Source organism: Sphingobacterium sp. UBA3519 (assembly GCF_002377215.1).
In the GTDB taxonomy this organism is placed as follows: domain Bacteria; phylum Bacteroidota; class Bacteroidia; order Sphingobacteriales; family Sphingobacteriaceae; genus Sphingobacterium; species Sphingobacterium multivorum.
Genome location: NZ_DFPI01000037.1, coordinates 383,428 through 426,793, shown reverse-complemented (window position 1 = coordinate 426,793; position 43,366 = coordinate 383,428). Strand labels below are relative to the sequence as shown.

The 43,366-nt window shown below is 39.0% G+C and carries 41 protein-coding genes and 1 tRNA gene (1 of these 42 cut by a window edge); 20 read left to right on the top strand and 22 right to left on the bottom strand.

Translation table 11 applies throughout. The annotated features are described in order from the left end of the window. Positions 1-42: 42 nt before the first annotated feature. A complete protein-coding gene (locus B3297_RS24690) occupies positions 43-441 on the bottom strand; it encodes an SRPBCC family protein (protein ID WP_286779669.1) in 399 nt (132 codons plus the stop codon). Between the two features lie 19 nt (positions 442-460). Beyond that, complete coding sequence (pyrE, locus tag B3297_RS24685) at positions 461-1,111, bottom strand: orotate phosphoribosyltransferase (RefSeq protein ID WP_070567741.1); 651 nt, start codon at positions 1,109-1,111, stop codon at positions 461-463. Between the two features lie 22 nt (positions 1,112-1,133). Between pyrE and B3297_RS24680 the strand changes: the two genes are divergently transcribed. The 4 genes from B3297_RS24680 (at position 1,134) to B3297_RS24665 (ending at position 4,160) form a co-directional block, all read left to right on the top strand. Then, positions 1,134-1,721, top strand: coding sequence for an NUDIX domain-containing protein (locus tag B3297_RS24680; RefSeq protein WP_236560231.1), 588 nt, complete (start codon positions 1,134-1,136; stop codon positions 1,719-1,721). Between the two features lie 58 nt (positions 1,722-1,779). Beyond that, positions 1,780-2,496 (top strand): 3-ketoacyl-ACP reductase, encoded by a 717-nt coding sequence (locus B3297_RS24675; protein WP_286779668.1) that lies wholly within the window; start codon positions 1,780-1,782, stop codon positions 2,494-2,496. Positions 2,497-2,616: 120 nt separating this feature from the next. Next, entirely contained in the window at positions 2,617-3,678 is a 1,062-nt protein-coding gene (locus B3297_RS24670; RefSeq protein WP_286779667.1) for an NADH:flavin oxidoreductase/NADH oxidase, read from the top strand. Positions 3,679-3,767: 89 nt separating this feature from the next. Then, entirely contained in the window at positions 3,768-4,160 is a 393-nt protein-coding gene (locus B3297_RS24665) for a VOC family protein (protein ID WP_070567749.1), read from the top strand. A 64-nt stretch (positions 4,161-4,224) separates the two neighbouring features. On the opposite strand, the gene infB is transcribed toward B3297_RS24665, so the two are convergent. From infB to B3297_RS24645, 4 genes are all read right to left on the bottom strand, one after another. After that, on the bottom strand, positions 4,225-7,374 hold the full coding sequence (gene infB / locus B3297_RS24660) for a translation initiation factor IF-2 (RefSeq protein WP_070567751.1): 3,150 nt from the start codon (positions 7,372-7,374) through the stop codon (positions 4,225-4,227). Between the two features lie 103 nt (positions 7,375-7,477). Continuing rightward, positions 7,478-8,719 carry a transcription termination factor NusA gene (gene nusA / locus B3297_RS24655; RefSeq protein WP_070567754.1) on the bottom strand — a complete coding sequence of 414 codons (1,242 nt, stop codon included), beginning with the start codon at positions 8,717-8,719 and terminating at the stop codon, positions 7,478-7,480. A 5-nt stretch (positions 8,720-8,724) separates the two neighbouring features. Then, positions 8,725-9,189, bottom strand: coding sequence for a ribosome assembly cofactor RimP (gene rimP, locus B3297_RS24650; protein ID WP_070567756.1), 465 nt, complete (start codon positions 9,187-9,189; stop codon positions 8,725-8,727). Between the two features lie 237 nt (positions 9,190-9,426). Beyond that, positions 9,427-10,203, bottom strand: coding sequence for an XRE family transcriptional regulator (locus tag B3297_RS24645; RefSeq protein WP_070567758.1), 777 nt, complete (start codon positions 10,201-10,203; stop codon positions 9,427-9,429). A gap of 102 nt (positions 10,204-10,305) precedes the next feature. Between B3297_RS24645 and B3297_RS24640 the strand changes: the two genes are divergently transcribed. Next, positions 10,306-10,629 (top strand): GIY-YIG nuclease family protein, encoded by a 324-nt coding sequence (locus B3297_RS24640; protein WP_112376125.1) that lies wholly within the window; start codon positions 10,306-10,308, stop codon positions 10,627-10,629. A gap of 68 nt (positions 10,630-10,697) precedes the next feature. Here B3297_RS24640 and B3297_RS24635 read toward each other — a convergent pair whose 3' ends face one another. Next, positions 10,698-12,959 carry a penicillin-binding protein 1A gene (locus B3297_RS24635; RefSeq protein WP_312905617.1) on the bottom strand — a complete coding sequence of 754 codons (2,262 nt, stop codon included), beginning with the start codon at positions 12,957-12,959 and terminating at the stop codon, positions 10,698-10,700. A gap of 518 nt (positions 12,960-13,477) precedes the next feature. Between B3297_RS24635 and rpoN the strand changes: the two genes are divergently transcribed. From rpoN to B3297_RS24620, 3 genes are all read left to right on the top strand, one after another. Continuing rightward, positions 13,478-14,944, top strand: coding sequence for an RNA polymerase factor sigma-54 (gene rpoN / locus B3297_RS24630; RefSeq protein WP_286779665.1), 1,467 nt, complete (start codon positions 13,478-13,480; stop codon positions 14,942-14,944). Between the two features lie 80 nt (positions 14,945-15,024). Continuing rightward, the gene (locus tag B3297_RS24625) at positions 15,025-15,900 is read left to right on the top strand and encodes a carbon-nitrogen hydrolase (RefSeq protein WP_286779664.1); all 876 of its coding nucleotides are present in this window, start codon (positions 15,025-15,027) and stop codon (positions 15,898-15,900) included. 90 nt (positions 15,901-15,990) lie between these two features. After that, positions 15,991-17,067, top strand: coding sequence for an agmatine deiminase family protein (locus B3297_RS24620; RefSeq protein WP_286779663.1), 1,077 nt, complete (start codon positions 15,991-15,993; stop codon positions 17,065-17,067). 108 nt (positions 17,068-17,175) lie between these two features. On the opposite strand, the gene agaR is transcribed toward B3297_RS24620, so the two are convergent. From agaR to proS, 3 genes are all read right to left on the bottom strand, one after another. Next, the gene (gene agaR, locus B3297_RS24615; protein WP_046675473.1) at positions 17,176-17,937 is read right to left on the bottom strand and encodes a transcriptional repressor AgaR; all 762 of its coding nucleotides are present in this window, start codon (positions 17,935-17,937) and stop codon (positions 17,176-17,178) included. A gap of 220 nt (positions 17,938-18,157) precedes the next feature. Then, positions 18,158-18,946, bottom strand: a complete 789-nt coding sequence (locus tag B3297_RS24610; protein WP_070567772.1) for a hypothetical protein — start codon at positions 18,944-18,946, stop codon at positions 18,158-18,160. A 15-nt stretch (positions 18,947-18,961) separates the two neighbouring features. Beyond that, a complete protein-coding gene (proS, locus tag B3297_RS24605) occupies positions 18,962-20,434 on the bottom strand; it encodes a proline--tRNA ligase (RefSeq protein WP_046675471.1) in 1,473 nt (490 codons plus the stop codon). 178 nt (positions 20,435-20,612) lie between these two features. Here proS and B3297_RS24600 point away from each other — a divergent pair, with 178 nt between their 5' ends. From B3297_RS24600 to purH, 6 genes are all read left to right on the top strand, one after another. Beyond that, positions 20,613-21,803, top strand: coding sequence for a hypothetical protein (locus B3297_RS24600; RefSeq protein ID WP_286779662.1), 1,191 nt, complete (start codon positions 20,613-20,615; stop codon positions 21,801-21,803). 70 nt (positions 21,804-21,873) lie between these two features. Beyond that, positions 21,874-23,466: an OmpP1/FadL family transporter gene (locus B3297_RS24595; RefSeq protein ID WP_070567778.1), complete on the top strand. Its 1,593-nt coding sequence runs from the start codon at positions 21,874-21,876 to the stop codon at positions 23,464-23,466. A gap of 116 nt (positions 23,467-23,582) precedes the next feature. Beyond that, the gene (locus tag B3297_RS24590) at positions 23,583-24,338 is read left to right on the top strand and encodes a hypothetical protein (RefSeq protein ID WP_070567781.1); all 756 of its coding nucleotides are present in this window, start codon (positions 23,583-23,585) and stop codon (positions 24,336-24,338) included. 11 nt (positions 24,339-24,349) lie between these two features. Continuing rightward, on the top strand, positions 24,350-25,273 hold the full coding sequence (locus B3297_RS24585) for a LysM peptidoglycan-binding domain-containing protein (protein ID WP_286779661.1): 924 nt from the start codon (positions 24,350-24,352) through the stop codon (positions 25,271-25,273). 32 nt (positions 25,274-25,305) lie between these two features. Then, positions 25,306-25,944, top strand: coding sequence for a uridine kinase family protein (locus B3297_RS24580; protein WP_046675464.1), 639 nt, complete (start codon positions 25,306-25,308; stop codon positions 25,942-25,944). 122 nt (positions 25,945-26,066) lie between these two features. Further along, complete coding sequence (gene purH / locus B3297_RS24575) at positions 26,067-27,593, top strand: bifunctional phosphoribosylaminoimidazolecarboxamide formyltransferase/IMP cyclohydrolase (RefSeq protein ID WP_070567785.1); 1,527 nt, start codon at positions 26,067-26,069, stop codon at positions 27,591-27,593. Positions 27,594-27,647: 54 nt separating this feature from the next. Here purH and B3297_RS24570 read toward each other — a convergent pair whose 3' ends face one another. Next, positions 27,648-28,016 (bottom strand): YkvA family protein, encoded by a 369-nt coding sequence (locus tag B3297_RS24570; protein WP_053003880.1) that lies wholly within the window; start codon positions 28,014-28,016, stop codon positions 27,648-27,650. 326 nt (positions 28,017-28,342) lie between these two features. Between B3297_RS24570 and B3297_RS24565 the strand changes: the two genes are divergently transcribed. Beyond that, the gene (locus tag B3297_RS24565) at positions 28,343-29,053 is read left to right on the top strand and encodes a DUF4397 domain-containing protein (protein WP_070567787.1); all 711 of its coding nucleotides are present in this window, start codon (positions 28,343-28,345) and stop codon (positions 29,051-29,053) included. 86 nt (positions 29,054-29,139) lie between these two features. Here the strand turns inward: B3297_RS24565 and B3297_RS24560 are convergent, their stop codons facing one another. Next, positions 29,140-29,445: an FtsB family cell division protein gene (locus tag B3297_RS24560; protein ID WP_070567789.1), complete on the bottom strand. Its 306-nt coding sequence runs from the start codon at positions 29,443-29,445 to the stop codon at positions 29,140-29,142. Positions 29,446-29,676: 231 nt separating this feature from the next. On the opposite strand from B3297_RS24560, the gene lpxB reads away from it, so the two are divergent. Beyond that, a complete protein-coding gene (gene lpxB / locus B3297_RS24555) occupies positions 29,677-30,792 on the top strand; it encodes a lipid-A-disaccharide synthase (RefSeq protein ID WP_070567791.1) in 1,116 nt (371 codons plus the stop codon). Between the two features lie 57 nt (positions 30,793-30,849). Continuing rightward, positions 30,850-31,485 carry a hypothetical protein gene (locus B3297_RS24550; RefSeq protein WP_046675459.1) on the top strand — a complete coding sequence of 212 codons (636 nt, stop codon included), beginning with the start codon at positions 30,850-30,852 and terminating at the stop codon, positions 31,483-31,485. A 66-nt stretch (positions 31,486-31,551) separates the two neighbouring features. On the opposite strand, the gene B3297_RS24545 is transcribed toward B3297_RS24550, so the two are convergent. The 3 genes from B3297_RS24545 to B3297_RS24535 are packed head-to-tail and all read right to left on the bottom strand — an operon-like array spanning position 31,552 to position 34,626. Then, a complete protein-coding gene (locus tag B3297_RS24545) occupies positions 31,552-32,631 on the bottom strand; it encodes a DUF3810 domain-containing protein (RefSeq protein WP_070567793.1) in 1,080 nt (359 codons plus the stop codon). A gap of 20 nt (positions 32,632-32,651) precedes the next feature. Continuing rightward, positions 32,652-33,710, bottom strand: a complete 1,059-nt coding sequence (locus B3297_RS24540; protein WP_070567795.1) for a nucleoid-associated protein — start codon at positions 33,708-33,710, stop codon at positions 32,652-32,654. A 10-nt stretch (positions 33,711-33,720) separates the two neighbouring features. Further along, the gene (locus tag B3297_RS24535) at positions 33,721-34,626 is read right to left on the bottom strand and encodes a histone deacetylase family protein (protein ID WP_070567797.1); all 906 of its coding nucleotides are present in this window, start codon (positions 34,624-34,626) and stop codon (positions 33,721-33,723) included. A gap of 157 nt (positions 34,627-34,783) precedes the next feature. Between B3297_RS24535 and B3297_RS24530 the strand changes: the two genes are divergently transcribed. Genes B3297_RS24530 through B3297_RS24520 form a run of 3 tightly spaced genes read left to right on the top strand, consistent with a single transcriptional unit; the run spans position 34,784 to position 37,511 of the window. Continuing rightward, complete coding sequence (locus B3297_RS24530; RefSeq protein ID WP_070567799.1) at positions 34,784-35,425, top strand: YceH family protein; 642 nt, start codon at positions 34,784-34,786, stop codon at positions 35,423-35,425. Between the two features lie 6 nt (positions 35,426-35,431). Next, entirely contained in the window at positions 35,432-36,622 is a 1,191-nt protein-coding gene (locus B3297_RS24525; protein ID WP_286779660.1) for an MFS transporter, read from the top strand. A 1-nt stretch (position 36,623) separates the two neighbouring features. After that, positions 36,624-37,511, top strand: coding sequence for a DUF72 domain-containing protein (locus tag B3297_RS24520; RefSeq protein WP_070567803.1), 888 nt, complete (start codon positions 36,624-36,626; stop codon positions 37,509-37,511). Positions 37,512-37,632: 121 nt separating this feature from the next. Here B3297_RS24520 and eno read toward each other — a convergent pair whose 3' ends face one another. From eno to B3297_RS24485, 7 genes are all read right to left on the bottom strand, one after another. Next, a complete protein-coding gene (gene eno, locus B3297_RS24515) occupies positions 37,633-38,928 on the bottom strand; it encodes a phosphopyruvate hydratase (RefSeq protein WP_046675452.1) in 1,296 nt (431 codons plus the stop codon). 212 nt (positions 38,929-39,140) lie between these two features. Then, a complete protein-coding gene (carA, locus tag B3297_RS24510) occupies positions 39,141-40,241 on the bottom strand; it encodes a glutamine-hydrolyzing carbamoyl-phosphate synthase small subunit (RefSeq protein WP_070567807.1) in 1,101 nt (366 codons plus the stop codon). Between the two features lie 228 nt (positions 40,242-40,469). Beyond that, the gene (locus B3297_RS24505; protein WP_115050671.1) at positions 40,470-40,781 is read right to left on the bottom strand and encodes a DUF2752 domain-containing protein; all 312 of its coding nucleotides are present in this window, start codon (positions 40,779-40,781) and stop codon (positions 40,470-40,472) included. Further along, on the bottom strand, positions 40,781-41,137 hold the full coding sequence (locus tag B3297_RS24500) for a TM2 domain-containing protein (protein WP_046675450.1): 357 nt from the start codon (positions 41,135-41,137) through the stop codon (positions 40,781-40,783). Before B3297_RS24500 ends, B3297_RS24505 begins: the two co-directional genes overlap by 1 nt. 524 nt (positions 41,138-41,661) lie before the next feature. After that, positions 41,662-42,660, bottom strand: a complete 999-nt coding sequence (gene obgE / locus B3297_RS24495) for a GTPase ObgE (protein ID WP_070567811.1) — start codon at positions 42,658-42,660, stop codon at positions 41,662-41,664. Between the two features lie 36 nt (positions 42,661-42,696). Then, entirely contained in the window at positions 42,697-43,266 is a 570-nt protein-coding gene (locus tag B3297_RS24490; protein WP_046675448.1) for an adenylate kinase, read from the bottom strand. Between the two features lie 74 nt (positions 43,267-43,340). After that, positions 43,341-43,366 (bottom strand) — tRNA-Arg (locus B3297_RS24485) (it continues 102 nt past the right edge of the window).

Below are 43,366 nucleotides of genomic sequence, written 5' to 3'. Positions count from 1 at the left end.
AATTTGAGACAGCTTCTTTTTTTATATTCGCTATGAACCAACCTACCCTAGCTTTTCTTTTAATTTGTTGACCTGAAAGTCAACCAATTTTTGAAGCGGCCCAGAAGCGATCATTTTCATCATCATGTTGAGATCAGCATCTATGATAAAGGTTGCCTTTGTCACTGTACCAGCAATAACTTGCAATTCCCAACGAAGAGTTACGTCAAAAGGTGCCTTCTCTAAAGGAGTCAACTTAATAAGATGATTCTCAACACGCTCTTCTACGCGAAGAGCCAATTTTGCCATATTCTGTATTGTAAATCGCGCCTCGTCCGTAGTCGAAGACCAATTGTAGATATTTTCAGGCATCAACTGCTCATGATTGTTGAGATCCGCCAAAAACGCATACACCTCGCCGACATTTTTGTTGATTTCTGTTGTATTCTGAATAGTAGTCATAACGATAAATTAATCCTCTTTATTGAAAATTGTCGCCCCAAGTAGCCGGGTTCAATCGCCACTTTTTCAAGATCTCAATATCCTCTTCCAATACATAACTATTTTCAGCAGCGACCTGAATCAAAGCATCATAATTACATAGACTGAAATAAGGACATTTTGCATCAGCAAAATTATCAGTAGCTTGTTGCAATCCATAAGTAAAAATAGACACCAAGCCAACAACATTGCAGCCAGCCTCACGTAACGCCTTTACAGCCACTAAACTACTCTTACCTGTCGAAATTAGATCTTCAATTACAACTACGCGTTGACCGCTAACTACTTCACCTTCAATTAAATTCTGACGACCATGATCCTTAGCTGAGCTTCTGACATAAGAAAATGGTAGTCCCAAATCTTGTGCTACCAAAACGCCTTGTGGAATACCTGCCGTAGCAACTCCAGAAATCATATCCACTGATCCAAACTCTTCTTGAATAAGCTTAGAAAGCTTTTGACGAATGTATGTACGAATCGCAGGATGAGATAAAGTGATACGGTTATCACAGTAAATTGGAGACTTCCAACCCGACGCCCATGTAAAAGGACTTTTAGGTTGCAATTTTATTGCTTTAATTTGCAATAAGGATTCAGCAACTTTTTGTTCAACCTCATTTAAATTATTCATGGCGCAAATTTATAAAATTTATATGAACGAAACCGTGCTAATTTTAGCAGATTTTGTTCCATCGAAAATCAAAAACCCACAAACAATTAGTTTTCAAGAGATTGACCTCCAAAAACTTTTCAAACAATCTGAAATTGATAAAGTTCCAAAAACATATCTCTACATCAACAAGGATTTTGAAACCGTATTTCAAAACTTAAAAAATAAAATTAAGCTCATTAAAGCTGCAGGTGGGCTGGTGAAAAATGGTGATGGAGACTATCTTTTTATCTACCGATTAGGAAAATGGGATCTTCCGAAAGGTAAAGTGGAAGAAAATGAAAAAATGCGGGAAGCAGCTGTACGCGAAGTTGAAGAGGAATGTGGCATCAAAATCAACTACTTAGGAAAAAAAATCACCACATCATACCATACCTATTTTTTGCGAAATGGAGAATTCGTCTTAAAAGCAACGAACTGGTATGAAATGGGAGTCAACAAAGTCCCTAAATTGATTCCGCAAACTGCAGAAGATATCACAAAAGCAGAATGGCGTCATGTGGACCAATTTGAAGACATACGCAACAATACTTACCCCATTATCGAAAATATCCTAAAAAAGGCAAAATAAATTGCCTTTCTTAGGATCATCTGACAGGAATAAAAAAGATCATGCCTATTTTTATATTATGGAAAATATAACAGGAAAAAGAGCCTTAATTACGGGTGGTGCGCGAGGATTGGGGAAAGCGATTGCCTATGCATTAGCGAAAGAAGGTGTTCATATCGCGATTACCGGTAGAAATGAAGCTGCTTTAAAGGATACGGCCACGGAACTTGCCGAGCTGGGCACTGAGGTCACTTATGCCGTCTTTGACGTATCAAATTATAGTGCAGTACAGGAGGAGATCGAGCGATTGAAAAATACCTTCGGTAGCTTTGACATATTAGTTAACAATGCGGGAGTAGCATCGTTTTCCACTGTGCTCGACATGGATGTTGCCGATTGGACATCGATCATTCAAACGAATCTCCTGGGTACATATTTTGTTACAAAAACTATTCTTCCGCAACTGATTGAAAAAAATCAAGGCGATATCATAATGGTATCTTCGACTGCCGGATTAAATGGCGCAGCCACCACTTCCGCTTATAGTGCATCGAAGTTTGGCGTCATCGGCTTCGCCGATTCTTTAATGCGGGAAGTACGGAAAAACAATATTCGGGTATGTACACTTATGCCTAGTACGATTGCCTCGGATATGCCCAAAGATCTTGGACTTACCGATGGTGATCCAGAAAAAGTTCTTCAGCCTGAAGATTTCGCGGAGCTGATCATTGCTAATTTAAAACTACCAAGAAGAGCCATGTTAAAATCAGCTTCTTTATGGTCTACAAATCCCTAATAATCGAATAGCTATTCATCAGGGTCAAATACAGCCCTTTTAATAGCTTTCTTTTATGATACAAAGAAATTGATTAAGATAGGAGCTTTCATTGCTCCTATCTTCTATAAACAAGCAATTATGAGTCAATTATTTTCATCAGTAAACATCGGAAATTTACAATTGAAAAATCGTTTGGTTGTATCCCCAATGTGTCAATACTCGGCAAAAGATGGTTTTGCAAATAACTGGCATTTGGTTCATTTGGGCCAATTTGCAATCGGCGGAGCTGCAGCAGTAATACAAGAAGCAACAGCAGTTAGCCCTGACGGTCGAATCAGTGATGGAGACCTTGGTTTATGGGACGACCAGCATATCGAAAAATTAAAAGAAATAACCGAGTTCATTAAAGCAAATAATTCCATACCTGGCATACAACTTGCCCATGCAGGCCGCAAAGCAAGCAGCAATAAACCTTGGCTTGGCAGGAATCAATTTTCACCAACGGACCCTCAGGGCTGGCAAACAGTTGCTCCATCTGCAATAGCTTTCCATGCAGGAGATTATGAACCACAGGAACTTGATGTTTCCGCCATTGAAAATCTGATTGAACAATTTGGAACAGCGACGAAAAGAGCAATCCAAGCCGGCTATGAAATTATTGAACTCCATGCAGCACATGGATATCTGATCCATCAATTTCTTTCACCACTGAGCAACTTACGAAAAGACACTTTCGGCGGGATCTTTGAAAATAGAATACGCTTTCTTATTGAAATTGTGAAAAGAGTAAAACAAGAAATAACAAGCCAAAGTTTATGGGTACGTATTTCAGCAACTGACTGGGCAGAAGCCGGCTGGGACTTAAAGCAATCCATAGCCTTATCACAACAGCTATATGCATTGGGGGTAGACCTGATTGATGTTTCAAGTGGAGGATTGGTCTCCTATCAAAAAATAGATGTAGGACCAGCATATCAGCTCCCTTTCGCCAACGCTATTAAGGAGAATACCAAGAATAACGTTGCCACTGTAGGTTTAATTAAAACTGCTATTGAAGCATCCGAGATCATTACGCGAAAGCAAGCAGATTTAATCTTAATCGCACGGGGATTTCTTGATGATCCACACCTTCCATTACATTTTGCCAAAGAATTAGACGCTGAAGTTCCTTGGCCTAAACAATATGAAAGAGCAAAATAATAGGAGAGACATGGTAAAATAGTCTGTATATGCTCCATATCCTAAACGGACAAAAGATATAACAAATGCCATGAGATAAGTATTTAAAGATGAAATTAAACCTCAACAAGATACATCATATTGCCATTATCTGTAGCAATTATGAACGTTCAAAGAAATTCTACACGGGCATACTGGGCCTGGAGATTGCTAGAGAATATTATCGTGCGGAACGTGATTCTTACAAACTGGACCTCAAACTCAACGATCATTACATTATAGAACTTTTTTCGTTCCCATCACCGCCTAATCGGCTCAGCTTTCCAGAAGCTGCCGGTTTAAGACATCTTGCATTCGAAGTCGATAATCTCGACATCGAATTAAATAAGCTCGAAAAAGCAGGTGTATCACATGAAGGGATCAGAATAGACGAGTTAACAAATAAACGCTTTACATTCTTCTTTGATCCTGATCAGGTTCCAATAGAACTATACGAACGTTAAAACAGAAAGCGGCATTGATTAAAATCAATGCCGCTTTCTGTTTTATTAGTGTACCACTAAGTGATTACAATTTACGTTTCACTTCAACTTGTTCGTAAGCTTCAACAATATCTCCTACTTGAATATCGTTGAAACGGTCAATATTCAAACCACATTCATAACCCATTGAAACTTCTTTCACATCGTCTTTAAAACGTTTCAACGATGCCAGTTTACCAGTATGAATTACAACACCATCTCTGATTATGCGGATATCATTATTTCTATTGATCTTACCTTCTTTAACCATACATCCGGCAATCGTACCCACTTTAGAAATTTTGAAGGTTTCTCTGATTTCAACCTCAGCAACGATTTTCTCTTCAAATTTCGGCGCCAACATACCCTCCATCGCAGATTTGATTTCATCAATCGCATCATAGATGATCGAATATAAACGTACATCAATTTGCTCGTTCTCTGCCAACTTACGTGCGTTTTGTGTTGGACGTACTTGGAAACCTATGATAATCGCATCGGAAGCAGAAGCTAACAATACATCTGATTCAGAGATTGCACCCACTGATTTGTGAATGATATTAACCTGAATTTCGTCAGTAGACAATTTCAATAATGAATCTGATAATGCTTCAATAGAACCGTCCACATCACCTTTAACGATAATATTAAGTTCTTTAAAGTTACCGATAGCCAAACGACGACCGATTTCATCCAAGGTAATATGTTTAGTTGCACGCATGCCTTGCTCGCGTTGTAACTGAAGACGTTTGTTAGCTACAGTTCTAGCTTCAGACTCGCTTTCAAGAACATAAAGCTTATCCCCTGCTGTTGGTGCGCCGGCCATACCCAAGATTTGCACTGGAACAGAAGGTCCCGCCTCTTTAACACGTTCACCTCTTTCATTAGTCAAAGCCTTCACCTTACCTGAATGCGATCCCGCTAAAATAGGGTCTCCAACACGTAATGTACCACTTTGTATCAACACCGTTGTCACGATACCACGACCTTTATCCAAAGCTGCTTCAATTACTGAACCAACAGCACGTTTTTTCGGATCAGCTTTTAGATCTAACATCTCAGCTTCCAATAGAACTTTCTCTAATAATAGGTCAACATTTTCCCCCGTTTTTGCTGAAATCTCTTGCGCTTGGAACTTACCGCCCCAGTCTTCAACTAAGATATTCATCGCAGAAAGCTGCTCACGGATTCTATCAGGATTTGCTCCCGGTTTATCTACTTTAGTAAATGCAAATACGATTGGAACTCCTGCTGCCTGCGCGTGGTTGATCGCTTCTTTTGTTTGCGGCATGACGGCGTCGTCAGCTGCGATAACAATAATAACAATATCTGTTACTTTGGCACCACGGGCACGCATCGCTGTAAAAGCCTCGTGACCAGGAGTATCCAAGAAAGTGATCTTCCGACCATCCTCCAATTTCACCGCGTATGCACCGATATGTTGGGTGATACCACCCGCCTCACCAGAAGTAACGTTCGCCTTACGGATATAATCCAGTAAAGAGGTCTTACCATGGTCGACGTGTCCCATGACCGTTACAATAGGCGCTCTTGAAATCAAGTTCTCTTCTGTATCCGGTTCCTCCAATTCAGCAGTCTCCTCATCCTCAGGTTTGATAAACTCTACCTGATAACCAAATTCATCCGCTACAATGGTTAAAGTTTCCGCATCTAAACGCTGATTAATTGACACGAACATACCCAAACTCATACAAGTTGCAATAATTTGGGTTACCTGAACGTCCATCAAATTAGCTAATTCGTTTGCAGTTACGAACTCTGTAACACGCAATACTTTTGCCATCATTTCTTGCTCCATTGCAGCTTCTTCCGCATGTTGAGCAACATCATCACGTTTCTGACGTCTCAATTTGGCACGTTGCGCAAATTTACCAGATTTACCTGCACCACTCAAACGAGCAAGTGTTGCTTTGATTTGATCTTGGATTTCCTTTTCAGTAGGTTCTTCCTTATTCTCAACAGGTCTTCCCTTACCTCTATTGTCAAAACGATTACCGTGTTGCGGTCTCGTACCTTGTCCTGGTCTACCTGAGTGTTGGTTGTTACCTCCTTGTCCCGGTCTACCTGGGTGTTGGTTGTTGTTTTGCCCTTGACGATTGTTCGGGTTGTTGTTAGGGCCATGATTCCCACCTCGGTTACCTCCTTGTTGGTCCCGGTTGTTGGGATTGTTACCATCGCGCGGTCCACGGTTTTGATTATTATGACCTTGACCTTGCCCCGCATTTGGGTTTACTGGACCATTTGGATTCGTACGCTTACGCTTACGTTTCTCATTATTATTTCCAGCATTTGAAGATGAAGCCACTGGTTTGTGGGAAGGTCTAGCAGATGGTAATTCAATTTTACCAATGACTTTAGGACCTGTCAATCTTTCCGCACGAGCAGAAATAATTTCATCTCCTTGTTTTTTCGCAGGCTCCACTATTGGAGTTACTGGCACAGCTTTCGGCGCTGTTTCTTCTTTTTTCTTGTCTTCTACCTTCACAGGTTCAGTTTTTGTCTCTACAACCGGAGTTGCTTTTACTTCAGTTTTATTTACTTCGGGTTTTTCTATTTCAGCTTTTGGTACAACAACTTCCGGCTTCTTTTCAATAACCTTTGGTTCTTCTTTTTTCGCTTCAACAATAGGCGCTTTGACTTCGGCTTCCTTCTTTTCTTCCACCTTAGCTTCAGCTTTAGCCTCTACAGGCGTTTCTTTAATGGTTTTTGGTTCCTCCTTAACAGGTTCTTCCTTCTTGACCTTACTTCCGCCTCTATTCAATGCGTCAAGATCAATCTTACCAACCACCTTCATACCACCTTGATGAACGGGCTCCTCCACTTTTGCAGGAGTAGTTTCCTTAACAGAAGGGATTTCTACTGTATTCTTGACCAAGATTTCCTTGGATTCATCATGATCTTCGAAATCCTCATTCTTAGATGATTCCTTAGGAGAAGAGGACGGCGACTCCTCACGACGAATTTTGCCAATCACAATTTGTTTAGCTTCATCTTTCAGTGATTTGTCTCCCTGAAACTCTTTTAACAGCACACCATACATCTCTCCGCTCAATTTAGTGTTAGGCTTTGCTTCTACATCATATCCTTTTTTCACTAAACATTCCACGGCGGTATGTATCCCGATGTTGAGTTCCTTTGCTGCTTTAAGCAAGTTTGTTCCTTTTCCTTCAGTCATCTATAATATAAACTATTTTAATATAATTACAAAAATATGTTTTTTTCCATCCATAAACAATTTATTCCGAATGTTAGATAGAAAAAAATTAACGAGCTGAATTTTATTCAAATTCAGCTTGTAAAATACGTACAATCTCACGAACAGTATCCTCTTCCAAATCGGTACGTCTAACCAGCTCTTCCTCGCTAAGAGACAACACCGACTTCGCTGAATCCAAGCCGACACGCTTCAATTCATCAATAACCCAGCTTTCAATCTCATCGCTGAATTCTTCGATATCGACATCTTCATCAAACTCGTCATTTTCGCGATAAACATCTATTTCATAACCAGTCAATTTACCAGCCAATTTAATATTATGTCCCCCACGTCCAATGGCTAAAGAAACTTGATCCGATTTTAAATATACAGCCGCAGTCTTATTTTCTTCATCGATTTTGATTGAGCTAATTCTTGCAGGGCTCAAAGCACGAGCGATGTACAACGAATGATTTGTTGTAAAATTAATTACATCAATATTCTCATTACGCAGCTCACGAACGATACCATGAATACGAGACCCCTTCATACCAACACAAGCTCCTACAGGATCAATACGATCGTCATAAGACTCAACAGCAACCTTTGCTCTTTCCCCTGGCTCACGAACGATTTTCTTGATCGTAATCAAACCATCGAAAATCTCAGGAACCTCAAGTTCAAATAAACGTTGTAAGAACGCAGGTGCAGTACGTGAAATAATAATCTTCGGATTATTATTCATCATATCTACTTTATGCACAACTGCGCGAATGCCATCTCCCTTTTTGAAATAGTCAGCTGGGATTTGCTCTGATTTAGGAAGAATTAATTCATTCCCGTCCTCATCCAATACCAAGATCTCCTTTTTCCAAATCTGATAGACCTCACCAATGACCAACTCTCCTTCTCTATCTTTATATTTCTTAAAGACCTCGTCTTTTTCCAATTCCAAAACCTTAGATACAAGCGTCTGACGTGCCGCTAAAATTGCACGACGACCAAAGCTTTCCAATGTGATCTGTTCAATAAAATCATCACCTACTTCCAAATCTTCATCATGCTTTCTAGCTTCCGCTAATTCGATTTCAAGGTCATCATCTTCTGAAAACTCATCTTCAACAACGACACGCGTCCTCCAAATCTCCAAATCTCCGTTATCTGGATTCACGATAACATCCACATTTTCATCCGTACCAAAACGACGACGGATCATACTACGAAAAACCTCTTCCAATACTGTAATAACAGTAGGTCTATCGATATTCTTAAACTCCTTAAACTCTTGAAAAGAGTCTATCAGATTGATGTTGCTGTTACTCATTATTATTAAAATGAAATTACCACTTTTGTTGCTTTTATTTGATCAAAAGGAAGTTCTTTTTCTACCTCTTGTGCTTTTTTACCTTTTTCTTTTATCTTTTGAAGAACATTGATCTTCATCTCGTCTACGGTCAATAATGTACCTTCAACTTTTGTATTATCGTTCAACTTTACCTGAACTGTACGACCTATATTCTTTTGATACTGTCGGATATTAACAAAATTAGCATCAATACCTGGAGATGAAACCTCTAAACGGTAAGCATCATCAACTACATTTTCCTCCTCCAAGTGGAAACCAACATGACGGCTCACCTGTGCGCAATCATCAATATTCACACCATTATCTCCGTCCAAAAGAATCTCGAGAATTTTATTTGGGCGCATCTTCACACTGACGATAAACAAATCCTCGCGATCTGCAATTTTTTCCGCGATGAGTTCAATAACTCTCTTTTCTATATGCTGCATTGTTCTGTTTCTAGAAATGCTAAATTAATTGAATTAAAAAAAGGGGGCAATACGAGCCCCCTTCCTTTCAGATATGCAAATATAGCATTTTATAAAATAAAAAACAAACTTAGATAGATTGTTTTTATATTCAATATACCTACAGTCCCTATAAAAATAAGCTATCGATCGCTCCTCAGTCCTTGCAATCATCTTCACAGCGTGACTAAATAATAAAAATACGTAGATAATTCTCCACTATTTAGAACCATCCACCACTGCATTAATCGTCTTCTGCATTTGCGCCATCATGCTTGTCAGGGTTTCTATGGTTGGCTCCGGAGTAGGTTCGGGCAGCTGTGTACTGATAAAAGCCTTAGCCTTCCACACTTCAAGAATATCAGCAGTCTCTACCCAATAAGGCTCATAGGTCTTATTATCAGAAACAAGCTTCAAACCTTTATCCTCTTTAAATTTAAAAGCAACGCGTTTATACACCACACCATCTTCTTTCGACACGACAATATAGGTACTTCCTGGTTTAATATCATGCCAATTTTCTACGTATTCGGCCACAATAATAGAACCAGAAGGTAAAGGCAACATCGAATCCCCTTTTATTTCAAAAGCACGAAATGTCCCCTGACCAAACATAGGTAGCGAAAACTTTGGCAACTCAGCAACATATTCTGGATCACCATATCCATTTAAATACCCCGCACTAGCCTTAACCGGAACAAGTTCGATATTTTCACGATCATCTGCATCCACAGTCACACTAAGCACCCTTAAATTTGAGGCATTGCTTTTAGGAACCGGCTTCCATTTGTCATCAATAACATCGTTTGCCAACTCATCCATAGTCAAACCATAGAATTCGGCAATCTTCTTTAATAACTCATATTTAGGCTCTGCTCGATCTTCCTCGTATGCACCGACAGACGCACGCTTAATTTCCATAAGATCAGCAAATTGTTGCTGGGTGATTTTTTTTCCTTTTCGAAGGAATTTCAGATTGGACGAAATATTTGACATATTATTTTTTCAAAAAAATATTTTGCAAAAACTAATTTTATTAGTAATATTGTGCCAATAAAATTAGTAAATATATTTTAAACGTCCAAATAATTTAGCATTATGAACAATTTTATTGTATATATATCAACTGACAACAATCGGAAACACTTTAAAATCGGTCTCAGTTCCAACATCTTTAGTACAGTAATGGAACTACAGCAGTCCAATAATTTTATTTTCAACCAGGGCCCTAGCTTAAATCGAATAATCTACACAGAATCTTTCACAAATTCGGAGACCGCCAATAAGAGAATAAGTGAACTGCAACATTTTACAACCATGCAAGTCGAAAGGCTCATCCGTAAATATAATCCTAATTGGAATAATCTTTTCCCTCAGCAACACCAAACGTTCACCAAGAGAGATTCCAACCACGCAGCCTAGCATAAAAAAAGCCACCTTAGTTAAACTAGGCGGCCATCTTTATTTTTTAGATATATCTTTAACTATTATCAGTTTTGACTACCAAGCTCCTCCAACGAGGATGACCCCACGCTACTCGTTCCGCTATCAGCACCTTCAGTATGATTACGCTCAACAGGATGCTCCGTTCCCTCTTCCTCAGGCCCTATTAATCCTTCATCAGCGGGCTCTTCTACCTGCGTAGAATCACTCTGCTCTGGCTCTGGATCGCTATAGCGGGGAGTTTCGCATTTGTAAGATTTTGTAATTTCGACAGTCGGGCTAGGAAACTTACCTTGCGTATACCCCAACTGCTTATCTTTATATACTGACTCCATGTATACGCCAAATATCGGCAATGCTGTACGGGAACCTTCTCCCGAATGGGAATTTTTAAAGTGAATACTCCGCTCGTCACAACCAACCCATACACCTGTGACCAAATCTTTCGTCACCCCCATATACCAACCATCCACATATTCAGACGAAGTACCTGTCTTTCCTCCAATTTCATTTTCCTTATCAAACAAGTCCCACTCCCACAATCCCTGAGAGGTACCCCCAGGTTCTTCCATGCCACCACGAAGCATATAGGTCATCAACCAGGCATCTTGCTTATCCACAACTTGTTTACGTTCCGCCTGAAAGGTCGCAATCACATTACCGTCATGATCTTCGATCTTAGACACCAATAAAGGAGTAACACGCTCGCCATGATTCATCATCGTCGAGTACCCATTCACCATCTCAAAAACAGAAACATCATTTGGCCCCAAACCCACCGAGGCAACAGGATTTAATTTACTCGTAATACCACAACGATGCGCTGCATCGACTACTTTTGCAGGCGTAACCATATCAGTCAATTGTACCGTTACCGAATTAATTGAACGCGCCATTGCGTGACGCAAAGACATTTCACGATAGGAAAAATTCCAGTCTGCATTTTTAGGCTCCCATATCTCCACAGAGTCCCCTTTATCAATCTTGATTGTAACGGGTTTATCTGTAATCTTGTCACATGGAGACATCCCCGACTCCAAAGCAGCCAGGTATACAAAGGGTTTAAATGTAGAACCAGCCTGTCTCTTCGCCTGCATCACGTGATCATACTTAAAATATTGATGGTTTATACCACCCACCCACGCTTTAATTTCACCCGAATATGGATCCATAGACATCATTCCCGCATTTAGCATCATAGCATAATACTTCAACGAATCCATTGTGGACATATCTTTTTCGATCTTACTACCATCCCTCCAATTATAGACTTCGATCTTCTTCTTTTTATTCAAGAAGTAATTGATGCTATCCGGGGTATTTGCATATTTTTTGCTTAAAAAAGCATAATAAGGAGTTTTCTTTGCCAAATTATCCAAAAAGTTCGGAATAACCTTACCTGATAAATCGCGCCAAGGCTCCTGTCCTTCCCAGGTATTATTTAGACGTTGCTGCAATTCGACCATTTGTTTCGCCACAGCCTCTTCAGCATGTTTTTGAAGCTTAGAATTTATCGTGGTGTAAATTTTCAAACCGTCTGTATAGATATCGTAATTATTATCCTCAGACCATTTCTCCAACCACTTAGCAACAGCAGCACGCAAGTAAGAATCTCCCCCAGCATTCAGGTCTTGACTATTCGTATTCAAAACAATCTTCTCTTTAACCAGACGATCATATTCCTCTTTTTTCAAAAAACCGCCTTTATACATCTGGCTTAAAACCGTGTTTTTCCGCACAAAAGCATTTTCGGGATTGCGAATAGGGTTATATAAGGTCGTACCTTTTAACATTCCGATCAAAACAGCAGCTTCATTTTGATTCAATTGATTAGCCCCCTTTGAAAAATAGCGCTTTGCAGCAGTCTCAATACCATACGCATTGTTACTAAAGGATACTGTATTTAAATACATTTCCAATATCTGATTTTTGGAATAGCGTTGTTCCAATTTATAAGCCGTCATCCACTCCTTGAACTTTGTCACCACCAAGCCCGCGACAGGAAGACGTGTCAACAAACCGCCTGCCTTATTATAACGTGTACGATAAAGATTTTTAGCTAATTGTTGCGTAATGGTACTCGCGCCACGCTTATCTCCTTTTAATGTAGAGATAATACCGGACCCAAGTCCGAAAAAATCAACACCATTATGACTATAAAAACGAACATCCTCAGTTGCGATCAACGCATTCGTCACTGACTTCGGAATACTATCAAATGGAATTGGATTCCTATCCTCATCAAAATACCGCCCGATTAAAACACTGTCTGCGGTATATAACTCCGTTGAAATATTAACACTTGGCATAACAATATCCTTTTTTGTCGGAGAATAACCGAAAAGCCACAAAAAATTCAATTGTATAGCACAAACCAATATAATGATAAAATATATTGCTATAACGAGATAACGAAGAATCCTATTCTTAATACGTTTAAACATAAATGGAAATTTATCTTATATTCAACACATCCGACAAGCAAAAGGTTTTATGCCCATCAAATATGCCTCTATATCTATTTTCAGGGGCTAAATATACAACTAAATAAATCGCTGTAATCAACTATTTACATTTTTTAACAATAAAAAACAGACCATAATCAACTGTAAAATATGACATGGTTCCAAAGGATTGATTTTGAAAATTACCACGACAATTAAATAGCAAAGGGGATATCTGGGAAAACAAGCCGAATCTACTCTTTTTTATAAATTTGGCTTCGCGTTCCACAAATATTATACCCATTTTTCATTTATTATCGATTTTATTTTAAAATAATAATGATATTTGTTTAAATTTAGATGTAAAAAAGTCAACTATTAGCATGTTAAAACAAACATTACAACAAAAGCTATTACAGAAATTGTCGCCGCAACAAATCCAATTTATAAAATTGTTGCAGGTTCCGACGGTTTCATTAGATGCTAGAATCAAGGAAGAATTAGAAGAAAATCCTGCGTTAGAAGATGGTAGCTTGACGAATATGACGGATCCTATAGAAGAATATCCCGATAAAGATCCAGATGATAATTTTGACAATGAAGATGGGTTCGACTCTGAAGACTTTAGTTTAGAAGACTATATTCAGGAAGATGATTTCAAAGATTACGGCAGTGGCTATGACTATGGAGACGACGATGATGACCGGAAAGAAATGCCTGTTGCTATTCAGCACTCTTTTTACGAGCAGTTACAACAACAATTAGACCTTTTGGCGTTAGATGACAAACATTTTTTAATTGGCCAACAAATTATTGGCAGTTTAGATGATGACGGTTATTTGCGGCGTCCGATTATCAATCTTGTCGACGATCTCGCTTTTGGTCAAAATGTAATGACTGATGAGCAGGAAGTACTTGACATGCTAAAAGTAATTCAAGATTTTGAACCTGCTGGGATTGGAGCGCGGGATTTGCAAGAGTGTCTGTTAATCCAGTTACAGAAAAAGGACACACAAAATCCTACAATCAAACTTGCGATTAAAGTTGTGGCAAATTACCTTGAAGAGTTCACGAAAAAGCATTATGATAAATTAGAAAAATCCTTAGGCGTTTCATCGGAGGATTTGAAAAATGTTGTCAACGAGATCCTAAAACTTAATCCAAAACCAGGAGACTCCGGCGCTGTCGCTGGCAAACAACTTCATATTATCCCGGATTTCCATATCAGTAATAATGATGGCACATTACATCTGACGTTAAATGGCCGAAATGCACCCGAGCTCCGTATAAGTCGTGATTACCAGCATATGTTTGAACATTACGAGAAATCTGATCAAAAGGATAAAAAAATGAAAGAGGCCGTACAATTCGTCAAACAGAAACTCGACTCAGCCAAATGGTTTATTGATGCGATAAAACAACGTCAGCAAACCTTACTCAAAACGATGAATGCAATCATGGAATACCAATATGATTATTTCCTTACCGGTGATGATCGAAAATTAAAACCCATGATATTGAAAGACATCGCTGATAAAATCGATATGGATATATCTACTGTGTCTCGGGTAGCAAATTCAAAATATGTACAAACAGAGTTTGGAACCTTTCTCCTAAAATCATTTTTCTCCGAAGCCATTCAAACAGATTCTGGCGAAGAAGTATCCAATAAAGAGGTTAAGAAAATATTAGAAGAGTGCATCTCAAAAGAAAATAAACGGAAACCCTTGGCTGACGAAAAACTAACTGAGATCCTAAAAGAAAAAGGCTACAATATTGCGCGGCGAACGGTAGCAAAATATCGGGAAGCATTGAATATTCCTGTAGCAAGATTACGAAAAGAGCTCTAAGAGCTCTTTTTGTTTTTCCCACAGACCAAATCCAAATTAAGAATAGTATCTTTGTGCTGTATTAAAATAAGCATTAAAGAATGAGCAAAGTAAAAGTTGGAGTTGTACAGATGAGCTGTACCGCAAGCAAACAAGAGAATCTCGAAAAAGCTATCGCTAAAGTAAAAGAAGCCGCTGCAAAAGGTGCGCAAATTGTGTGTCTGCAAGAACTATTTACCTCTTTATATTTCTGCGATGTGGAAGATTACGACAATTTCGCACTGGCTGAATCCATTCCCGGCCCATCAACGGACGCCCTATCGGCTGTTGCTAAAGAAGCAGGCGTCGTAATTATCGCTTCATTATTTGAAAAAAGAGCAGAAGGACTGTATCATAATACAACTGCTGTATTAGATGCAGATGGTTCCTACTTAGGGAAATATCGCAAAATGCACATTCCAGATGACCCTGCATTTTATGAAAAATTCTATTTTACCCCAGGAGATTTAGGCTACAAGGTATTCAAAACAAAATTTGGAAGAATAGGCATTTTAATTTGCTGGGATCAATGGTACCCTGAAGCATCTCGAATTACCGCATTGATGGGTGCAGAAATCTTATTCTACCCTACAGCTATTGGATGGGCAACAGATCAAGATGAAGAAACCAACAAAGATCAATACAATGCGTGGCAAACAATACAACGCTCCCATGCTGTTGCAAATGGCGTCCCTGTGGTATCTGTTAACCGCGTCGGATTTGAACAGGATGGTGCGATGAAATTCTGGGGTGGAAGCTTCGTAACAAATGGACAAGGAAAACTGCTTTACCTCGCTTCCCACGACAAGGAGGAAATTGAGGTTGTCGAATTGGACTTAAATGAATCGGATTATTTCAGAAAACATTGGCCATTTTTGAGAGACCGAAGAATCGAAACATACGCACCTATCACCAAACGTTTTATTGACGAAGACTAATATTGGATATTCTAGCCATTTCAGTTTCGAACGCACACAACTGTGCTGAAACGAACTGAAATGGCTTTTTTTAATCCCATTAAAATAAGTATGGAACAAAAAAAGACATTCACACAGGACTATTTTGACAATTCCCCGAAACAACAGGGCTTCTCATTTCCCGCAGAATGGGCAAAGCAAGAAGCCTTATGGTTGAGCTGGCCACATAAAGAGGAATCCTGGCCTAGGAAGATCGAAACAATATACAAACCCTATTGCGAATTTATTAAAGTCGTAGCAACCGGGCAAAAAGTAAGGATTAACGTCGCTAACGAGGAAATGCAAAATTTTGCTATTACCGCGCTCAAAGAAGTGACAACCGATTTTAGCAATATCGAATTCTATTTTAATCCGACAAACGATGCTTGGTGTAGAGACCACGGTCCCGCTTTTATTATTAACCAAGCAACAAATCAAAAAGCAGTAGTCGACTGGGGCTATAATGCCTGGGGTGGAAAATACCCTCCTTTCGACCTGGACGATATTGTTCCGACACGTATTGCCACAACATTCAACCTTCCTCTATTTGTCCCTGATATCGTCATGGAAGGCGGTTCAGTTGAGTTTAATGGCGCAGGAACAATCATGACAACAACGGCTTGTCTATTGAATAAAAACCGAAATCCACACCTGACAAAAGAGCAGATAGAAACTTATTTAAAAGAATTTTACGGTCAGGAACAGGTTTTATGGCTTGGAGACGGTATCGTTGGAGACGATACAGATGGACACATTGACGATATCACACGTTTCGTCAACGAAAACACCGTTTTAACAGTTGTCGAGGAAGATCCAAGGGATGAAAACTACGAGATACTTCAAGAAAATCTAGCAACACTTCGTTCATTTAGGCTCTTAAATGGAGAGCCACTGCATATCGTTGAGCTCCCAATGCCAGCACCGGTCATCTATGACGAAACAAGATTGCCTGCTTCTTATGCTAATTTCTACATTGCAAACGATATCGTTGTTGTACCGATCTTCAACGATAAAAATGACCAAAGAGCACTGGATACTATCCAAGGCTGTTTCCCTACACGTAAAGTCATCGGTATAAATTCCGTTGACATTATTTGGGGTCTGGGAAGTTTCCACTGTTTAAGCCAGCAGGAGCCGGCACTGAGCTAAAAAAACTATCCATAGAAAAAATGTCCCCAAAAAGTTAAACACTCTTTTGGGGACATTTTTTATGATAAAAAGTCGAGCATAGTTTTGAGTTTTTTTTGTTAAACTGTGTTAAACAACTATGACGTTTACCCCAGCTTTTTCTAACGATTCCACAAAGCTTGTATTTACTTTGTCATCGGTAATTAATATATCAATTTTATCAAAACCACAAATTCGTCCGAAACTTCTTCTTCCAAATTTGGAAGAATCTGCAAGAACGACAACTTTTTGAGCCGTATCGATCATAATGCGATTTAATTGAGCTTCCTGCGCACTTGACGTTGATACCCCGTACTCCAGGTCAATCCCGTCTACACCCAAAAACAATTTACTGCAATAAAAATCCTGTAATAAATTTTCTGCATACTTTCCCGTTACGGATGTTGAGGTCTTGCGAAGCGTCCCCCCCATCTGCATGATTTCAACCGAAGGATATTTGATCAATTCCATTGCAACATTCAATGCCGAAGTCACTACAGTAATATTTCCTTTAGGAACAATCTGCTTTGCTAGCGACTGCATGGTCGTTCCTGAAGCTATAATGATGGAATCATTTTCCTCAATCATTTCAGCCGCTTTTTTCCCGATCCTGCTTTTATCATCCGAACGAAGTTTCTCTTTTTCAAATACGGTACGATCAGTCGTATAAGGATTATATTGTGTTGCCCCGCCATGCGTCCTAAACAACAATCCACTATCTTCCAACAAGGTCAAATCCTTCCGAATGGTCACAGAGGAAACGCCCAATTCCTCACATAGATCAATTACCTGAACTACGCCGACTTCCTTTAATTGTTTTAAGATATATTGATGTCTCTCTACATTTGTCATGGCTCTATTATAATATGCTGTTAAAATACTAATCTATTATCGGTTTGTTCAAAGGAAAACACCAATATCTGGCAAAAATTTCTCGATATGGGTAAATTCCCGCAAATATGACCCCCTACTTAAATTTCCCATAGTAGAATTGATGTTAAAATAATGAAATTATTTAATTTTTTCACCTTGGTAGTCACAAATTCATTTTTCTTTTTAAAATAAAAATGAATTAAAATTGCAAAGGATCAGGCAGGACATATTCATATTCCAGTTCCTCTTGAAGTAATTCACCCCTAACTATTTTTTGAATCGTATTCGTTGCTTCGAATGCAAGTGGCAAAATATAGCCATATTTTTTTGCAGACGCTAGAATTACGTCCTTTTTTTTAGGATGTAAGGGAGCAACAACATTGTATACAGTATGTTTAAGCACATTGCAAGATGCCGCCTCTAACAGTCTGATCACATCATCGATATGAACAAAATTGGCTGGCTGTTCACCCGTCGTACAAATACGTTCGGAAAAATATTTGGCAAAAACACGGTTTTTACCAAACAAACCTCCTAATCGATAAATTATGGTATCAGCCAATCCCAACATGCATGCTTCAGCAAGCAAGAGTTTTGATGAGAGCTCGGTTGTATCTGCATAGAATTCATCAAATACAGCATCTTTATCCGGATAAATTCCAATAGAGCTCAGAAAGACTTGTTTCTTCCAAGTAATGTGCCTGTAAAATGATTTAATATTCGAAAATCTGTTTTCAAGAATCGATACACTATTTTTCTGACTTGCCGGAATACTGTTTAATACGAAGTCAAATTGAGTAGGTAAATCTATCCTTGCTGGAAAGTTTTCATAATCAAAGTCTAGAATAAATGAAAAAATACCATCGGCATTCAACCGATGGTATTTTTCAGATGTTGTCGTACTAGCCCAAACCTCATGGCCTTGATACTTCATATGTAGCGCAAAAGATTCTGCAAGCCAACCACATCCCAAAATGAGTATCCTCATATTCTGATAAGACTATTAATAGGCTTTTGCAAAGAGTACACGACGATTTGAAGGCTTCCCGGTAAAGATACAAACACCTTCCTCTTCTTTCGCATCCAGAGGAATACAACGAATTGTTGCCTTGGTTTCTTCTTTTACGCGTTTTTCTGTTTCTGTTGTTCCGTCCCAATGACAAGAGATAAAACCACCCTTACCTTCCAGCACTTCTTTAAACTCATCATACGAATTCACTTCAGTGAAATGCGATGTCCTGAAATTTAATGCTTTTTGGTATATATTTTCTTGTATAGTATCTAGCAATTGTACAATAGTACCGGCCAAGCCCTCCTGAGCAACCGTTTCCTTCGTTTGGGTATCACGTCGCGCTAATTCTACCGTACCGTTTTGCATATCTCTTGCCCCGACTGCGACACGTACAGGAACACCTTTTAACTCCCATTCTGCAAATTTAAAGCCCGGACGTTGAGTGTCCCGATCGTCGTATTTTACGGATATGTCGTTCACCCGTAATTCTTTTGTCAACTGATTCACGAATTCATCGATCTGTGCTTTTTCTGCATCAGTTTTAAAAATCGGAACAATGACAACTTGAATTGGTGCCAATTTTGGTGGCAATACCAATCCTTGATCATCTGAGTGAGCCATAATCAATGCACCCATCAAACGTGTAGAAACACCCCAAGAGGTCGCCCAAACATGCTCCAATTTTCCTTCTTTAGACGTAAATTTCACGTCAAACGCCTTTGCAAAGTTTTGGCCGAGGAAATGAGAAGTTCCTGCTTGCAATGCTTTTCCATCTTGCATCAATGCTTCAATACAATAGGTATCCAAGGCACCCGCAAAACGTTCGTTTTCTGTTTTTCTACCACGTACAACAGGCACAGCCAATATCTTTTCAGCAAATTCCGCATAGACATCAAGCATACGTTCGGTTTCTTCAATAGCCTCTTCTCTGGTTGCGTGAGCTGTATGGCCCTCCTGCCACAAAAACTCCGCAGTACGCAAGAAAAGACGTGTACGCATTTCCCATCGTACGACGTTGGCCCATTGGTTGACCAAAATTGGAAGATCACGATAAGATTCAATCCAACCACGGTAGGTATTCCATATAATCGTCTCAGAAGTCGGACGTACAATTAGCTCTTCCTCCAATTTCGCCTCTTCATCCACTACGATCTTACCTGTACCATCGTTTTTTAATCTATAATGAGTTACTACCGCGCATTCGGTAGCGAAACCTTCCACATGCGCAGCTTCTTTTGAAAAAAACGATTTGGGAATGAATAAAGGGAAATAAGCGTTGCTATGACCTGTTTCTTTAAATCTTTTATCTAAGATCGCTTGCATCCGTTCCCAGATGGCGTACCCGTATGGTTTAATCACCATACAGCCTCGTACAGCTGAATTTTCAGCGAGATCAGCTTTGATCACAAGCTCATTATACCATTGCGAATAATCTTCTGCACGACTTGTTATTCCTTTACTCATATGAAATTGATAAATTATTGTAACATTCTTACGTTAAATCTCGTCTGCAATTCTAATACGAAAAGCGTTCAATAAAAAATATTTGTATTTTTGATTACTTCGATTAAACCCCGTCGAGAAATTTGCGTCTAAGATAGTAAATAAGGCTGTATAATCGAAAATAACGATTTAGGATATTATGAAAAAAAATAGATTATTTATCGGAGCACTTGCCATAACAGGAGCGTTCATGCTGGGTTCCTGCGGTACGAGTAGGCAAATCTATGGCGACGATGTCTATGGCAATAGTGGGCAAGCGAGACAAAAGGTTTACCAAAGCCCAGATTATTATTACACGGATGCAGATCAGGCCCAACCAAATGGACAGGCACAAGGTGGTTATTATGATGATGAATATTCCGATCAGGATTACAACAGTGATTCCTATGAAGATCTCGAATACGCTAATCGTATCAACCGTTTTTATTACGCAACTCCAGGGATGACCTATTTCGACCCATTTTTTGACCCATGGTATGGCTATGGCTTCGGTGGTTGGTACGGATACGGACCATCATTTGGAATGGGCTGGGGATGGAACTCTGGTTGGGGATCATCGTGGTCGATCGGCCTTGGATGGGGTTGGGGATCTAGCTGGGGCTGGGGATCTCCTTGGTATGGAGGCTATAGACTTTGGGGTGGCTGGTATGGCGGTGGCTACTGGGGATCAGGCTGGTACGGAAATGGATACTGGGGTGGTGGTTATTGGGGCAATTCGAGACCTCGTTACGCTTCAAGTAGATCTGTATACAGAGATAACTATAATACGCGAAGTTCATCATCAAGAACCCGGACTTCAGGCGGGTATGACCGTAACGGCGTTGCCCGAAATTCCGGCGGATATGATCGCACTGGCGTAGCGCGTGATTCGAGAGGAAGAATCACATCTGTAACTGGCAGATCGAGAAATACGGATGGTTCAGTTTCATCGCGTAGTTCATCATACGATAGAACAGGAGGAAGAACAAGAACTTCCGATGGCATATCAAACAGGGGTTATTCAGACGGTACGCGTTCAAGAACATCCGAGCGAGTAAACGGTTCCTACCCGAATAGTACACGCAGTACAGGTGGCTACTATAATAATGGCACGCGGTCACGCACAAGCTCTGGGGAGGTATCTCGTCCGATGAGCCGTTCCATGGAAACACGTTCTAGCAACCCAAGCTCGACGTCAAGACCAACCTATACGCCTCCAACAAGAAGCTATGATAGTGGTTCATCCCGCTCTTCTAGTGGTGGTTTCTCTGGCGGTGGTAGCTCGAGATCTTCGGGTGGAGGTTTCTCCGGAGGCGGTAGCTCAAGATCAAGTGGAGGACGTACTCGATAGTTAAAAGCATTTGAACAGTAGCATACAACATTTTGTATGCTACTGATTATTATTGACGACATTTCAGCATATGACAATCAAAAAATTACTTTTTGGAACTGCATTCGTTTTAGGTGCAGCAGGGACTACTCAAGCGCAATATACGAAAGATGTACTTTTATTTTCCCAAGGGGACAATGGTGGAACAGCTCGTTTTAAAGCCATGGGAAACGCTTCTACCGCATTAGGTGGAGATATTAGTTCGATTACGAGTAACCCCGCCGGCTTGGGCTACTTCAATCAGTCTGACGTATCGGTAACAGCCAGATACCTTAACAATAAAAATAAAACCGACTATTTTGGCCAAAATTCAAATAGCAGTAAGAATAATTTCAACTTGGATAATGCTGGAATTGTTTTTCACTTGCCAACTTATCGCAACGGAGGCAACTTAGATAAAGGCTGGTTAAATTTCAATGTCGGTATTGCTTATAATCGCAATTATGTCTATAATAATCTGCTAGAATATCGAGGAGTAAATAACACAAGTTCGATCTCTGACGCTTATTCTGACCAGCTATCGTCACCTGGCGGTATGAATGGCTGGGGCCAGGAAGTTTATAATAACTCTTTATTATTTGATAAAGAAACAGGCAATAACGGAAGATATTTCCCTATTACTGACTTTGATAATTTTAATGGAAAGGATGGCTTTGATCAGGTAAATTCTATTTTGGAAAAAGGCAGTAAATCCGAATCTGTATTATCTTTTGGTGCAAACTATAGCAACAAATTATATTTGGGGGCAGCTTTAGGATTTACAGCCTATAGTTATGACAATTCAAGTTGGTATACTGAATATGGAAGAACATTGAACGCCGAAAATTTGGCAAAACGTAATCCAGGTTCTGAATATTTAGATCCAAAAAACGTCGAAAAAAATAAAATTCTTGGCAAGGATTATGAGTTATTTGATGACTATATACAAGTAACTGATGGTACAGGTGTAGATTTCAAACTAGGGGTAATCTATAAGTTCACACCTACTTTCAGTATGGGCTTTACAGCCAAGTCGCCAACATTTATGAGTATTCGGGATGAAACTTATAGCAATTCGGAATTCCGCTATTTTAATCGGGATGAAGATAAATCTTTCAAGGAATACAGAACCAGTGATGACGCAGGACATAGTTACCTGGAATACAATATGAATACACCCTATAAATTGTCTGTAGGTGCTAGTCAAGTTTTTTCAAGAGGATTAATAACCGCAGATGTTGAATGGGTAGATTATGCCGCCATGCGTTTTAAAGATGTTGGCAACTACAGTAAAAGTTTAGAAAAGAACATGAACCAAAACATTAAAGATACTTACCAAGGTGCATTTAATGCGCGAATCGGTGGTGAAGTTTTATTTGATAATGTATTAAGTGGTCGAGCTGGTTTCAATTATAGTGGCAATCCTTATAAAGATGTAGATTATACCAACTATACGGCTTCTTTAGGTATTGGTGCGAAACTCGGTCGGGGAATGTATATTGATTTGACAGGAGCTTATAATGCCATAAAATATGAAGAAAGACCTTACCTTATAGATGAACAGTACTTTGGCAATACAAGTCCAATAGCCAATATAAAAAATCAACGAACCAATGTGGTATTGACAATTGGCTCTAAATTTTAAGAGATCCTTTTCTCAGAAAAAACGTCCAGCTTGTCTGGACGTTTTTCATTAATCACCATCCCAGCAACCATAATTTAAAAGCTTTTAGTAAATTTGCCCTCTTGGTTGAAAATTACATGGCGAATCACACAATTTCAAAAGCATTCAATTTCATTTTTACATACCCGATTTGGCGGATCGAAATCGATGCGGAGAATAAATTGATTGCGGTAGAGACAAGAAATCCAGATGATACCCTGCCCTATTTTAATGTGATTACTTTTGAAGGAACTTACGTTTTACGGGACTTCAAGGCAATTGCCAAAGAATGGGTATTAGGCGGAATCCAATGTAAAAAATTGATACTAAAGAAGATTGCGCATAATTCACCAATTGATGCAGGCATACAACTAATCAATTGTTACAATCCACAACAACAAGAAACCTGGTTCAACTATACTTTTATCAATATGGTTGACCAAGGACTACTTATTAGACCCAAAGTAATAGCAGAGGGATTACAACTATTTTTGAATCTCCAAACGATGTTGATTGAAAGCAAAAATGAGAATTCCATTAAACCTTATGCCAGTGCGCTCGTCTATCCTATCATCTACAATGGTGAAATACCCCTTTTTTTGAAGGACTTCCCAATTGATGGCGAGATCTGGATTAATAGGGTAAATGACCACTTTATTTGGGTTTTCTATGAAAAAGACAAAGATAATTGTTATCAAATCAGGTTAGTGCAATCCACAAAAGAAAAAATAACAGCAACTACTCTTGCAGTTTCCAAACTAGGACTAAAGTTCTTCAACATCTATTTTCTTATTCACGAACAAATATTCCTTTTGACAGATAATAAACGGGAGTTTGTTTCGTATTTAGTATAATTGCAAAATATATGAAAGTTTTATTCGAATTAAAGACATATAAAAAGATAGCTATTCTATCCATCGCGATATTAGCTATTCAACAAGTTGAAGCAAAAAACTCAACTTCTTTACGCGCTGATTTTATCCCTGATTCAGTAGGAACAGAAGCAATCAATGGTGAAGAATACGTGCTGTTCAAAATTGAAAAAGGAGATAATTATTACCAGTTAAGTAAAAAGTATGAAACGACGGTAGGCCAATTGACCCAAATAAACGGTAATGGAACATTAAGCCTGGGTCAAATTGTTAAGATTCCAACAGGTCGTAAAGCGAAATCAACAGTAAACAATGACCGTGGAAATATGACAGTGCAAAATCCGCGTAATCCGCAGCAGCAAGAAGGTTTCACGGAATATATCGTTGGTGAGAAAGAGACACTTTATGCCATATCTAAAAGGTTCAGTATTTCTGTTGAAGACATCAAAAAAGCAAATAACTTAAAAAATAATGTTATTGGCGGTGGAATGAAACTCATGATCCCCAATCAGCCCCTGCCTCCTGAACGACCAAAATTAGTTGAACCTAAAGGAATCGAAATTGTAAGCCCCGATTCTACTGACGGTGATGATAAAGAAGAAAATCAAATTTCAACAAACCGCTACGGAATACGTGAAAAGTCCGAACGTGGTATTGGCGTCTGGATTGATGGGCTATCATCTCAAGGTACAAGCAACCTCGCTCTTCATAAGTCAGCTCCAGTAGGTACTATTTTAAAAATTACTAACCCAATGACCAAAAGTGTGACTTATGCAAAAGTGGTTGGTAAATTTAATGATAATGCCGAAAACCAAAATGCAATTGTCGTGTTGTCAAAATCTGCCGCCGCGAGCATAGGCGCACTTGATAAACGCTTCCAGGTTGAAATTGCGTATGGATTACCTCTAGAAAATTAACAGAATAAAATAGCTTTTATAGCATAGTAAGAATGAATAACAAACCGTATGTCATAGGAATTGCCGGAAGTAGTGGTTCTGGGAAGACTTTTTTTTTAAATAGCTTTTTAAAACATTTTAACCCACATGAGGTGACCTTAATTTCCCAAGATGATTATTACATCCCTGCCAATACTAAAACTCAGGAGGAAAACAGGCTCTATAACTTCGATATTCCGACATCAATCGACAGAGATGCTTTTTATAAAGATATCAAGGCTCTCTTTAACGGTGAGACAATATATAAGGAAGAGTATACATTTAACAACCCTTCATTAACACCCAAAATATTAGAGATTAAACCGGCACCTATTTTAATTATTGAAGGTCTATTCATTTTCTATTATACAGAGATAAATAATTTAATCAATCATAAGATATTTTTAAGCGCTGATCAGGATATCGCGTTAAGACGACGCTTACACCGTGATCTGGTTGAACGGGGATACTTTGAAGATGATGTCATGTACAAATGGGTAAACCATGTTCTACCCTCCTACAACGAGTACCTACTGCCGTATCAGGACACTTGCGATCAGGTCATATTTAACAATACCGATGAACCAGAGCCAATCTGGGAAATCACCAACCAAATTTCTGAAGAGCTAAAATTAAAGCTCAATTTGGTATAAAATTAAAACAATCTAGAAAGGAGAATCTCGTAAACAGATTCTCCTTTCTATTTAAAGTACTTGATTTATTGATATCAAGATTTTAAATACCTATCTTTGCGCCACGAAACAAATCCATCATAATGAACCATCCTGTAAAGATTAAAAATGCATTGGTTTCAGTCTATTATAAAGACGGCCTCGCTCCTTTAGTTGAATTATTAAACAAATACGGTGTTACCTTCTATTCCACTGGTGGAACAGAAACATTTATCAAAGATTTAGGTATAGATGTTGTTCCAGTTGAAGACCTCACCAGCTACCCTTCTATTTTAGGAGGCCGTGTAAAAACATTGCATCCAAAAGTATTTGGCGGTATCTTGGCGCGCCGCCCGCTTGAGTCGGATCAACAACAGCTTGCTCAGTATGAAATACCTGAGATCGATTTGGTTATTGTGGATTTGTATCCTTTTGAAGAAACTGTTGCTTCCGGTGCATCGGAACAAGATATTATCGAGAAAATAGATATCGGTGGAATTTCATTGATACGCGCTGCCGCTAAAAACTTTAACGATGTGGTTATTATCTCTTCCAAAAATGATTACAAAGAATTGGAAGAAATACTAGCAAACCAAGAAGGTAATACGTCGTTGGAACAACGTAAAGAATTTGCTAAACGTGCATTCAATACATCCTCGCATTACGATACGGCAATCTTCAACTATTTCAATCAAGAAAATCCGCTTCAGGTTTTTAAACAATCTGAGCAAAAAGCGCAGGTGTTGCGCTATGGTGAAAACCCGCACCAAAAAGGTATTTTCTTCGGCGACTTAGATAAGATGTTTGACAAATTGAACGGTAAAGAGCTATCTTACAACAATTTGGTTGACGTTGATGCTGCCGTTGCTTTGATTGATGAGTTCACAGAGCCTACATTCGCGATCTTAAAACACACAAATGCTTGTGGAGTTGCCTCACGGTCAACAATCAAACAAGCTTGGTTAGATGCTTTAGCATGTGATCCTGTTTCAGCTTTCGGTGGAGTCTTAATAACGAATGGTCAAGTTGATGCTGCAACAGCTGAAGAGATTAATAAATTATTCTTCGAAGTGTTGATTGCACCTTCTTATTCTGAAGAAGCGATCAATATACTTACCGCAAAGAAAAACAGAATTATTTTGGTTCGTAAAGAGGTTACATTACCTGGCCAACAGTTCAAAACTTTATTGAATGGCGTCATTCTTCAAGATAAAGACAATACGATTGAAGGACCTGAACAAATGGTTACGGTAACACAAGTAGAGCCAACTGCAGAACAACTGGAGGATCTTTATTTTGCGAACAAAATTGTAAAACACACCAAGTCAAATACAATCGTATTTGCTAAAAATGGTACTTTGTTTGCTTCAGGCGTAGGGCAAACGTCTCGAGTAGATGCATTGAAACAAGCTATTGAGAAGGCAATTTCTTTCGGTTTTGACCTTAAAGGCTGTGCAATGGCATCTGATGCCTTCTTCCCTTTCCCTGATTGTGTGGAGATTGCTTCGGAAGCTGGAATAGCAACCGTGTTACAACCTGGTGGTTCAATTAAAGATCAATTATCAATTGATATGGCCAATGAAAAAGGAATTTCCATGGTGACAACAGGTGTTAGACACTTTAAGCACTAATTGAACTTCAATAATAAATAAAAAAAGCTACTTTAGAAAAGTAGCTTTTTTTATTTATCTCGTTTCGACAGGAAACTTTGAACGCTTGTACTGTTCCATCTCAGCGCTGAGTTTGCGAATCGCATAACCCACAATGGCCACATCATCGATCCACCCGCCCACGAGAATAAAATCGGGAATTGCATCAATTGGCGAAACCACATAAAGTATCGTTCCAATAATAATCGATAAATTCCATTTGTCCATTTTATACTTCCCCGTAATGGTGTCCTTACACATCGCAATTAATACGTTGAAGTCGTCCATATAGCCTCCTAGATTCCTCGCTTTTGCCTCCGCCTGTACAAATTCAGATTCCGTAATTTTACGATGCCTAAACTGCTCAAACATTCCCTTCGCAATTCTTTTGATTCTATTGTTCATACTTCAAAATTAGGATTACTAGTTTAACAATACAAATCCTCGCGCTAAACCAAACACGAACCAGAATCAGAATGCGCAGCGGACATAACCAAATCCCTCCCCTCACACCGACTAAATTTTGCCTAGAAACCCTTATTGATCCGCTGTCGGTCCAACCAACTACTCTATATATTCATTTACAACGGTCATCGGAATAAAAAACGAGGTCTGAATATGGATTTTTATTATTTTTACAAATCGCTGTAGCAAAGTGTCAGTCATCTCCGTATAATAGACAACACAAGCGCAATGTGAGTCACAAAAACAAATTTTAATATTACACGGTTATGAAAAACTATAGATTATTTAATTTTATTGCTATTGCTTTAGCGGCATTCTTTTTAACAAGCTGTCTAAAAGATAACGATGACCAGCCAATTCCTGCCGCATTGCTTACCATGGTTAATGGATACACGGATGCCAATGCAGTTATATATTTTGCAGACGGCGGCCCGCTTCAAAACCCTAATTATCCATTGGGATTCAAGAGTTATGCTCAAATTGGGCTATTTACAGGAGCACGTAGAATTGCAGTCTCCGCTGAATATAACACGAAATTAACGGATACAACTGTAACAATCAAAGATAGCACCATCTATACATCCTTTTTATTTGGAACTAAAGCCAAACCCGTACAGGTGATCACAACAGATCGAATCAATAAAGACATCAAAAATACAGAGTCTGGTTTACGCTTCTTTAATCTTGCTGAAGGTACAGATTTAGTTACCCTGAAAATAGGCGATCAGGCTTCCCCCTCAGAATGGACCAATAGAGCACAAGAAACACAAAATTCAGCAAGTGCCCATCAGGGATTTATTGCTCAAAAGAGTGGCACATTCACTGTCACCGCTCGTGATAAAGCCGGAAAAACTATCGCAACACGTAGCGACATTAAATTGGTTGAAGGTTATTATTATTCATTAATACTCATAGGCAAGGCTAATGATGAAAAGAAACCTTTATATATTGGTCTAGTAGCCCAAGCCGCAAATTAAAATACCCATATCTATATACTATATAACAACGGCCGTCATGTAAACATGATGGCCGTTGTTTCTCATTTTATATCATATCGTAGATCTTAATGATTCTCTTTAGGTGCTACTTTAGTAATCACATAAATATCTTCATTATCTTTTTTCATCTTATACTTCTCACGTGCAATACGTTGTACTTCCTGCGGATTTGATCGAATATCGTTTATTGTTTTAATGATAGCCGCATTTTCCTTAAGGTAGAAGGAGCGTTCACTTTCCAAATTCGCTTTCTGCTTTTGATAACTATACTGCGTGGCAAAGTCATTTCGATCAAAAAACAACATCCACACGAGAAAAGCCAAAGCGGCTAACAAATACTTATTTCTTATTAAGGACCACAATCGTTGCATAAGACAAAATTACTATTTACCTTTTATACTTCGGATATTTTCTTCAAAACTTGAACATCTTTAATTAAAGATATGGAATAATATGCTCGAATTCATCATATACCTAGAATAATCTTATCTTTAACAGTTCAAAAACGATCATTTGAATGAAATATCCATGGTTAAGACTAAACGCAGTTTTAACGAAAAAAAGATATCTCATAAGATCATAAAGAATAAAATCATTGACATATGAAATACTATCTTATTGCAGGTGAAACTTCAGGAGACTTACATGGTGCCAATCTTATTAAAGCATTAAAAATTGAAGACCCCGATGCGACTTTCCAAATCGTAGGGGGCAATCTCATGCAAGCAGAGGCGGGAAAAAAAGCGCTGATACATACTTCAGAAATGGCCTTTATGGGCTTTATAGAGGTTTTAAAAAATCTGCCCAAGATATCTAGGAATCTCAAACTTGTTAAAAATGATCTATTGAAAGAAAAACCGGATACCGTCATTCTTATAGATTTCCCTGGCTTCAATTTGAAAATTGCTGATTTTGCAAAAAAAAATGGCATCAAAACATGTTATTATATTTCCCCTAAAGTGTGGGCCTGGAATCAAGGCCGCGTAAAGAAAATCAAACGGATTGTCGGCCATATGTTTTGTATTCTGCCTTTTGAGGTAGATTTTTATAAAAAGTGGCGCATGCCCGTTGATTACGTTGGAAACCCGCTGTTGGATGCGATTTCAGCCTATCAATTCAACCCAAAGTTCAGGGAGCAGCATGGATTTTCAGAAAAACCCTTGATCGCCCTTTTACCCGGAAGCCGCGAAATGGAAATTGCCAACCTCCTTCCCATCATGGCCGAACTTCCATTTTTCTTTCCTGGACATCAATTTGTCATTGCCGGTGCGCCTAATTTTGATGAAGCCTACTACAAGCAATTTTTTAAAGGTATTGATATTCCCGTAATCTTCAATCAAACCTACGACATTCTCCATAACGCAGAAGCCGCAGTCGTAACGAGTGGAACGGCTACACTCGAAACAGGTATCTTGAAAGTACCTCAGGTTGTCGTTTATAAAGCTAACCCAATATCGGTATGGATTGCCAAATTAGTCATCAAGGTTAAATTTATCTCACTAGTCAATCTAATTAACAATTTCTTATCAGTACGGGAATTGATTCAAGACGAATGCACGGCATACGATATCTCCTATGAAGTAGGTGAACTTATCAATAACAAAGCTCACCGTGCAAGTGTGATGGAAAACTATGATATTTTAGCCGAAAAGCTAGGTTCTCCTGGCGCATCAGAGAAAACTGCCAAATTAATTGTAAAATATCTCGCTAAATTTTAAACTCTTTTACCTTTTATTTGTCAAACTACTAGTTAGTTACAATTAATTAAAAGTTTTATGAAATTTAAATTTATTCTAGGCTTTTTTCTTTGCTTTGCAATGACCTTCACTGGGAAAGCACAAGAAACACAACATATTTCTAAACTGGAAATTGGCAAAAAAGCGAAAAAAAATATCGATAATAGAGACTCTACTGTTGTCATGCACATCGATACCTTAATCATGAAAGACAATTCTACCCTTTCGTTCTATGGTAAGAAAAATGTCAAGCTAACAATTGGTTATGCTGAAATTGGAAATAAAGCAACCATCTATGGAACAGATGGAAAGAATAATGGTGCAAATTTTGACATCAATGCTAATTTTCAAAAATTAGGTTCTCTTTATATCATTGCAAAGGGAGATGACGCTTTTAATGGCACCAAAACTTTTCCGAATGGTAACGGAGGAAAAATTAAAGTCAATTTAACAACTGGTAGCCTTAAACCTCAGACAACAAATAAAAAAGCGCCTAATTATATTTATGGAGATGTTGCAGCAGGTGGGCGGGCTGTCAATGCAAACACGGACTTGAGAAACATCTATGATCGGATTAAAACCGCTCCCACCGGATTGAGAGGCTTGCCTCAAGGGCAAATTTATTCGGGCAGTGCCGGAACTGAAGGTACATTTGAACTAATTTCAACACAATAACAAAATTCCTTAATCCATAAAAAAGGCGTATTATTCTCTAATACGCCTTTTTTAATGGGCTCATTATTATCTACAGCCTCTTCTTTTAAGCTCATAGGCCAACACCAACCGTGTCATCCGATCGTATCGTGCTATGCCTTCCTGTTGATTGTTGTGCTTGAGGTATTGATTATAAAACAATCCCATCACATCGTCGACCCAACCTGTGTATTGACTCCAAAACTGCTTTTCTTTTTCCACGTCTTTCCATACTTTCACGCTTAATCTTCCCTTGTAATCTTTTCCTAAATCAGGATACATAACCTGCAGTTCACGTAACATATACAGTGTGGTCTGTAGATAAGCCGAATATCGGTAAAAGATCTGTGGATGTCGCTGTAAGCGAGCAAAAGCGATAAAATTCGCCTCGTCTTCAAAACCAATTCCCTGTTGATGCGCAAGTTCATGCACTGTAGTAAAAGGTAAAAAGGTTACCGGCATGGCTTTATTAACATGTGCTTCATGAGTGAACGGATTAAAATAACCTGAGACACCAAAAAAAGAAACTATCCTGCTATTTATGGGTGATTTTGCCCTAATTTGACCTCTTGACAGGAAATCTGCAAAAGCCGTATCCTGTTGTACCCATGTATTCAAATCCCTTTGAATAGTTTCTTTATGCTCTTCCCATTCGGATGGATTCACATGTTCCCGCAGATTATTTGTACTGTCCAAAAACCCATTCAAAACCACGAGATAATCCGCTAACTTTAAGCTATCAACTTTCAAATTGGCATTTATACTGATTGGTTCACGATAGTAATTCATACCCCATGATAGGTAAAAGAAAAAATAGAGACCTAATACCAAATTGATCATAGTCAAAACCGAACGAAAAGAACTTTTCCATCTTCCTTTCCATAAATTTCCGATTAATTTAGCAATTGAATAGAGTAGAAATGCAACGACTAGGACATAAAATAGATCACCTAAACTAAAGGGAACATACCCAAAAATAAATCTTGGCACATGACTATAGGAACGGTAAAACCCGCGTGCATAAAACGCCTCAATCCATTGGCTATGTTGCTCAACCAAGGAGAAAATAAAAATTCCAATCAGAAGTAATACTACCGTGAAAACAGCTATTTTATCGCGTTTCTCCATTCAAATAAGCTATAAAACGATTAACTTTCGTTCTCAAAATAGACCTTGTAATAATTCATGCCTTTATCCTCATCGTACCCCTTCTCAAGATATTCACGTTTGCCATGAACATAGATATGAAAATTCTTATCCAGCTTTAAAACAGACTTATAAGAAGATTCCATTTTTTTCACCGCTTTATCTGCTATTTCAAAACTTGCCTGAAATGGGGAGTCAAATTCGTCTTCAAAACCAGCTTTAAAGTCCTGAAATAAAGCAATAGCCTGCGGATTGCCCAGTACTTCCTCCTCAAATTCTTCTTGGACAAAAGTTTCTTTTTCCTTAAAGTAATTCATGGATTTGTTCATCAAATCAATTTTGTCCGCTTTCTCCAGTTCAAATGTCTCATCTAGTTTTTCCTGAACAAAGTTCTTATAGACTTTTAGATAATTCCCTGTTTGATTGAAGTTATCGTTACGCACGCGCAGCTGTAGAAACTCATCTTTCCAGTATACTGCCTCCTGTTGACGGTTTGTCTGATCGAGAACCAGCACCTTATAACCTTCTTCTTCTTCTACATTGATAATAATACAGCCTTTGTCCAGTTTATTGATATTGATCGCCTCCTGCTCATATTCCAACATAAAAGCACCTTGCTCCGGATATACTTTCAAATAAGTCTCTTTATTCTCCGATTTGAATATACCAATGGCATCATGTTCTTCCCCTTCGATCTGTACATTCTTTAAGGCAACTACGTACACCTCCCCAGCTTTAATTTTTGGATGGCTGGATACCTCATAAAGGTGTTTTGAAATTTGTTGGGAAAAATCGTGAAATGGAAGCTGCTCCTTAAAATACTGTCTTGCAAAATAGAAAATCTCATTCAGTTCCAGCTCTCCATTCGGATGATATAAGCGATATACCTCATTCACCTTTGCAAAAGGACTCATAAAATACTGCATCAATAGTCCAGGCAACACTTCATCTCCTTCAAGAGATACCGGGGCATCCGACAAAATATAAAATTCATCTTGCGCTTTATTGCCTACACGATGAATGGATAACGCTTCAAAAGTTGCATCTTGGTGAAAAAACATATTTCTTATCTTATAAATTATATAAATCTATTGCTATTCTAAAAGTCTGGCAATGTGCATTGACAATATCTTTAATTTCAGGAGAATAACCTCCCCCCATACTTACCTGAATAGGGATATGGTGTTTATGGCACATATGAAAGACCAATTCATCTCTTCGACGGCAGGTACTGCTGCTTAAATTCAATTTCCCCAGCTTATCTGTTTGTAAAATATCTACTCCAGCCTGATAGAAAACGAAATCAGGCTCAAATTTCCGGAACACATCAACCAAATTTTCTTCCAATAAAGTGAGATATTCCGCATCAGTAACCTGATCTTCCAAGCCGATATCCAAATGGGAACGCTGTTTGACAAAGGGATAGTTTTTCTCGCCATGCATTGAAAAGGTAAACACCTGATTATGTCCTTCAAAAATATGCGCAGTACCATTTCCTTGGTGTACATCCAGATCAATAATAAGGATACGACCTGCATAGTTATGCTTCAACAGGTACCCGGCGGCAGTCGCTTGATCGTTCATCAGGCAAAAGCCTTCACCAAAATCATAACCGGCATGATGTGTCCCCCCTGCAATGGTAAAAGCAACACCATACTCAAGTGCATATGCGGCGCTTCGGATCGTCCCATCTAAGATATATCGCTCCCGATCAACAAGGCTTTGACTTAATGGAAAACCTATTCTACGGATCATTTTCGAATCCAAAGTAAGCTCAAACAACTGCTTTACATACACTGGATCATGGACCAAACAGCATGTCTCAAAGCTTGCTAGTTCAGGACTGAAAAAACTTGACTCATCTGCCAGCCCTTCATGTTTTAACTGTAAAGGAATCAACTCGTATTTCAGCATCGGAAATCGATGCCCCTCTTTGACGGGATGGACAAATTCTTGACGAAAAGCTATCTTAAGCACCTTAAAATCTTCTATTACTCATGCGAAGATAAGAAAAAGATCTTTTGGAGTTGTAGGAGAAAAAGGGCATCTTTGAGAAGGAACAAACTGCAAGCCAATGTTACGTTGCATAACAGCATACTTGTATTCAATCATAAATTTATATTCTTCAAGATAAATGGAAACAACTCATTTGCCCCAATTGTCTGCCATGGAACAACGTGTACTAGGCTCACTAATCGAAAAATCAAAAGTAACCCCAGAATATTATCCAATGACAATCAACAGCTTACAAGCTGCTTGTAATCAAAAGACTTCCCGCAAACCGGTTGTACAATATACAGAAGAAGATATTATCGCTACATTGGATATATTAAAGAAAAAGGGCTTAATCTCGACAGTTGTTGGCGGAGGATCTCGCGTAACAAAGTATAAACACAATTTTGCCATACAATTTCCACTGGTTCCTTCCGAATTAACCATTGTTTGCTTATTACTACTCAGAGGACCAATGACCGCCGGGGAAATTAATTCAAACTCTGGAAGACTTTATGAATTTGAATCATTGGGCGAAATCAATGAACAATTGGAAAAATTGGCACAAGAAGGCTACTTGAAGTCCCTGCCTAAACAAATAGGGCATAAAGAAGTCCGCTATATTCATTTATTAGGAGATATCAACCTGGAAGCGTATGAAAATAGCGTTCCTGCAGGCAGCTCCTCGAACGACCAGACCTTACTCGAACGAATTGGACAATTGGAACAGGAAGTTGCAGCATTGAAACAGAAATTTCAGGATCTCTGGGATGAATTACATTAGTCGCTCATGTCGCAAACAATAGATTCCGAAAACGAAATATCCAAAGCAACCTTGTGGCTGATGACCATCGCCACAGGCTTGGTTGTCGCCAATAATTATTACAATCAACCACTATTGGACCTGATTGCCAAAGACCTACATATTGACGAGGCCATGGTCAGTAATTCGGCCATGTTAACGCAGATCGGATATGCCTTTGGCCTGTTACTGATCGTCCCCTTAGGGGATATGTTTAAGCGAAAAAAAATGATCTTGATCGATTTCTTTTTCATTATTTTTTCTTTAGTCGGTATGGCCATGTCCACTTCTATCCTATCGATCCTGCTATTCAGCTTTCTGATAGGTTTCACCTCCGTTATTCCGCAGGTTTTTGTGCCCATGGCCGCTGAGCTTGCGAGCAAAGAAAAGCAGGCTTCAGCGATCGGAATGGTCATGTCGGGCCTGCTGATCGGTATATTACTATCTAGAGTTGTAAGCGGGTTTGTCGGCTCCTATTTCGGATGGCGCGAAATGTACTGGATAGCCTCAGCAATTATGGTCATTACAGCCATCGCCATAGCAATCAAGCTACCAGAGGTGCTGCCTAATTTTAAAGGTTCTTACCAGGAATTGATGCGATCAGTCTGGAACTTTGCCAGAAAACAACCTGTATTACAGTTGGCTGCATTTCGCGGAGCCATGGGATTTGGGGCTTTTTCCGCTTTTTTTACAACGCTTGTTTTCCATCTTTCGGCCCCACCTTTTTTTGATGGCCCCGCAACTGCAGGAGCCTTTGGTCTCGTAGGTGCCTATGGTGCGCTTGCCGCTGCTTTTGTCAATAAACTAACCATTTATATAGGCAAAGCAAAAATCATCTTATATGCGATCTTATTGATGTTATTCAGCTGGTTATTATTTACCCTCTTTGGCTATACCTATTGGGGTCTCATTCTTGGTGTTATTCTCATTGATCTTGGTCTACAGTCGATGCACATCCTAAATCAAAGCGATTTCTATGCGCTGAACCTCGGGGCCAACAACCGACTAAACACCGTATATATGGTCAGTTATTTTATTGGCGGATCAACAGGCACTTTTTTTGCTGCACAAGCATGGCAACACTTCCAATGGCCCGGTGTTATTGTCGTAGGCACATGTTATACGGTATTGGCACTGTTGGCTCATCTATTATTTGATTATAAATTAAGAAAAAACTAATATGAAATTCGGCCAAGTTGAACATCCGGAGGAAATCGATTTTACCCTTCCTCCTACTCCACCGGAAACCTTAACCCTATTACAGCATTTCAAAAACGATCAATCTTTTGAGGTATTTGTAGGCTGTGCAAAATGGAATAAACAAGATTTAAAAGGCTTTTACCCCAGAGGTACAAAAGACGAACTTGCTTATTACTCCACGCAATTTAACAGCATTGAACTCAATGCCACATTCTACAATTCGCCCGGCATAGACCAGGTAGAAACCTGGAAAAAGAAAACACCTTCCAACTTCAAGTTCTTCCCAAAAATCCCACAATCCATCAGCCATTTTAGCAGATTATTAAATACGGGTGATAAAGTGAAGTTGTTTACGGATTCCATTGTTCATTTCGATGAGAAACTGGGAATGGCCTTTTTACAGATGCACGACAATTATAGTCCAAAGGATATGGCCCGTCTAAAACTATTTCTTCATGACTGGCCAAAAGAAGTCCCTCTAGCCTTAGAGGTACGAAATAAAGATTGGTTTTCCAAACCCGAAGTAACAAAAGAACTCTATGCGCTGCTGGAGGAAACCAACGTGACCAACGTACTGGTCGATACCGCAGGCCGTAGAGACATGCTCCATATGCGCTTAACCACACCGACTGCTTTTATACGGTATGTAGGTGCCAACCACGCGTCAGATTACGATCGCCTAGATCAATGGATCGATGTGCTGAAACTATGGCGCGAAAACGGGTTGCAAAAACTGTATTTCTTTATCCACCAGAATATTGAGATAGAATCGCCATTACTGGCAACACATTTTATCAAAAAACTGAATACAACATTCGACTTGGATCTAACCTATCCCAACAAAAACACAGGAAATACATTATTCTAAGACATGATATCAGTTCCGGTGCTAAAGCCAACTATAGAAAAAATCATTCAGCATATTTTGCCCACAAAAAAAGCCGAAGTAGAAAATACTTCGGCTTTTTATATAAAAAATAAGCTTTCGCTTATTTTTTAGCGTATTTAAAGTTTTTACCGATGAAACGTGCATTACCACCCAATTCCTCCTCAATGCGTAACAATTGGTTGTATTTAGCCATACGATCAGAACGTGAAGCAGAACCAGTTTTAATCTGACCGCAGTTCAGTGCTACAGCTAAGTCAGCGATAGTCGCATCTTCAGTCTCGCCCGAACGGTGTGACATCACAGAAGTGTAACCAGAATTTTGAGCTAAAGTAACCGCATTGATTGTTTCAGTCAATGAACCAATTTGGTTTACTTTCACTAAAATTGAGTTTGCTGTATGAGTATCGATTCCTTGTTGAAGACGTTTTGTATTGGTAACAAAAAGATCATCACCTACTAATTGAACATGGTCACCGATTTTGTCAGTCAATGTTTTCCAACCAGCCCAATCATCTTCAGCCATACCATCTTCTATAGAAATAATAGGGTATTTAGCTGTTAATTCAGCCAAATAGCTTGCTTGCTCTTCGCTAGAACGCACAGCTCCTTTATCACCTTCAAATTTAGTATAATCGTATTTACCATCTTTGTAGAACTCAGAAGAAGCACAATCCAACGCTAAACAAACATCTTGACCAGGTTTGTAACCGGCAATTTCAATCGCTTTCAAAACTGTTTCGATAGCATCCTCAGTACCTTCAAAAGTTGGCGCGAAACCACCTTCATCACCTACTGCAGTTGAAAGACCTCTGTCATGTAAGATTTTTTTCAACGTATGGAAAACCTCAGTACCCCAACGCAAAGCCTCAGAGAATGAAGGCGCACCCACAGGCATGATCATAAATTCCTGAAATGCGATAGGTGCATCAGAGTGCGAACCACCATTGATGATATTCATCATAGGAATAGGTAACGTGTTCGCATTTACACCACCGATATAACGGTATAATGGTTGACGTGACTCTTGTGCAGCAGCTTTCGCTACAGCTAAAGAAACTCCTAAAATAGCATTTGCGCCTAAGTTTCCTTTATTTTCGCTACCGTCTAAATCAATCATGATTTTATCGATGGCATTTTGCTCGAAAACATCTACACCTTCTAGCGCTTTTGCAATTTTAGTGTTTACATTCTCAACAGCTTTCAAAACACCTTTTCCTAGATATTTTGACTTGTCACCATCACGTAATTCTACTGCTTCGTGAATACCAGTTGAAGCACCTGAAGGAACAGCTGCACGACCAACAAAACCATTTTGTGTAGTAACATCTACCTCAATTGTAGGGTTACCGCGCGAATCCAAAATTTGACGCGCATGAACATCGATAATTAAACTCATCTCTTTATTAGACTATAATTTATTTTCATTACTTAGTGTAGATAAGACACACTCTTATCTACAGACATTTTTCACAATCAAATATAATAAAAAATGTATTTATTCCCCTATTTATTATGAAATAAAATATGCTCCATCGGCATAACTGTTCAACTAAAAACAATAAAAAACCCTTCAAAATCTGAAGGGTTTTTTATAGAATATTGTGCAATTTAGTTTTTGATCATTGCTACAAAATCATCAAACAAATAGCGCGAGTCATGCGGACCCGGTGATGATTCTGGGTGATATTGCACCGAAAATGCTTTCTGTCCTTTGATACGGATACCTTCAATAGACTGATCATTCAAATTAACATGTGTAATTTCGACGTTCTCAGAATTTTGGATATCTTCAGCCACAACTCCAAAACCGTGGTTCTGCGACGTAATTTCACAGCGGTTGGCGATAATGTTCTTCACGGGGTGGTTGATACCACGGTGTCCATTATGCAACTTGCTTGTGCGGATGCCATTTGCCAATGCTAAAATCTGGTGACCTAAGCAAATACCAAACATCGGTTTATTTGCGTTTAAAATAGCTTTTACAGTCTCGATAGCATAATCCATCGGTGCTGGATCGCCAGGACCATTGGAAATGAAATAACCATCCGGATTCCACTGCTCCATTTCTTCAAATGTTGTCTTCGCAGGAAAAACCTTTGTATATACATCACGAGCCTCAAAATTGCGCAAGATATTTTTCTTGATTCCCAAATCCAAAACTGCAACACGCAACGAAGCATTTTCTTTACCGAAGAAATAAGGCTCAGCTGTCGTTACTTTCGAAGACAATTCCAGACCATCCATTGAAGGAACCTCCGCCAATTGACGTTTTAATTCTTCAACATCCAATGTTTCTGAAGAAATAATCGCATTCATCGCCCCCTTATCACGAATATGTCGCACTAATGAACGGGTATCCACATCAGAAATACCAACTAAATTTCCTTCCTCAAAGTAGCTTTGGATCGATTCATCAGCCATTTTGCGGCTGTAGTTGATGTTATAGTTTTTACAAACTAATCCAGCAATCTGAATTTGATTTGATTCGGTATCATCCGCATCAATACCATAGTTACCAATATGCGCATTGGTCGTTACCATGATTTGTCCAAAATAAGATGGATCTGTAAAAATCTCTTGATAACCAGTTGTTCCTGTATTAAAACAGATCTCCCCAGTAGTCGTACCAATTTTACCAGCGGCTTTACCGTGATAAACTGTACCATCTTCTAAAACTAAAATTGCAGGCAATTTGCTGTAGTTGGTCATTATCGATGTAATATTATAAAAATGTGTATCCTTACTTTTATGAATTTTAAAGCCTTCTTGACTGGATATAAAAAAAGCCCTCAAATGGGCTAAATATCAATTAACAATGCATCATTACGATTGACAAACCGTTTCCTAAGGCACCTACCAGTAAAGACTCTACTTTAATTTTCACGGGAGACAAAGTTACGACATATCACTTATAAAGTGAAAACATTTTTTATTTTTTTATCCTTCCATTGATTGGACTTCCCGAAACCGAATAAAGTCCCTCAAAATCAGCACAGTCAATAATGGGACAAGCATATAAATCAGCGGGTTTTCTAACCAAGCTTCTTGCCATTCCATCCGCAGCAAGGCGATAAAGGCTCTTGTTAACCCACAACCGGGACAATCAGAACCACTGATACTCTTCCAAAGACAGGGAATAAGGATATGGATATCTGTAAAAAGATACAAGCCAATGGCAATCCCGAAATACCCTAGCACCAACGAATATATCCAATGACATTTAAGGTATTTCAGGACGAGCGAAATCATTAATTATTGTTAATTGGACTCTTGATATAATTACCGTTGGCATCTTTATATTTTCCGACAATAATCATAATCAAATCGATTAGATACCAGATACCACATCCCCCCAAGGTAAGCAGCTGAATAACAGCAGTACCAATTTGCCCCAAGTAGAATCGATGCGCTCCAAAAGGGCCGAGAAAAAAACAAAATAACAGTGCTGGTAACCACCTGTCATCCTGAAAGGTGTTGTTTTGCTGTTGAAAAGGTTGGTTAGCATAAAAAATAGGCTGTCTCACACCACAAAATGGGCACACCTCCGCCTTGATATTGATTAACTTACCGCACTCTACACAATACTTTTCGTCTTCTGTTTTCATTTAGATTTAGTTTGGCGATGGAACTGAAAAACAGTCGTCCATCAGGGATTAAATAATAGGTTGAAATTAATAAAAAAACTTAAAAAACATACATTTTTTGGAGCACTATGCTGTGCGCTAGTTCATCTTCCCGTTAAAATGACCTATTACTACAGAACAGCGATCTTTTTGCTTCGTAATCGCAGCTTTTTTCTTTTAATTTTTAGTTGCAGAAAATTAGAAATACGGAGGAATCAAATTCGTCTTTTTAACAGTGCTTGTTCAGTGTTCGTTCAGTGCTTGTTCAGTGTTTGCTCAGTGAAGACTGAATAAACAGTGAATAAATACTGACTAAAAACTGATTGAAAATTGGGATTAGGGATAAGTTGGTGGCTGAATGAGTCAGTTGTAATGCGTTTCTTAAATCAGCCAGTTGCCGTTACCACTAAAACTGGGGGCAATGAAAGTTTAAGGATAGAAATTCGTAATTAACATAAACAGAAAAGGCGCCCCNNGGGGCGCCTTTTCTGTTTATGTATTTAAACTTAAGAGTTAATTGCTTTCCAGATCATATCTTTCAATGGCAATATATTTTTACCGGTCACCGACGAAATGAAAATATAGGGTACATTTTCCGGCAGCTCCAGCTCCATTTCCTTCTCCAGCTCATCATCGAGCATATCAGACTTGGTAATAGCCAGCAATTTAGGTTTATCTGCCAACTCGGGATTATATGCAGTCAGTTCATTCAATAGAATGGCGTACTCCTCCCGGATTGTCCGATCTGTATCGGCCGGCACCATAAACAACAAAACAGAATTTCGTTCGATATGCCGCAAGAAACGATACCCTAATCCCTTTCCTTCCGAAGCCCCTTCGATAATACCCGGAATATCGGCCATAACAAAAGAACGGTTATCCCGGTAGCTTACCATACCCAAATTAGGCACCAGTGTTGTAAAGGGGTAATTCGCGATTTCTGGTTTCGCAGCAGAGACCACGGACAACAACGTTGATTTACCTGCATTCGGGAATCCCACCAATCCAACATCAGCAAGAACCTTCAATTCGAGAATCATCCACTGCTCTTTCCCCGGAAGACCAGGTTGCGAAAACCGTGGTGTCTGTTGTGTCGGCGACTTAAAATGCCAATTGCCCAGCCCGCCTTTTCCACCCGGAACCAATATTCTGGTTTCACCGTCTTCTGTGATATCGAACAATACCTCTCCCGTCTCCGCATCCTTTGCAATCGTACCCAGTGGCACTTCCAAGATCTCATCACGTCCGGTTGCCCCGGTACGCAAAGAACTACCGCCAGACTCACCGTTTGACGCGATAATATGTTTACGATATTTTAAATGGAGTAACGTCCAGAGATTAGTCGTTCCTTTCAGTATAATATGTCCGCCACGACCGCCGTCACCACCATCGGGTCCACCAGTAGCGGTGTGCTTGTCACGGTGCAAATGAGCCGAACCTGCCCCACCATGTCCAGAACGACAACACACTTTCACATAATCAACAAAATTCGAACCTTGCGCCATTACAATTTATTACAGTCTAGAAAATACTTATCTTAATTAATAATTATCGATGATATCAGTCAAACTTTTAAAGATAGAATCGATATCGCCGATACCATTCACTTTAGAAAGCTTGCCTTGTGCCTCGTAATACGGCAACACATGAATCGTCTTTGTGAAATATTCATCGATACGCTTCACCAATTTATCCGCATCATCATCCGCACGACCAGAAATTTCCTTACGTTTAGCGATGCGTGCTTTTAATTCATCCTCATTCACATCCAGTGCGATTACGACCGAGATTGATGTATTGATACCTTCTAAAAAAGCATCCAATGCTTCAGCTTGAGCAACAGTACGAGGAAATCCATCAAAAATAAATCCTTTTGCATCCGGATTTTTCTTTACTTCCTCTTCCAGCATTGCTATCGTAATCGAATCTGGCACTAAATTTCCCTCAGCAATAATCTGGCTCACTTGTTGACCAAGTGGCGTTTGACCTTTAATGTGTGCTCTAAAAATATCACCAGTTGAAACATGAACCAATTGATATTTTTCAATAAGCTTTGCAGATTGGGTTCCCTTACCTGCACCCGGAGGGCCAAATATTACAAGGTTTAGCATAGTTTTATTTAAGAAATTAAAACGAGTTAAAAAATAAAAGCCTAATCACAGATGATGACTAGGCTTTTCAGTTGTGCGCTCCAAGGGAGTCGAACCCCTA

Excerpts from the sequence above, each read along its gene's own strand:
- B3297_RS24690 (WP_286779669.1), bottom strand. The coding sequence starts at position 441 with ATGACTACTATTCAGAATACAACAGAAATCAACAAAAATGTCGGCGAG.
- pyrE (WP_070567741.1), bottom strand. The coding sequence starts at position 1,111 with ATGAATAATTTAAATGAGGTTGAACAAAAAGTTGCTGAATCCTTATTG.
- B3297_RS24680 (WP_236560231.1), top strand. The coding sequence starts at position 1,134 with ATGAACGAAACCGTGCTAATTTTAGCAGATTTTGTTCCATCGAAAATC.
- B3297_RS24675 (WP_286779668.1), top strand. The coding sequence starts at position 1,780 with ATGGAAAATATAACAGGAAAAAGAGCCTTAATTACGGGTGGTGCGCGA.
- B3297_RS24670 (WP_286779667.1), top strand. The coding sequence starts at position 2,617 with ATGAGTCAATTATTTTCATCAGTAAACATCGGAAATTTACAATTGAAA.
- B3297_RS24665 (WP_070567749.1), top strand. The coding sequence starts at position 3,768 with ATGAAATTAAACCTCAACAAGATACATCATATTGCCATTATCTGTAGC.
- infB (WP_070567751.1), bottom strand. The coding sequence starts at position 7,374 with ATGACTGAAGGAAAAGGAACAAACTTGCTTAAAGCAGCAAAGGAACTC.
- nusA (WP_070567754.1), bottom strand. The coding sequence starts at position 8,719 with ATGAGTAACAGCAACATCAATCTGATAGACTCTTTTCAAGAGTTTAAG.
- rimP (WP_070567756.1), bottom strand. The coding sequence starts at position 9,189 with ATGCAGCATATAGAAAAGAGAGTTATTGAACTCATCGCGGAAAAAATT.
- B3297_RS24645 (WP_070567758.1), bottom strand. The coding sequence starts at position 10,203 with ATGTCAAATATTTCGTCCAATCTGAAATTCCTTCGAAAAGGAAAAAAA.
- B3297_RS24640 (WP_112376125.1), top strand. The coding sequence starts at position 10,306 with ATGAACAATTTTATTGTATATATATCAACTGACAACAATCGGAAACAC.
- B3297_RS24635 (WP_312905617.1), bottom strand. The coding sequence starts at position 12,959 with ATGCCAAGTGTTAATATTTCAACGGAGTTATATACCGCAGACAGTGTT.
- rpoN (WP_286779665.1), top strand. The coding sequence starts at position 13,478 with ATGTTAAAACAAACATTACAACAAAAGCTATTACAGAAATTGTCGCCG.
- B3297_RS24625 (WP_286779664.1), top strand. The coding sequence starts at position 15,025 with ATGAGCAAAGTAAAAGTTGGAGTTGTACAGATGAGCTGTACCGCAAGC.
- B3297_RS24620 (WP_286779663.1), top strand. The coding sequence starts at position 15,991 with ATGGAACAAAAAAAGACATTCACACAGGACTATTTTGACAATTCCCCG.
- agaR (WP_046675473.1), bottom strand. The coding sequence starts at position 17,937 with ATGACAAATGTAGAGAGACATCAATATATCTTAAAACAATTAAAGGAA.
- B3297_RS24610 (WP_070567772.1), bottom strand. The coding sequence starts at position 18,946 with ATGAGGATACTCATTTTGGGATGTGGTTGGCTTGCAGAATCTTTTGCG.
- proS (WP_046675471.1), bottom strand. The coding sequence starts at position 20,434 with ATGAGTAAAGGAATAACAAGTCGTGCAGAAGATTATTCGCAATGGTAT.
- B3297_RS24600 (WP_286779662.1), top strand. The coding sequence starts at position 20,613 with ATGAAAAAAAATAGATTATTTATCGGAGCACTTGCCATAACAGGAGCG.
- B3297_RS24595 (WP_070567778.1), top strand. The coding sequence starts at position 21,874 with ATGACAATCAAAAAATTACTTTTTGGAACTGCATTCGTTTTAGGTGCA.
- B3297_RS24590 (WP_070567781.1), top strand. The coding sequence starts at position 23,583 with ATGGCGAATCACACAATTTCAAAAGCATTCAATTTCATTTTTACATAC.
- B3297_RS24585 (WP_286779661.1), top strand. The coding sequence starts at position 24,350 with ATGAAAGTTTTATTCGAATTAAAGACATATAAAAAGATAGCTATTCTA.
- B3297_RS24580 (WP_046675464.1), top strand. The coding sequence starts at position 25,306 with ATGAATAACAAACCGTATGTCATAGGAATTGCCGGAAGTAGTGGTTCT.
- purH (WP_070567785.1), top strand. The coding sequence starts at position 26,067 with ATGAACCATCCTGTAAAGATTAAAAATGCATTGGTTTCAGTCTATTAT.
- B3297_RS24570 (WP_053003880.1), bottom strand. The coding sequence starts at position 28,016 with ATGAACAATAGAATCAAAAGAATTGCGAAGGGAATGTTTGAGCAGTTT.
- B3297_RS24565 (WP_070567787.1), top strand. The coding sequence starts at position 28,343 with ATGAAAAACTATAGATTATTTAATTTTATTGCTATTGCTTTAGCGGCA.
- B3297_RS24560 (WP_070567789.1), bottom strand. The coding sequence starts at position 29,445 with ATGCAACGATTGTGGTCCTTAATAAGAAATAAGTATTTGTTAGCCGCT.
- lpxB (WP_070567791.1), top strand. The coding sequence starts at position 29,677 with ATGAAATACTATCTTATTGCAGGTGAAACTTCAGGAGACTTACATGGT.
- B3297_RS24550 (WP_046675459.1), top strand. The coding sequence starts at position 30,850 with ATGAAATTTAAATTTATTCTAGGCTTTTTTCTTTGCTTTGCAATGACC.
- B3297_RS24545 (WP_070567793.1), bottom strand. The coding sequence starts at position 32,631 with ATGGAGAAACGCGATAAAATAGCTGTTTTCACGGTAGTATTACTTCTG.
- B3297_RS24540 (WP_070567795.1), bottom strand. The coding sequence starts at position 33,710 with ATGTTTTTTCACCAAGATGCAACTTTTGAAGCGTTATCCATTCATCGT.
- B3297_RS24530 (WP_070567799.1), top strand. The coding sequence starts at position 34,784 with ATGGAAACAACTCATTTGCCCCAATTGTCTGCCATGGAACAACGTGTA.
- B3297_RS24525 (WP_286779660.1), top strand. The coding sequence starts at position 35,432 with ATGTCGCAAACAATAGATTCCGAAAACGAAATATCCAAAGCAACCTTG.
- B3297_RS24520 (WP_070567803.1), top strand. The coding sequence starts at position 36,624 with ATGAAATTCGGCCAAGTTGAACATCCGGAGGAAATCGATTTTACCCTT.
- eno (WP_046675452.1), bottom strand. The coding sequence starts at position 38,928 with ATGAGTTTAATTATCGATGTTCATGCGCGTCAAATTTTGGATTCGCGC.
- carA (WP_070567807.1), bottom strand. The coding sequence starts at position 40,241 with ATGACCAACTACAGCAAATTGCCTGCAATTTTAGTTTTAGAAGATGGT.
- B3297_RS24505 (WP_115050671.1), bottom strand. The coding sequence starts at position 40,781 with ATGATTTCGCTCGTCCTGAAATACCTTAAATGTCATTGGATATATTCG.
- B3297_RS24500 (WP_046675450.1), bottom strand. The coding sequence starts at position 41,137 with ATGAAAACAGAAGACGAAAAGTATTGTGTAGAGTGCGGTAAGTTAATC.
- obgE (WP_070567811.1), bottom strand. The coding sequence starts at position 42,660 with ATGGCGCAAGGTTCGAATTTTGTTGATTATGTGAAAGTGTGTTGTCGT.
- B3297_RS24490 (WP_046675448.1), bottom strand. The coding sequence starts at position 43,266 with ATGCTAAACCTTGTAATATTTGGCCCTCCGGGTGCAGGTAAGGGAACC.